Here is a 55,346-nt window from a genome sequence, read left to right as displayed (position 1 = left end):
ACGGGGCAGATCCGGCAGATCCGGCACTCGATAGCGGGCCTGGAAGGACTCAAGCCACTGCAAGGGATCATCCACCCGCAGGGACTCGGTGACCTCGCCGCCCTCTTCCACCCGAACCTCCTTGCCCTGCACCCGCACCACCTTGCGGGCCGGCAGACCGATGAAGGAATAACGCCCCCACTTCTCCCCCCCCTGCACCGATTCCAGCAAACAGGAATAGGGCTTGGCCGCCAGCTTCATGTAGACACTCAAGGGGGTGTCCAGGTCGGCCAGCACCTCCCGCACCAGCGGGATTCGGTTATAGCCCTGGGAAATCAGGTGGTCGAAGTGTTCAGGGGTCATCGGGGCTTCGTCATCAGGCGGTCCGGGCCATGAGGTCGGGCAGTTCGGTGAGGCTGTCGATCACCGCGTCGGGGCGCTGTTCGCGGATATCGCCGCCATGGTTGTAGCCATAGCTGACACAGACGATGGCGAAGCCGGCGGCACGGGCGGCGGTCACGTCGCTGCGTGAATCCCCCACCATCAGGGCATCCTCCGGGTCCAGGTCGAACTGCTCTGCGGCGAACAGCAGCGGGGCCGGGTCCGGCTTCTTCTGCGGCAGGGTGTCGCCGGCCACCACCACCTCGAAATAGCGGTCGATATCCATGGCCCGCAACAAGGGGGCCGTGAAGCGGGCGGGTTTGTTGGTGACGCAGCCGATGCGCACATCGTCCCGGGCCAGGGCCTCCAGGCCCTCCCGGACGCCGGGGTATAGGTGGCTGCGCTTGGCGTTGTTCTCCCGATAGATCTCGGTGAATGCCGCCAGGGCACGTTCATAAAGCGCCGGCTCCGGCTCGCCATCCAGGTTGTTGGTGAGCGCCCGCTTGACCAGGCGCTCGACGCCGTTGCCCACCCAGTTGCGCACCTTGGCCTCGCCGCGCACCGGCATATCCAGGCGCTCCATCATGCGATCCACGCTGAAGGCCAGATCAGGCACGCTATCCACCAAGGTGCCGTCCAGGTCGATGAGAATCATTTTGGGGGCTTGAAGGGTCATGGTCGCACTCAGGCCTTGGCCAGTTCCGCGCGCATCTTGTTGATGATGCTGTCGTAATGATGGGGGTCTTCGCTGCGGGCGGCGCCGAAGATGGCCGATCCTGCCACAAAGGTGTCGGCGCCGGCGGCCTTGATCTCGGCGATGTTGTCGGCCTTGACGCCGCCGTCGATCTCCAGGCGGATGTCCAGACCGGATTCGTCAATGCGGCGGCGGGCCTCACGCAGCTTGTCCAGGGTGGCGGGGATGAAGCTCTGCCCCCCGAAACCGGGGTTCACGGACATCAGCAGGATCATGTCCACCTTGTCCATCACGTAGTCCAGGTAGGACAGGGGTGTGGCGGGGTTGAACACCAGACCGGCCTTGCAGCCCTCGGAGCGGATCAACTGCAGGCTGCGATCGATGTGATCGGAGGCCTCCGGGTGGAAGGTGATGTAATCGGCACCCGCCTTGGCAAAGTCCGGGATGATGCGGTCCACCGGCTTCACCATCAAGTGCACGTCGATGGGGGCGGTGACCCCATGCTTGCGCAGGGCCTCGCAGACCAGCGGGCCGATGGTGAGGTTGGGGACATAGTGATTGTCCATCACATCGAAGTGGACGATGTCAGCGCCGGCAGCCAGCACGTTGGTCACTTCTTCGCCCAGACGGGCGAAGTCGGCGGACAGGATGGACGGTGCGATCAGATCGGCTTGTGCCATGGGTCTTGCCTCGTTATAGGTGATACCGGTCTCCGGTCAGGCGCGTCGCAGGGACGATGGTATCGTTCGTTATGTCGGTATGACTTCCTCGGTGGTTTGGGCAATGTACCTTATGGCGCCGGGAAAATTAACCCGGTCTTATACTCGGGACAGGCATGGTCTCGGCTCACTCGGGCTTGCGGGCCATGGCCACGGTGTATTCCCGGCCCTGCTTCACCTTGTCGTAGTTGCCGAAGACTTCCTTGAAGGCACGCTCAATGAAGCGGCGCAGGCCGGTAATGGTGACCACGTAGATGCGCCCCCCCGGATGCAGGTGCTCGAAGGCATCGTACAGGTAGAGGTAGAGCATCTCCTTGCCTACCTTGGCGGGGAGGTTGGAGGTCACCAGGTGAAAGCGGCGATCCCCCGCATGGGAAAAGCCGTTGCTGAGCACGGCCTCGGCATTGGTGATGCCGTTGAGGGTGGCATTGGTGCGGGTGTACTCCACGGCCACGAAGTCCTTGTCCACCAGCAGGGTCTGCCCCTTGGGGGCCAGGCGGGCCAGGGTGAGGCCGATGGGGCCATAACCACAGCCCAGATCAAAGCAGTCGTCGGTCTCCTGGACGTCCATGTGATCCAGCAGCAGGCGGGTGCCGGCGTCGATGCCGCGGGGGGAGAACAGGCCCCAGGTGGTGCGATACTGCAGGGTATGCCCGCGCAGGGTATCGGAGAAGGCGATGTCCCGGCGCAGGGACTGGATGTATTCAGCGCGTTCCAAGACCGGCTCCCGGGTATTTAATCGTCGGCCCGCACGGCCGGTAACGCGTCGAACAGACGCTCTGCATCAGCGATGGCCTGGTCCTGGCGGGTGTCCAGTACGCAGAAATGTCCCATCTTGCGGCCCGGGCGGGCCTCCTCCTTGCCGTAGAGGTGCAATTTGGCGCGAGGATGGGACAGCAGCATGCCCCAGTCGGGCTCCCCGTCGGTCCACAGATCACCCAGCAGGTTGACCATCACCACCGGTGAGAGCAGGTGGGTGTCGCCAAAGGGCAGACCGCAAAGCGCGCGGACCTGCTGCTCGAACTGGGAGGTGATGCACGCATCCAGGGTGAAGTGGCCACTGTTATGAGGGCGCGGCGCCACCTCGTTGACCAGCAACTGCCCCTCGGTGGTGATGAAGAATTCCACGGCCATCAGGCCCACGTAATCCAGGGCCACCGCCAGAGCGATGGCGGCGTCGCAGGCCTCGCGGACCGTGGCATCCGGCACCCGGGCAGGGACGATGCTCATGTGCAGGATGCCACCCCGATGGATGTTCTCGGCCACCGGATAACACAGGCACACCCCATCGCTTCCACGGCTGAGCACCACCGAAATCTCCACGGCCAGGTCCAGCTTGCGCTCCAGCACACAGGGCACACGCCCCAGGCGCTCAAAGGCCCGGCGGCAGGCCTCGGCGCTGTCCACGGAGATTTGCCCCTTGCCGTCATAGCCCAGGGCGGCACGCTTGAGAATGGCCGGGTCCCCCACCGACTGAAAGGCCGCTTCCACCTGATCTGCCGATGCCACCACCTCGAAGGGGGCGGTGTCCAGTCCGGCCCGGCGGATCATGTGCTTCTCCCGGGCCCGGTTCTGCGTATGCTCCAGGGCCGCCGCACCCGGGCGCACGGGAACCCTGTCAGCCAGGTGTCGCAGGGTATCGGCGGGGATGTTCTCGAACTCGGTGGTAATGGCGGCACAACGCTGTGCCAGTTGATCCAGGGCCCAGCCATCCCCGTAGGCGGCGTGGACATGGTCATCGGCCATACGGCCGGCAGGACTGCCTGAATCAGGGTCCAGCACCATCACCCGATAGCCCAGCGTGCGCGCGGCCACGGTGAACATGCGACCCAACTGGCCGCCGCCCAGCATCCCCAGGGTGTGACCGGGCAGGATCATGACGACGGCGGCAGTTGCATGGCCAGCACCGTGTCGCGCTGCTCAGCGCGGAAGCGGGCCAGTTGCTCGGCCAGCCCGGGGTGATCGCTCGCCAGCATGGAAACGGCAAACAACCCGGCGTTGGCGGCCCCCGCCTCGCCGATGGCGAAGGTGGCCACCGGGATGCCCTTGGGCATCTGTACGATGGAGAGCAGGGAATCCTCCCCCTTCAGGTAGCGGGAAGGCACCGGTACGCCCAGGACCGGCACCGTGGTCTTGGCCGCCAGCATGCCCGGCAGGTGGGCGGCACCGCCGGCACCGGCGATGATGCAGCGAAGGCCCCGCGCTGCAGCCTGTTCCGCATACTCGAACAGCAGATCCGGGGTGCGATGGGCGGAGACCACGCGGGCCTCGTGAGGCACGCCGAAGGCGTCCAGCTGATTGACGGCGTGTTGCATGACGGGCCAGTCGCTCTGGCTGCCCATCACCACGCCCACGATAGGGGATTGGTTTGGCATCGGCGAAGGGTAATGGAACCGGGTTGGAGTTGAAAGACAAAATTCCAAAGATACAAGATATTGGCGGGGGTAGCCATGCGGATGCCACCTGCGGGTGCATCCGCTGACGGCAGGTCGTACACTGCGGGCCTGATCCACTTTGCGCGAAACCTCCATGCCTGCCCTGTTTGAAAGCCAAGTGTCGTCCCTGCCCCTGATCCACAAGGGCAAGGTGCGTGACATCTACGCCGTGGACGACCATCACATGCTCATCGTCACCACCGACCGCCTGTCGGCCTTCGATGTGATCCTGCCCACGCCCATCCCGGACAAGGGCCGCGTGCTGACGCAGATCTCGGCGTTCTGGTTTGACCGCCTCTCCCATGTGGTACCCAACCAGTTGTGCGATCTCACCCTGGCGGATGTGATTCCCGATGCCACCGAGCGGGCGCCGCTGACAGGACGCAGCGTGGTGGTGAAACGCCTCAAGGCCCTGCCCGTGGAGGCGGTGGTGCGCGGCTATCTCATCGGCTCGGGCTGGAAGAGCTACCAGACCGACGGCACGGTGTGCGGCATCACCCTGCCCCCCGGCCTGAAAATGGCCGATCGGCTACCCGAGCCCCTCTACACCCCGTCCACCAAGGCGGAAGTGGGTGCCCACGACGAGAACGTGGACTACGCCCATACGGAACGCACCCTGGGCCCCGAGGTGGCTGCCCAGGTTCGGGACACGGCCCTGACCCTCTACAAGGAGGCTGCCGCTTATGCCCTGGAGCGCGGCATCATCATCGCCGACACCAAGTTCGAGTTCGGCCTGGACGAACAGGGCGTACTGCACCTGATCGACGAGGCCCTCACGCCCGACTCCTCGCGTTTCTGGCCGGCAGACACCTACGCGCCCGGCATGAGCCCGCCCTCCTTCGACAAGCAGTATCTGCGCGATTATCTGGAAACCCTGGACTGGGACAAGACTGACCCGGGCCCAGCGCTACCCGAGGAGGTGGTCTCTCAGGTGGCGGCCCGCTATCAGGAGGCCCTGGAACGGCTGACGGGGCAGACACTGGCGGACTGACGTCCAGACGTTGGGCTGGAAAGAACCAGGAGGCATTAACCCATGAGCACTCTCATGTCCGGCACAGGGCTTTTCATCACCGGCACCGATACCGGCGTGGGCAAGACGGTGGTGGGCTGCGCCATCCTGCGGGCCCTGAGGGCTCGTGGTGTGAACGTGATCCCCCGCAAGCCCGTGGAATCGGGCTGCCGGGAAGAAAAGGGGGGGATGTGGCCGGAAGATGGAGCGCGGCTCATGGAAGCCGCTGGAGGCGGCAGCCTGGAGCAGATCACACCCTGGCGCTTTGCCCATGCCCTGGCCCCGGACCGGGCCGCGCGCCTGGCACGCACCCGGATCATGCTGGATGCACTGGAATCCGCCTGCCAGCCCACGCCGGGGGAGGCGGGCTTCCGACTGGTGGAAGGGGCTGGCGGCTTCCTGTCACCTCTGGCGGAGGACGGTCTCAATGCCGACCTGGCCGTGCGCCTGGGCCTGCCAGTGCTGTTGGTGGCCCCCGACCGGTTGGGGGTGCTCAATCACATCCTGCTGACCGCCGAGGCCATCAAGCGCCGTCAGCTCCACCTGGCCGGAGTGGTGCTCAACGATTGTGCCGGACCGGGTCCGGAGGGGATGGACAACCGGCAGGATCTGGAGCGCAGGCTGCAGACACCTATCTGGTCGTTTGCGGCGGTGGAGGACGGGGAATTGCCGTCGGACCTGGATGGACTGGCAGACTGGGTGAGGGCAATCCTGTGAGGGTGGTGAGGCGCCCCCTCAATGCCGGGTGTTTCGCTCGCTGAACAGCATCTCCAAGCGCGCCCCCAGGGCGCGGTAGAGCTCCACCTGGGCCTGGGACTGCAGACACCGGGCGAAGGGAGGCACCCAACCCGAGAGGTGATGCCAGATCACCCGCCAGCCCGCCGGGGCGTTGGATAGATCCTGCTCCAGGTACCAGGCCGCGTAGATGAGCTCCATGGCCAGGGAATCGGGCTCGCGCCCCTGCAGGGAGATCCCTGCCTGACGATACAGACGCTCCAGATTCGCCCCTCCGCCCGCCAGAACCTGTGAACTCCAGGCCGACTCCCGGGCAGGGCAGTCATCTGTCACCAACAGGCGATCGTACTCCCGGCGCAAGGCCGGGAGCCCCAAATGACGAATCTCCATGACCGCGGGTGACAGCCAGGCCCACCCCCTGGCCATTTCCTCCAGCGCATCAACGGTCTCCTGGGTGGGCGGCGAGAGCAATCCACTCAGTATGCAGAGCTCGTCCACATCCAGTTCATCACCGGGCAAGTCGTTCACCATCAGTCGATTTCCATATGGCGGCCACTCGCGGCCGTCAGGCATCAATCAACCTGCGGAACCATGGGTCGGGAGAGGTAGCCTGCCCCCGCGCCCGATCCTGGCCGCAGGCCACGACTATGCGACCCAGGCCAGCGGGAGGAAAAACGAAACCGCTCCGGATGTTGAGCCGGGTCAAGAAAGACGCAGCGCACACGCGGGATGGGTGCAGACGAGATGACACGCAGCGGTGGGCACCGGGACCCTCACAGGCGCTGTCAGAGACGACGCCCGTGGCGAAAGCGCCCCGGGTTCACACCAGATCCCACACGCATGCGTGCACCAGGGAACCACCACGGCAAGGTTGCGATTCCAGGAGGGGGAGACAGACGTATCGGGGATCAGGAAGCTTTGGCGGCCTCAGCAGCCTCTTCCACAGCCTCCAGCATCTGCTCATCCATCTCGGGCAGTTCAGGTGCCTCTTCACCACTGGCCTTGACCTGCTCGATCAAGGATTCAGACACCTTGCGCAACTCGCGATACTGCTCGGCCAGTTTTGCACTGCTTTCCAGCACTGCCTGTAGCTGGGTGAGTTTTTCGTCGGCTTCCCGCTTGTCCTTGCGCAAAGTGCTCAGCTGAGCCTCTACCTGCTTGCGGGCGTCCGACTCTTCGTTCTTTTGCTTCTTGAGCTGCTTGAGCTTCTTGACCACGTTTTCGGGGGTATCGGCCAGCGACTTGTTGATCGCCTTGAGGGCCTTTTCCTTTTCCACCAGAGAGGCCTTGATGGCCTTCATTTCCTTGGTGTGGGCCACACGCTCGGCGGCCATGTCCTGCTCCCCGCTTTCCAGCTTGGCCTGGGCCTCGGCGCGGGCGGCTTCCGCCTGCTTCTGGGCCTTTTCACTGGCCTTCACCTTCTTCTCCATGGCGTCGATGGCTTCCTTGGCCTGCTCATTGGTCTGCTTGATCTTGCGGTCTGCTTCGTTACCCTTCTGGATGGCAACATCCAGGGCAACCTTGAGTTCGTCGGCACTGCAATCCGGGTCCAGACCCAGGGCGTCTGTTGCGCCCTTCATCAGTACTTGCTTGCTGACCGCAAGTTCCTTCCAGACTTTCAGCTGTATTTCTGCTTCTGCTTGGTTCACATATCACTCCTGCTAACGCATGTGCATGTCAATTGATGGGTGTCGCCATTCGTGGGCGCGCATTCTATCTCATCTGGAAAGCGAATGCTGCACCCGAAGTCAAGCATCGCGGGCCGCCCCTGGGCCGGCCCGCCGACTCCACCCATCGATCGTTCAGGCGGCCCGATAAACGCCGCGACGCGGTGAGTCCAGCTTGCCCTGGCGCTTCAGGTAGCCCAGCGTCTGGCTGATGTTCTTGACGTTCAGGCCGGCTTGTTCCGCCTGAGCACGAATCTCACCGATGGTCATCTCGCCTTGATTGGACACGATCTGGCACAGCACCTGACTGGGGCCGGCTTCGGAAGCGGCGCGACCAGCACCATTGCCACGACCGCTGACACGACCGCCCAGCTTTCTGATTTCCCGATCCAGCGCCGCCAGTTCCTTACGATGCTGCTTCACCAATTCACGGCGCTTCTCACGCAGGGCCTCACGCTCCTGACGACGGGCCTCTTCCTTCTCGGCAGCCTCTTGCTCTTCACGCTGGCGCGCCAGCGCAAAGAGTTCTTCAGACGACATCTCATGAGGGCTCTTCATCTGCTCGGTCATTCTTCTCTCCAGAATCTTATTGAATACATGTTCAACGCAAGCGCCCGGACCATCGGGCCCGGGCGCCTTTTTTCATCCTCGGTCGTCCATGCCTGGCGCCTTGATCACTCCAGACACGCTCCCGTGTGCCGGGCGGATTATGGCATAGAGTGAAAACACTTTCATATTTTTATCATTCCCGAATCACACGGATCTCAAGTTTTGAGAGTGCAACTTTCCAACATTGTTCAACGGCGTTTACACATGCATGCGCCGCTTGCTCTCCTGCCCGCATGCCCAGCACCATGGGCCACTGACCTCGCTGCTTGCGGATATGGACATACTGCCAAAGTGACACCCCAGGGATAGAAACGCCCACCCAGAATTGATGGTTGCTTGCTCAGGGAACGCCACATGACCGGGTTACGTATTGCACGAATATCAGCAAACGCTTATTTTGAGTGGTAGACACAAGAAACCAAGGAGGCATCCATGCCCCAGGATATTCAAACCGACGTCGCCATCATCGGCGCAGGCACCGCCGGCCTGTTCGCCATGAAACAGGTTCGCATGGCCGGCAAGTCGGTGACGATGATAGACCCGGGCCCACTGGGCACCACCTGCGCCCGGGTTGGCTGCATGCCCTCGAAGGTTGCGCTGCACGCCGCCCACCTATGGCACCAACGGCAGGAGATGGCGGAGTACGGCACCCAGGGCATCGAGCAACTCTCGCTGGACAGGGACAAGGCCTGGGCCCGGGTCAGCGCCATGCGCGACCGATTCGCCGGGAAAACAGAGGAGAACGCCCGCAAGGCCATGGGCGAAAACCTGCTGGAGGGACCGGCCCGCTTCGTGGAACCCACCGTGCTTGAAGTGGAACTCCCTGGCGGTGAGCGCCAGGTGGTGCGCGCCCAGGCCGTGGTCATTGCCAATGGCTCCCGCCCCGTAGTACCCGAGTGGCTCGAGCCCATGAGTGATCGGGTCGTGACCACCGACACCCTGTTCGATGTCAAACACATCCCCGACTCGGTGGGCGTGCTGGGCCTCGGCGCCATCGGCCTGGAGATGGGCCTTGCCCTGTCACGCCTCGGGGTGCGCGTCGTGGGTTCCGACATTGCCAGGCTGCCGGCAGGCATCAGCGACCCGGAACTGGGGCAGCGCGTGATCGAGCAATTCAGTGCGGAGTTTCCCCTGTGGTTGGGCGAGAGCGCCGAATTGAGCAAGGAGGAAGACGGGATCCTGATGAAGACATCCCAGGGGCAGGAAAAGGTGGACATGATCCTGGCATCCCTGGGTCGCCGCCCCAACACCGACACCCTCAACCTGGCTGAAGCGGGCTTCGAACTGGACGACAAGGGTCAACTGCGCTTCGATCCCGCCACTCAGCAGGTTCAGGATTTCCCCGTATTCGTGGCAGGCGACGTGAACGGCCACCGCCCCCTGCAACATGAAGCAGGGGACGAGGGCACCATCGCCGGCTTCAACGCAGCCCGGGGCATCACCCGTTTTCGCCGCCGGACACCACTGAGTATCGCCTTCACCCATCCGGACATCGCCGTGATCGGTGAGCGCCTGGAAGATATGGACCCCGACGAGATCGTGACGGGTTCAGCCGATGGCAGCGGCAATGGCCGCTCGGTCATCCTGGGCGCGCAGAGCAATCTGATTCATCTTCATGCCGACGCAAAAACCGGCCGCTTGCGAGGCGCGTCGCTGATGGCCACACACGGCGAACACCTGGCTCATTTACTGGCCTGGGCCATCCAGCGTGGAGAAACGGCACAGGACCTGCTGGCGATGCCTTTTTATCATCCCGTGGTGGAAGAAATACTCCCCGATGCACTGCAGGACATCGTCTCCAGGCTCCCGGAAACGCATGATCTGCCCAAAGGATTTCGCCGCGAGGAATAAACAGCATTTTCACTGAGTTGACGGGGTCTTTCGCGCCCGATGACCGTATTTTGATCGGGCAGGAAGACCCCAGGGTGTGATTTTTCCAGTGATTGCGCTATACTTTGCGGCTCTGTCTGAGGAGCGCTGCAACGGATCATCGAATCCGCCAGGCTCAGACACCTCCTAAAACGGCGCTCGCTGTACCCGCGAAAGTGGTCGGCGAGCTGAAAGTCTTGCTCCCGTCCGACCGCTTCGCACTCGCCCAAAGATTTAAGGAGTGTGTTCATGAACGCAGTCGTTGATAGCCAGAACCACGATTACGCCGTAGCCGATATCAACCAGGCCGATTTCGGCCGCAAGGAAATCGCCATCGCCGAGACCGAAATGCCCGGTCTGATGGCCACCCGTGAAGAATACGCCAAGGACCAGCCGCTGAAGGGCGCCCGCATCGCCGGCAGCCTGCACATGACCATTCAGACGGCCGTGCTGATCGAAACCCTGAAGGCCCTGGGCGCAGACGTGCGCTGGGCTTCCTGCAACATCTTCTCCACCCAGGACCACGCTGCTGCAGCCATCGCCGCCGGCGGCACCCCCGTGTTCGCCTACAAGGGCGAAACTCTGGAAGAGTACTGGGAGTACTGCCACAAGATCTTCGAATGGTCCGACGGCGGCACCCCCAACATGATCCTGGACGATGGCGGTGACGCCACCCTGCTGATCCACCTGGGCGCCCGCGCCGAGAAGGATCTGTCCCTGGTGGACAACCCCACCAATGATGAAGAGCGCGTGCTGTTCGCCCAGATCAAGGAACGCGTCAAGAGCCAGCCGGGCTGGTACTCCAAGGTCCTGAAGAACATCCAGGGCGTGACCGAAGAAACCACCACGGGCGTGCATCGCCTGTACCAGATGGCGAAGGAAGGCTCCCTGCCGTTCCCGGCCATCAACGTGAACGACTCGGTCACCAAGTCCAAGTTCGACAACCTGTATGGCTGCCGTGAGTCCACCGTGGACGCCATCAAGCGCGCCACCGACGTGATGATCGCTGGCAAGACCGCCGTGGTCTGCGGTTATGGTGACGTGGGCAAGGGCGCTGCCCAGTCCCTGCGTGCCCTGTCCGCTGAAGTGTGGATCACCGAAATCGACCCGATCTGCGCCCTGCAGGCCGCGATGGAAGGCTACCGCGTGGTCACCATGGACGAAGCCTGTGACAAGGCCGACATCTACGTGACCGCCACCGGCAACAAGGACGTGATCACCGCCGATCACATGTCCCGCATGAAGGACCAGGCCATCGTCTGCAACATCGGTCACTTTGACTCCGAGATCGACGTTGCCGGTCTGCGCAAGTACCAGTGGGAGAACATCAAGCCCCAGGTGGACCACATCATCTTCCCGAAGGGCAACCGCATCATCCTGCTGGCTGAAGGCCGCCTGGTGAACCTGGGTTGCGGCACGGGCCACCCGAGCTTCGTGATGTCCAACTCCTTCACCAACCAGACCCTGGCCCAGATCGAGCTGTGGGTGCATGGCGACAAGTACAAGAACGACGTCTACGTGCTGCCCAAGCACCTGGACGAGAAGGTGGCTTCCCTGCACCTGGGCAAGATCGGCGCCAAGCTGACCAAGCTGACGGAAGACCAGGCCCAGTACCTGGGTCTGCCGGTGGAAGGCCCGTACAAGCCGGAACACTACCGGTACTGATTGCGGCGCCGTGGGCTTGGGGCGCCTTCGTGCACCCCTGGCACGGCACGCGAGCCAGGCAGCGCCCCTCGGGCGCTGCCACTGGGTGGCCCCGGACTCCGGGGCCTTCCCGTGTCAGCGGCGTCCACAGCGTGCCCGCGCAGCCCTCCCCCGCCCTATTGAATTTCCTTCCCTTGATCGTATTCACCCGGCAAGACCGGCGTGCCCTGCCCTACCGTACCTACGCCATGGGTCTGCCAACGATCGAATGCCTTCCCGCACCACATGCGAGGACCTGACATGAAGACCCAGAAACAGCACGAACGCACGTTCAGTTTCGAGTTCTTCCCGCCCAAGAACGACGAGGGCGCGAAGAAACTCAAGGACACCTGGACCGAACTGGCCAAGCTGGAGCCCCGCTTCTTCTCCGTGACCTACGGCGCCGGCGGCTCCACCCAGGCCCGTACCCTGGAAACGGTACTGGACATCCACAAGAACTCCGGTGTGGATGCCGCACCTCACCTGTCCTGCATCGACTCCACCGCCGAACAGATGCGCGGCATCCTGCAGCTCTACAAGGACAATGGACTACGCCATATCGTGGCTCTGCGTGGCGACCTGCCCTCGGGCATGCGCGACCCGGGCGAGTTCCGCTACGCCAATGAGCTGGTGGAGTTCATTCGCAAGGAAACGGGTGATCACTTCACCCTGGAAGTGGCGGCCTACCCGGAGTTCCATCCCCAGGCCCCGAACGCCCTGAAGGACCTGCAGAACTTCAAGCGCAAGGTGGATGCCGGCGCGGACTCGGCCATTACCCAGTATTTCTACTCGGCGGAAGCCTATTTCCGTTTCGTGGAAGACTGCGAAAAGCTGGACATCAACATCCCCATCGTGCCGGGCATCATGCCCATCACCAATTACAAGCAGCTGGCCCGCTTCTCGGACGCCTGCGGCGCCGAGATCCCTCGCTGGATCCGCAAGCGCCTGGAAGCCTTTGGTGAGGATACGGCATCCATCAAGGCCTTCGGGGAAGAGGTGGTCACCGAGATGTGCGACCAGCTGCTCAAGGCCGGCGCACCGGGCCTGCACTTCTACACCATGAACCAGGCCGGCCCCATCAAGGCCATCTGGAAGAACCTGGGGCTGAAGCCCGAGCCTCGGTAAGATTCGGGGACCACACGGCCCTCACCCCAACCCCTCTCCCGCCAGCGGGAGAGGGGCTTTCAACACCCTCCAGGCTCAAAGTCACCCCCTCTCCAGGGGAGAATGGGTCCAGGGGAGAATGGGTCGAGAACGCCCTAAGCTGTTTGACTCCCTTCTCCCCCCCGAGGGGGGGAGAAGGGCCGGGGATGAGGGGAGCAGCGGGCACAGGGCCCTATGGCTTCAGCCCGCTGACCGTGCGGCGCGCTTGCGCTCATGCTCCAGCAGCAGCTTCTTGCGCAGGCGAATGGAAGTCGGGGTCACTTCCACCAGCTCGTCGTCCTCAATGAACTCCAGGGCCTGCTCCAGCGACAGGCGCAGGGGTGGGGTGAGGATGATGTTCTCGTCCGAGCCTGCGGCACGGATGTTGGTGAGCTGCTTGGCCTTGAGCGGGTTCACCACCAGGTCGTTGTCACGGCTGTGGATGCCGATGATCATGCCCTCGTACACCTCCTCGCCGGGGCCGATGAACATGCGACCGCGATCCTGCAGGTTGAACAGCGCAAAGCCCAGGGCCTTGCCGGCGCCGTTGGCGATCAGCACGCCATTGTTGCGGGGTGCCACCGCACCGGGGCGGAAGGGGCCGTAGCTGTCGAACACATGGTGCAGGATGCCGGTGCCGGAGGTGGCGGTGAGGAACTCCGTCTGAAAGCCGATCAGGCCCCGCGAGGGCACGCGATAATCCAGCCGCACCCGGCCCTTGCCGTCCGGGATCATGTCCAGCAGCTCGCCTCGGCGACTACCCAGCTTTTCCATGATGGCGCCCTGGTGCTGCTCTTCCACATCCACGGTAACCATCTCGTAGGGCTCTTCCTTCTCCCCGTCCTTCTCGCGCACGATGACCTCGGGGCGTGACACGCCCAGCTCATAGCCCTCGCGACGCATGTTCTCGATGAGGATGGACAGGTGCAGCTCGCCTCGCCCGGAGACTCGGAACTTGTCCGGGTCGTCCGTTTCTTCCACCCGCAGGGCCACATTGTGCTTCAGCTCCTCCTGCAGGCGGTCACGGATGTTGCGGGAGGTGACGTATTTGCCATCGCGGCCGGCAAACGGAGAGGTGTTCACCTGGAAGGTCATGTTCACCGTGGGCTCATCCACGATGAGCGCCTTGAGAGGCTCAATGGCGGCCGGGTCGCACAGGGTGTCGGAGATGTAGAGCTCGTCCATGCCGGTGAAGGAGATGATGTCACCGGCACTGGCCTCGGGCACTTCCACCCGCTCCAGCCCCTTGAAGCCCAGAATCTGCAGCACGCGGCCATTACGGACATTGCTTTCCCGGTCCATCACCTTCACCGGGGTGTTGGTCTTGATGCGGCCCCGCTTGATGCGGCCGATGCCGATCAGGCCTTGATAGGAGTTGTAGTCCAGGGAGGACACCTGCAGCTGGAAGGGGCCATCCGGGTCCACCGACGGCGGCGGCACCTTATCGACGATGGTCTGGAACAGCGGCGTCATGTCGCCTTCGGTCACATCATGCTCCAGGCCGGCAAAGCCCTTGAGGGCCGAGCAGTACACCACCGGGAAGTCCAGCTGCTCCTCGTCGGCGCCCAGGCGGTCGAACAGATCAAAGATCTGATCCACCACCCAATGGGGCCGGGCACCGGGGCGATCCACCTTGTTGATCACCACGATGGGCTTGAAGCCCATGGCGAAGGCCTTGGCGGTCACGAAACGGGTCTGGGGCATGGGGCCGTCCACCGCGTCCACCAGCAGCAGCACCGAGTCCACCATGGAAAGCACACGCTCCACCTCGCCACCGAAGTCGGCGTGGCCGGGGGTGTCCACCACATTGATACGGTAGCCTTCCCAGTCCAGGGCGGTGTTCTTGGCCAGGATGGTGATCCCACGCTCCTTTTCCAGGGCGTTGGAGTCCATCATGCGTTCCACCACCTGGGCGCGCGCATCGAGGGTACCCGACTGCTGCAGCAATTTGTCCACGAGGGTGGTCTTGCCGTGGTCCACGTGGGCGATGATGGCGATATTGCGAAGCTTGTCGGTCATGGGAAGTTCGGCCTTCCGGCGGGGCGGTCATTGCGGGGGTGGAGATTATACTCCCCATTGCCGGGCGGCGATATGCGCGTCATGGCATCGTGGAGATCGACATCCCCGCCGCCCCATCCAAACTGGAATGCGTTTACCCCTTGTACTAACATTGCGTCAATTGCACTAACGCACGGAGGTCAACCATGACCGCCTCTACCTCTTCAGCGACGCGTTCCGCCCGATTGGGATTGCGCGCCACGCCCGAGCAGGAAGCCGTACTGCGCCGCGCCGCCGACGTGGCGCACAAGTCGCTGACAGATTTCATCCTCGACAGCGCCTGTCAGGCCGCCGAGCAAACTCTGCTCGACCAACGCTTGTTCATGGTCTCGGGAAGCCAGTACCAGGCCCTGATGGATTTGCTGGAACAGCCCGAACAGGCGAACGAAGGACTGCACGACCTGTTCTCACGGAAAGCCCCTTGGGAGAAGGCGTGAGCTTGATCGGCCCAGAGCCGCTCGGGGCACACCACCGACTCGAAGGCTTCGATTGCGGCAAAACGACGCTCAATGACTGGCTGGTGCGCCATGCCCAACAGGCACAAGGCAGCGGCTTGGCCAAGACCTTCGTCGTCAGCGAAGACGACCACGTGGCTGGTTATTTCAGCCTGACCGTCGGCCAGATCGACACGCTCGATGCGCCGGAGCGCATTCGCAAGGGCATGGGACAGTATCCGATCCCCGTCGTGATCCTTGCCCGTCTGGCCGTCCGCCTGCAGGATCAGGGCCGAGGGATCGGCGTCGGACTGTTGCAGGATGCCATCCGCCGCACATTGCTGATTGCCGAGCAGGCCGGCATCCGCGCGATGCTGACCCACCCCATCGGCGAAGATGCGGCGCGGCTCTACACCCGCTTTGGTTTCATCGACTCACCGCTGCGTGAGCAGCAACTCTTGCTGCTGCTCAAGGACGCCCGCCAGTGGGTCGAGTGATCCGCACTGGGTCAAGCATCGAAGCCGTCGACCACCCGCCACAATTAAGACTCTTATAATCAACAGGTTACGCGCAGACAAATCAAAAGGCATTGTCAGGACAATGTCCGGACACCTACAATTGAGGTATCCAGGAGCAGTCCGGAGGGGCACCATGGGCACCCTGAATCTTTCCAAGACTGAACGCATTGACGTTCGTGCGAGCACGCCAGTCAAGCAACTACTGCAGGAAGCCGCACGCGCCTGCCACAAGAATGTCAGCGAGTTCCTGCTCGACGCGGGCGTGACGGCGGCTGCGCAGACACTGGCAGATCGTCGCCAGTTCATACTGGACGATGCGCAGTGGCAGGCGTTCCAGGAGGCGTTGGATCGTCCGGTGCAAAGCAAGCCACGCCTGAAGAAGTTGCTGCGTGAACCCGGGGTGCTCGGTTGAGCAATGGCTACGCCCCCGTTCGCAAGTTGGCCGCAACGGATCAGGTCGATGCCTTTGACTGCGGCCAGGCTGCGCTGAACCAGTTCCTTCAGCGCCACGCGCTCGTCAACCAGAAGGCGAACAGCGCGCAGACCTACGTCTGCTGCCAGGGTGACGTGGTGGTCGGCTTCTACAGCCTCGCCGTAGGCAGCGTCGATCCAGAAGCGGCACCATCAAGGGTGATGAAGGGGCTGGCACGTCACCCAGTGCCGGTCATGATCCTGGCCCGGCTAGCAGTGGACAAGGAGCATCAGCACAAGGGCCTGGGCCAAGCTTTGCTCAAGAATGCCCTGCTGCGCACGGCACAGGCCGCCGACATCGCCGGTATCCGTTGCCTGCTGGTACATACCAAGGATGATGCGGCGCGGTACTGGTACGAATCCTGGGAATTCGAGCCCAGCCCGACCGATCCGTATCACTTATTCCTGATGCTCAAGGATCTCAAGAGCTTGTTGAGCTGATGTGGTTCGGCAATGCATCGTCGAGGATGGCCGCCACAGCATTTCGTCCGGAGTCCTTGTACTCGAGATACCTCGGAAAACTCATTCGGCATTACCCTCCAGCTCATGCAGCGCGGCTCGGGTCAGGAAGGCCGAGCGGCTCTTGATGCCGTGTAGACTCACATATTGATCGATCTGCTTCACCACACGGCCAGGCAGGGTGACGTTGATCTTTTCCGTCTTGCCCAGATAGGGGGTGATATCGATCTCGACCAGCCCCCACCCCCAGCCGGCGAACTCGGGGTTCTGGCGGTGCTTGGTGATATTCCCGGGCATGGGAATCGCCTTCCCCGCCGTGGCGAGCTCCTCCAGCTGGATATGCGCGACCTCGACGGCCATCTCGTAGGCCTGTTCAACAGTATCGCCTGCGGTGATCGCACCGGGAATATCCGGGAACACGATGCCAGTGGCAGTGTGTTCGTCACCCCATTCAATGGCAATGGGATATTGCATTGCTCTCTCCTGCCGAGGTGAAGTCTGTGTGCAGGGCTACTTCAGCCCGGCTTGTTTCCTGATGCTGTTGACGGTGCCGATGGGGAGATCCTTCTTCGGGTGTGGCACAGGAATCGATCCAGACCTGGTTGGATGCTTGAAGATATGATGGCTCCCCTTTATGCGGTCGAGATACCAGCCGTCAGCTTCCAGTGCCTTGATCAGGTCTCTGCTCTGCACCACCTTGCTCCTGCCCCAACACTGCCGTAGAACATACCTCTGGGGTTATATTACGTCAACGAAATGTGAATGCCTGCCTCACTCAGACAACTTATCGATCATCCGCTTGACCCGATCGGTGCATGTCTTCAGATCCACAGCGCATGGATAGCTCAGTTACCAATGAAGGGGGCAAGTCATCCCCGCGCCTGCGGGGAACGGGCGCCCTGAGCGCGGCAATATCAGTATCTGCCCGGTTCATCCCCGCGCCTGCGGGGGACGGGCTCCAATCAATACGGCAGCACAATGCGCACACGGTTCATCCCCGCGCCTGCGGGGAACGGGAGATTCGGCGGCCTCTCGGTCTAGTTTTGTCCGGTTCATCCCCGCGCCTGCGGGAACGGTGCATGCGGGCGACGATGGGGACAGTATCGACCGGTTCATCCCCGCGCCTGCGGGGAACGGGGCTGGAGCCATTCCCGCAACCGTGTCCACCGCGGTTCATCCCCGCGCCTGCGGGGAACGGACCAGCAGAGCGGCGCCAGGGGGCTTGAGGATCGGTTCATCCCCGCGCCTGCGGGGAACGGGGGCTATACAAAAAGCTGTATTTACTGCCCAGCGGTTCATCCCCGCGCCTGCGGGGAACGGTTACCCAGGCGCACCAAGAAGTGCTGGAATGGCGGTTCATCCCCGCGCCTGCGGGGAACGGCCCCCCCCGACCCCTAAAAGCCCCTGACATGACGGTTCATCCCCGCGCCTGCGGGGAACGGGACAAACCGCCCCGCCCGTGCAGTCTGGCCCCCGGTTCATCCCCGCGCCTGCGGGGAACGGGTGCCGCGCTTGGCCCGTTTGTGGTTTGATGCCGGTTCATCCCCGCGCCTGCGGGGAACGGCCGTGATCCGGTTCGTCGGTGGCTCGATGCAGCGGTTCATCCCCGCGCCTGCGGGGAACGGGGTGAGGCACAGGCGGGCCTTTATGCGCTCGCCGGTTCATCCCCGCGCCTGCGGGGAACGGTGATGTGCATTGTCCCGCTTCTTGATTTGCAGCGGTTCATCCCCGCGCCTGCGGGGAACGGCCCCGCCCCCCAGCATTGGCGACGTGCTGGTTCGGTTCATCCCCGCGCCTGCGGGGAACGGCAGATCGGCAAGGTCAATGATGCCCTGGCCAACGGTTCATCCCCGCGCCTGCGGGGAACGGTCGGGGAGATGGACGGCGATCTGTCGTGTCAGCGGTTCATCCCCGCGCCTGCGGGGAACGGCCCGCCATGGCGCTCAAGGGTCATCCGGCAGACGGTTCATCCCCGCGCCTGCGGGGAACGGGATTCGTTCCTGCTGCGGCACGAGCTGCGGGACGGTTCATCCCCGCGCCTGCGGGGAACGGCGTACCGCGTGGGCCGCTATGACCGCCTGGAGCGGTTCATCCCCGCGCCTGCGGGGAACGGTTCCAGTTCACGCAGGAATCGTTCGGCCTGGTCGGTTCATCCCCGCGCCTGCGGGGAACGGACTCATCAAATGACGCCTACGTGGTTGAGGATCGGTTCATCCCCGCGCCTGCGGGGAACGGTGTGGCCACCCGGCATGCCGGCGCTGCCAGGACGGTTCATCCCCGCGCCTGCGGGGAACGGGCCTGGATACTGCGGTACAGCAGATTTACCGGCGGTTCATCCCCGCGCCTGCGGGGAACGGTGGCCAGATCCTGGCGCGCCCTCTCCTCCATCCGGTTCATCCCCGCGCCTGCGGGGAACGGGCCGGAAGTGTCGGCAAACCCACTTCGGGAGGCCGGTTCATCCCCGCGCCTGCGGGGAACGGGCCCAGCGGGTCGGCCACTACCATTGGCAACCCGGTTCATCCCCGCGCCTGCGGGGAACGGGCTGTTGAGGCTCTACCCGCGCATCACGCTGGCGGTTCATCCCCGCGCCTGCGGGGAACGGTGGCGTGAACTCCCTGGGGAGGACTTCAAGTGCGGTTCATCCCCGCGCCTGCGGGGAACGGCTCCAGTGTGGTTCAGTTCCAGGGGGCGCGTTCGGTTCATCCCCGCGCCTGCGGGGAACGGATCCAGTGTGGTTCAGTTCCAGGGGGCGCGTTCGGTTCATCCCCGCGCCTGCGGGGAACGGATCGGAAAATCGGCAGAGTCGGCATGGATTATCGGTTCATCCCCGCGCCTGCGGGGAACGGTGTTGCCCGGTTCGGTGATAACCAGTCGGTAGCGGTTCATCCCCGCGCCTGCGGGGAACGGTGGATCGACCTGATACCCGTTGAAAATTTCCGCGGTTCATCCCCGCGCCTGCGGGGAACGGATCTCCGGGCCCTCGCCGGACAGGGACAGGATCGGTTCATCCCCGCGCCTGCGGGGAACGGTGGTCATGTTTGCGCGTGACAAGTGACGCACCACGGTTCATCCCCGCGCCTGCGGGGAACGGGTCCTGATTGATGACCTACCGCAGAGCAGCACCGGTTCATCCCCGCGCCTGCGGGGAACGGACCTCGTTGAGAAACGCGGTATCGTCGGTCTGCGGTTCATCCCCGCGCCTGCGGGGAACGGGTCGGCCTGCCGATACGCCTCAGCGGCGACATCGGTTCATCCCCGCGCCTGCGGGGAACGGTGTTGACCCTGAACGTCAAGGGCGCGGGTCAACGGTTCATCCCCGCGCCTGCGGGGAACGGCCAATTGTAGCCACTTGTTTACAAAGAAGAAAATCGTTAGCGGGAATTCCACCAACGATTTTGCTTACTTTTCGAACAGACCGAATTGTTAAAGAGCTTGGAAAATCAATCAGTTGACGGAGGTGGCAGAAATTTCACCAACCTTAGCCCATCATGATCGATCGCCTCACGTCGGTTGGCGCCATAGGTCTGGAACTCGAAACCGGATTCATGGTTGCTGGCCCATGCCATGGCAACGTTGCCATCCTCGGCCAGGGCATCGACCTGCTCCCAGATCATCTCGCGTACGCGCTTGCTGACATCGCCAACATAGACGCCAGCGCGAATCTCCAGCAACCACACTGCCAGCCGGCCGCGCAGGCGCGGCGGCACCGCCTCGGTTACCACCACCAGCATCGCCATATCATTTGCTCCGGTGTCCCTGGTCGCCGATGGATTCCGGCTCGGGAATCGCCGGTGGCATGGCCTCGGGTGCCGGAGGCGGCGGATCTATCTCGCCGGCCGCCAGCACCTCCTCGATCATCGGAATCAGGCGCTGCAGCAGTTTTGTCTGCTTGAAGGCATCACGGCAGGCAATGCGCACCTCGCGTTCAGGGGCCACCGGATTCATTTTCGCAACCCGAAAGGCCGCCGGAACCACTGTCTCGAATTTCACGATATCCGCGATATCGTAGACGAAGCTCTGGGGCTTTCCGGTATGCAGGAAACCGATCGCCGGCGCATACCCCGCTGCAAGGATCGCCGCCTCGGTGATGCCATACAGGCAAGCCGTTGCAGAAGACAGGCACTGATTGGCCACGTCCGAGGTATCCCACTGATTCGGGTCGTAGTGCCTTCCATGCCATTTGACGCCATACTGCTTGGCCAGCAGTTGATAGGTCTTGCGGACCCGGGCGCCCTCCATGCCCCGGAGTTGATCCACGCTACGCCGCGAGGGCGGAGGCTCACCAAAACGCAGCTCGAACATCTTGCGCACTACCTTCAAGCGCAGCTGCTCATCCAGCGCCAACTGCGCCTGATAGAGCAGCCTGTCAGAGCGTGCCCCACCAGGCTGACCGGCGCTGTAGAGGCGAACCCCTGCATCGCCGACCCAGATCAGCAGGGTCCCGACGACCGATGCCAGTTTGACGGCAGCATGGGAGATTCGCGTGCCGGGCTCCAGCAACAGGCAGGCCACCGAACCTACCGGAATATGCATGCGCTCGCCGTTCACCTCATCGATGACGACAAAGGCTCCGTCACGCACATCGATCTGCCCCTTGCGAATGAAGATCATCGACATGCGGTCTTTCTCGGGGATGGGTTTGAGCGGAATGTATCCCATCTCGGCCTCCTTACCGGGTGACAATCAGGGACGGCGCAATAGCAGCAACCCGCAGCCGAAGGCCTTGGCTCGCCCGATGCCCTGGGTCAGCGTTTCGATCAATCGACCCGGGTCAGAGACCTCCAGCAGGCCTTCATAGTCGACGCTGGAAAAGCGGATGGATCGACCTTTTTCCTTGGGCAAGGCATGCTGGCGATAGGCGCCCACTTCAGGTTCCGCCGGCAACCGAAATCCCCAGGATTCGGCGCGCTCTGCCAGCCACCCACGCGCGGCATGATCCATCGCCTCAGTGCAGGCCTGGCTGGTCCGAGCCTTGCCAGCCTCAAAGGGGTACTTGGCCGCCATCAAGACATCGGCACGCCGCCCCCGCTCACCTGCCGCCGACTTAGCCACGGTAGGGTTGGCCCGCAGGCGAAAAGCGAGTTGATCACCAACTTCCAGTGCCGGCGAAAACCGCTTGCACTGCGCCTGGAGCAAGCCAGAAACCGGCACCGGCTCGCGATCGGACAGCACATAAAACAACGGCAAACCTCGCGGTGCTCCACCGCCCTCGGGCTCTTCCATTTCCTGGCGGAACAGGAACGGCCGTGGGCCTTGGTGATCCGGGAATAACCGCCAGAGCAGTTGATGGGCGCCATAGGCCCCGCCCCCCATGATTTCGAACAAGGTCCCCCGAGAGAGGCCGTTGAGATCGACAACTACACGAGAAAGGTACATCAGCGCTCCTCCCTTGCCCGCACCACACGGCGGTATTCCACCCGCGGCCCGAACTGCCAACGGCGGCGATTCAATGGCATATCCCAGACCTCGCTGGACTCCACGCCCTGGCCATTGGCGTCCAGGGCATCGGCGGCGCCTTCCCAGGCATAGAGCGCGCTTTCCGGCAATCTCAGGGCCCTGCTCTCGTCACCCTCACTCTTTCCGCATAGCGGAGGAAAGCCTGCATCCAGAACATCTTGCAGCAGGGCGGATACTTCCCGACGTGGTGCCAGTGGAGCCGCCGCTGGGCACGACTTGCGCCCCAGGTAGAGCGGGAAATGCGGTGCCTTGAGTGCCTGCTCCAGTTGTTCGAGCGTCAGCTCTGCCTGCGGTGTCAACCAGACGGCAACCGTCCAGAGCCCGTCGCAGCGGTAATCACGGCTGGAGAGGATGGTATTGATGACCCTGCGGGGTGCGCTCAATTCGTCCCGCCGGGTGCGGTAGGTCACCTTGGCTTGCGACGCCGGCACCTGCACGGTGTGGTAATCGCGCATCAAGCTGCCGGGCGAGCGCTGCTTGATGGCGATAGCGACACTGTCGCGCAGTTGGCGTTGACCCTCATCATCATCCCGACGCACCCCCAACGCTGCGCCGAGTAGCCCGATGATGGCGCTTCGCCCCGGATAAGTGGCTGTAGGGCGTGACTCGCCCACCGCCGCCTCGCCCCAGCTTGCGAGCGGCGCATAGAGCCGAAAGACCAGATACTCCGTCATGACGGCTCCTTACTGCTCGATGGAGAGAAAATCGATCAGTTCAGGGAGGTTCCCCATGGCCACTTTTCCAGACAGGCATGGCTCCCGGTAGTCGGGGTCGGCGGCCACGACGAAGCGTTGCTCCGCACCTGGCCCATAGGCATCGTCGAAGGCCTGCGCCTGGCGCTCCAGACGTGTAATGGCATCCCGCGCCTGGTCCTGTCCCGAGATAGGGCGAAGAAAGGCGGCCGAGAGCGAACGCGGCTGCTGGTCGCCCTTCTCGGCCAGCACATAGCTGGCGTGAGCGCGGGAGCCAAAGCTGTTCTGCTTGCCCTTCGGCGAGGTCTTCACGGCAGCTTCCACGAGGGCCGCAATGGCACGATCCGACAGGGCATCATCCCCCTTGAGATTCTCTATCAGCTGCCGCCGATCGATACACACATAGCTGTAAAACAGGCCCGCACCAAAACCCGCCTCTCCCACGTGAGCTGCACCTCGATGGTCGTCACCGGCATTCAGATCGTCCACGGCCGTGAAGTAGTCGTCCTCCACCTCGGCGGCATGCACGGTGATCGCGTGGGCGACCTGGCAGGCTGCATCGACGTTGAAGGCCGGGGATGCCGCCAGCATGCGGCCAAACAGTGCAATATCCACGGCGGACGGCTTATGGCGGAGCAGGTCGAGATCCTCCTGCTCCGGCGCGCGATTCTCATCGGCCAGCTTTTCGACCAGGGCATCGACGGCGGCCTGTTCCTCGGGGCCAACGTGGACCAGCTGGCTGGTTTCCAGTTCGCCCTTGGCCACATCGCCGAAGACCTTGGCGATGTCCGTTGCCCAGGCGCGGGCGTCTTTCTCCTTAACGCCCTTTTCCTGCAGGCGCTTTTCCGCCTCGATACCCACGCGCTTGGTGCGCATGCCACGATGCTGCCCTACCGCCTCCTCGAATACTGCCGAGGTGCGCCAGGTGCGCTTCAGGCTCTGAGATGACACTCGCAGTCGCTTGGCACCGCCCATGATGGCGGTCTTGGGTCGCCCCAGGTCGTCACGGTTGAGGTTCGCCGGCGGATAGGCGGTCAACAGATGCAGTTGGATGAAGTGGCTCATTACTTGGCTCCCTGTGTGGTGAACGGATCACTCGTTGTCTTGTCGATAGCCGGCCGTGGCGCCGAAATAGTCATTGGCCCACACAAACCCCAGACGCCGGGTAGGTTGGGGCGATGCTCCGCCCTGATATTCACGCCACCAGAGCGCGATGTTGTCGGCGAGATGCACAATGCTGACACCACGCTTGTCGATCAGCGCCAGGGCACGGCGCAGGCGTTGCACCAGTTCCTCCGGCGTGCCCGCGGTCATCAGCTGCTGGAAGCGCAGCTCGCTCATGTAGGGCTTACCGGTTTCACGTTTCTGCCGACCGAGACCGGCGCCAAGCGGCATCCTGGGCTGTTCCTCGCGAAGCTCAGCCACGACCAGGGCGATACAGGTCCAGACCTGCAAGCGCTGATCACGCTGGTGTTCGGGCTGTTCGTCCTGTGCCGGCAACCAGCGCCACAGGTGGCGGAAAGCCTCTGTGAGCATGGCCGCCTCAATGGTGTCGCAACGTCGCAATGCCGCCCGCATCCCTTTGGGCCAGGGAGGGGCGTCGGTATGGGCCTTCAACGCCTCGGCGGAAAGCGTCAAGCGCTGCCACCAGCGCCGCAAGGCATCGGCTTCTCGACGTTCGATGGCATACAGCCGCTCGGGCACGCGCGGCGGCGCCTCTGCTGCGGGTGCGAGTTCCGTTTCACTCATGACACGCTCTCTTCGGTAGTTGCCGGTTTGGCGCTCAATACGAAGCCACCGGTCTCGGCAAATTGACGAATGACCTTGCTGCCCTTGCTGCGCCCGGCCAGAAAACTCAGCAGCTGACGCCTTGCCGCCGTCGCCCGCTGCAGGTCGACGGCCTCCAGCGCACCACTCAGCGCTTGCTCCTCGAATAGGGCCAAGGCTTCATGTTTCAGCGTGAGGTACCACGCCTCACCCACCCGGGAAGGCAGGCGTGGGGTGTCATCGACGTCCGTTAGCGCCTGCTGGAAAGCGTGCAATGCATGAAAGAAGGCACCCTGGGTGGCGTCATAGAACTGCAGGTCGATATGGCTCATATCGCCCTTGGCATCGGAAGGGCGGGCGAACCAGGCATTCTTGACCTGGGTGCGCACCATCCAGGCCACCTGGCGGGCCAATTCAGTGTACTGTTGCACCCAGGTACGCAGTCTTTCCTGCTGGGCAGGGGGCACGGCCACCAGCGGCATCTCGACGCTGTACCAGCCGCGCGGCTTCATGTTGTCCATGTCGTGGCCGAACGCCCACAAGCGGGCATGCTTGAGCAGGGCGACGATCTCTTCGCCGAAGCGGCGCTCTTCGTCGACGACCGGCACCTTGCCGGCGATGTAATCCTGCACCACCAGAGCCGGTAGCGCGCCGCTGGTATCGGCATCGTGCAATACCAGGTTCGACCAGTGCTGATAACCCAAGCCGCCCGGCTGCCCCTTGGTGGACAGAGGAGGCTCTGAAGGTTTCCTGGGATCACGGCGGTAAGGGGTCAGCGGGTGCAGCCAGGGCCCGTCGTAGTTGGTGCCTTGCTTCTTGGCGCGGATCTGACGTACGGCGCGTGTGGTTTCTCGTCCGCAGATGTCGCAGCGACACGACTCATCCTCGAAAAGCAACCGGAAGCGACGGGGCATCGACCAGTAGGGATGCAGCGGATGCATGCCATCGGGCAACACTTCCGTGCCTTTCTTGTCGCTGACCCGGGTCGGTGCCATCCACAGGAACAAGGTGTCGTCATCGGCGCGCGGCGCCTTCCATGTCTGCCCGGATCGCGTCAGCGCCTTGGGCGTCAGCACGTTCAACCACAGGCGAGACCACAGGCTGGCATCGGGCAATTCGGGCAGCACCAGCGTCGTCAGCGGCCCGCCTCCCCTCAGGCCGACGCGAATGCCTGCCCCACCGGCCGGTGCATTGATTTGCATGGTGAACAACGCCAACGCCGAGCAGTCTTCGCACATCGCATCGACACGCCCGCGCTTCACGAAGAAGTCGGTATTGTTCTTGACGCCGTTCGCCCCGGGGGAGTCGATCAACAGGCCGCTGACTGTGGTTTCCTTGACGTCCTTGAGTGGATCGAGGTCCTGCATGAACCGCGCTCTCTCGCCATCCAGCTCGAAGGCTGTGTTGAAAGGCGCAAAGACCCTTTCCAATTCAGCGATACTCGGCGGCTCGATAAAACGATCCAGCCACTCGCCGTGATCCTGCGGTGGCAGCGCGGTCTGCAAGAGGCCAATCAGGAACTGATGGGCGGCCCCCTGGAAATCGGCCCGGTGCAAAGCGAGGTCAATCACCTCCGGGTCGGCCACCGCGCTGGGCGCACGGTAGGTGGTGGTTCCATCCCGAGTACGAAAAGGCAGCCAACATGCCGTTAATAGATTCATCGCCGCTCCTTGCATCTCGAAAACTCAGAAGGTTGAAAGCAAATCTTTGGCTCGTTCCCCGCGTCAGCGGGGATTCCCGTCCTTTGAAAACACCACGCCCCATCCACCGTCATAAGTGCAAGCAGTATCGGCTTCCACCAGCCACGGCTGGGTAAAGCACAGCGCCTTGGATTGCTCTTGAAGGGCCTCCCACTGGGGCTGGCAGTCGCAGGACAAGCCCGCCAGTTTTTCAGCCTGGCTCTGGCGCAGCTTGACCTGGCTGAGCATGTCGGCGTGACGCTGCCCCTCTGCCCAGAGCGTCAGCTCGCCATCTTCACGATGCTTGAGCAAAACAACGTTGACCGTCGGCTCATCGACCAGGCGCGTCCCGATCTCCTGCTCCTCCTGCCATTGATCAAATTCCGGATGACGAAGGTAGCCCTGCTCCAGCGCCAGGGCGTTAAAACCCGCCATGGAGACCGCATGGCGCCTCATGCCATGCTGCTCGAAACGCGCATCCAGCAGACCATCCGGCACCAGGTCCGCAACCGACCCGTAGACGCTCTCGATCAGGGTCCGCGCCTCATCGGGCATACGGATTGCCCCGAGCTCGCGCAACACGCGCTGCGTCAGCCACAATAGAGAGGTATCGCGATAGACCGCCTGAGTGCCCGGCAAGGTACGCTTCAGCCACTGGGCATCCGGCGTGTCGCTCCATTCCGGTGCAAGAATGGCGAGCAAGGGTTGACGACGCGGGCCACGTGTATGGCGCTGAAGACGCCCGGCCCGCTGAATCAGCAGGTCGATCGGTGCGAGATCACTGACCATGTAGTCAACATCACAATCCAGTGATTCCTGGAAGACCTGCGTACTGATCAGCACCTGGCCGCGTCGCTGATCAGGGTTGGATGCCTTGCCCAGCCGCCCGATCACATCCGACTCAATTCGCTGACGGTCTGTCATCGCGAAACGGCTGTGGAAGAGCAAGCAGCGCTCTGGGTCAGGATGGCTCGCGCGCAGTTGCTCGAAGGCCCGAATGGCGTCATCCACGGTGTTGCGTACCCAGGCAACGCACTCCCCTGCCTCCACCGCCGCCATCACCGTCTCGAACGCCTGCTCCTCGGTTGTCAGCCAATGGACACCCACCTCGCGCGCCACCTCGGGACGCGTGGACAGCGGGACTTCCCGCACCGAGTCATGATCGATCCGGGTCAACAGCGGGAACGCCTGTTCCCGCATCGAGGCCGGGGGCTGCCCCAACCCATGGCGCCACGCCACAGCCAGCTCCTCGCGCATGCCGTGCGGCAGGGTGGCCGTAAGCAGGATGGCACTCCCGCCCTGACGGGCGTGATGGGTCAGCAACTGCTGCAAAAGGGTCTGCATGTAATGGTCATAGGCATGCACCTCATCAACAATCAGCACCTTGCGCGCCAGGCCATAGAGGCGGAGCGACTGATGCCGAAACGGCAACAGCCCCATCAGTGCCTGATCGATGGTGCCGACCCCCACATCGGCCAACAGAGACTTCTTGCGCGAATCGGCCAACCAGCGATTGCAATATGTCGTCGCCGTGATGTCATCGGCGGCGTAATCCTGGTCTTCAGGCTGCTCGGAAGCCACGGAATTCACGAAGGTATCGTTCAGATCGCGGGCGCCATGAGCCAGCACGAAGGAAGGGCGAGACTTCGCGGCATAGAAACGTTGATGCAGGTTCCCCAGTCGCTGGTACATGGCATTGGAGGTCGCCATGGTCGGCAGGGCGAAGTACAACCCCTCGCCATGTCCCGCCGCGAGAAGACGCTGGGCAAGAATGCAGGCCGCCTCTGTCTTGCCGGAACCAGTCACATCCTCAAGGATGAAGAGCTGGGGACCGTCCCCGATAGTCAGGGTTTCTGCTTTGCGCTGCAGTGGGGTTGGCGTCACCGACTCGCCGCCGAACCAATGGGACAGGCCGGTATAGGCCACCGGCTTGGGAGGATCGGCAAAGCCGGACTGTTGGAGCGATAGCTGAGCGCGTTTGAGGGCCAGTGGCCAGTAATCATCCAGTGGCATCTCATCCTGGCGATACTCGAAATGATCTCGATTCGAGCCCAGCCAGTCGCTTAACGTGGCCCAACCAGCGATGGTCCAACTCAGTGCGAGAAAGGCTTCCCGCCATTCCGGTGAGACAAGGTGCTGAACCGGCCAGTCGGGATCGAGCAGTGTGGCCCAGTCCGCGACAAACTGTCGCGCAGCCTCACAATCTGATGCACTGTAGTCATCACCGAAGAAGTCTGCCAGCTCAAGCCGACCCGCCCCGACGGGCTGGCCGTGATGTCCGAACATCGGTGCCAGCACGGCGCGAAGGGTCTCGCTGAGTTGCTGGCGTGTCTTGCGGTGGAGGTCGCAGTCCGGCCAACGCAGCGTGCCGTCCCGCAGCCACTCGATCCAGGACGCCTGCCACAGCAATGCGCCCAGACGATCGTGTCGTTCGGTATAGGCCAGTCGCTCTATCGGAGGCACCAGTTCGCCGCCTTGCGGCCGCGCCACACCCTGAAAGGCTCGCGCAAACTTACCTAGATCATGCAGCCCCAAGAGAAATACCAGGAATCGACGCAGACCTTCAGACGGCAAATCGAGCCGCGCCGCCAGCAACCGGGTCAGTGGTCGCTCGGGAGCCAACAAAAGCCAGCCCACGGCTGCCACATCCAGACTGTGATAGGGCAGAAGATGGCAGCTATCGCCGCCGTCCGCCGGTTGTGCCTTTCCCCAGTAGAGGTAATACGACATTCCTGTCTCTCCGAATGGCAGTCACGCCCTTCAATCCAAAGCCCAACTTGCAATGCAAGTGTCGGCATCAGGCATCATACTGACTAAAATAAGGCTTTGCTCAGGAATCAGGCAATGGCCGCTCTTGAATGGGAAGCAGCTGAGAGGATTCGACAGATGAAAACCCGATATGAGGACATCGCCGCCTACGACACCAAGGATGGTTCGGAGATCCGTGAACTCATGCATCCCCGGCTGCACGGTGACGGGGCACAGAGCCTGGCGGAGGCGTTGGTGCACGTAGGTGCTTGCACCACCCTGCATCGCCACCCGATCACGGAGGAGATCTATCACTTCACTCAGGGCGAGGGGATGATGCAGATGGGGCAGGAGGAATTTCCAGTGACTACCGGTGACACCGTGCGTATCGAGCCGGGCACCGCCCACCGGGTGCGCAACACCGGCAACATTCCCATGCGCATCCTCTGCGCCTGTACGCCGGCCTATAGCCATGAAGACACGGAACTGCTGGAGTAAAACGGCTACGCCGGCCGATCGTTCTCCGGCGGCATCTGCAGATGAAAGCCCTGGTTTTTCAGATTGGCGAGCACCTGCGAGGGATCTTCCCGAGCCAGTCGGCGATCAGGACTGAGAACGAACTCCAGTGCGAACTCCGGCGTGCCAAAAACATTCAGCAAGGCTTGAGGGATGTTGGAGAAATCGTCCTTGGCGGGCAGATAGACGTAGGTGTCCTGCCGCCGCGAGCTGCGATAAACGTAGCACTGCATCATCATTCCTCAGTGGTTTGCAGTTCTTCAAAGATCACTTCGGGTTCCGGCAACTCTTCCACGGGATCGGGACGGGGCTGTACCCGCGGCGAAGCACCCTCCACATCCCAGACTTCCATGCGCCGTACATCGTCGCGACGATATTCAAAGGCCACATGACCGCCCTGCACCACCTGCTGGACAAATAGCGAGCGGCCGGTCACGGCAATGAGATTGCCCTCGCGCACCGCGCCTCCAGCCAGGGTGAGGCGCACACGCTCACCCTCCAGTTCACCCCATTCGGCAGCGATGGCCTCCCGGTAGGCACGCTGCACACGCTGGCCATCCGGAGCCAGCCGAAAACTCTCCGCTGGTGGCAGTGGTCTGGCCGTGGAGGGACCAAAGGGGTCGAACTCAATGATCTCCAGGGGCTCGCCGGTCTCTTCCTCGATCTGTCGCACCAGGGCCTGGTTGGGCAATTCCTCATCCCAGGGGCGGGTCACCGGCATCTGAATATCCAGGCCGATGTCATGCTGGGCCAGTTTTTCCTCAACGGTGCGGTCTGCACCGCCATACAGGGCGGCAGCCACCACCACCAGGCCCATCAAGCTGACGATGAAGCCCAGCCGGGCCCGCCGCAAGTGCAACAGCACGAAGGCCAGCGAGACGCCGGGCACCAGGTTGATCACCCCCCAGAGGAATTCCCGGCGAAACCCGGCCACCACCACGAGGGCGTAGCCCAGAAGCGTGAGCGCTGCGCCTAACAGCAGGGCACCATCCTCCACTGTCATGTACCTACCCTCATGATGGCCGGGGAATTGACAAGGCCCAGAGTATAGCGCGACTGCGTTGCAGTCCGCTCACGCCGGGGTTAGCCTCTCAAACTCAAGAAAACAGTCATTGCAACCTCAAGGAGAGAGGCCCATGCCCAGGGAACATGGCATCACACTCGTGGAACTGCTGGTCACACTCGCGGTGGCCGTCATACTCGCCACCATCGCGCTGCCCGGCTTTGCCGGCCTGCTGCAGGAGCAGCGGCTGATCACCGCCACCAACGATTTCATGGCAAGCCTGCGCCTGGCCCGGTCCGAAGCCGTGCAACGGGGCGAAGGTGTGCTGATCTGCCCCTCGGCGGATGGCAGCCACTGCCAGGAAGATGGTTATACGGTGGGCTGGATCGTGCGTGTGGCGCCTGAGTATCCGGCAGACATTTCCGAACCTGGCGAGGTATTACGGGTGTACGGTGGTCCACCGGCTGCCGTGAGCATCGAGGCGAACGGCACCATGAGCCGGTACATAGCCTATCGGCCGGACGGGCAAACCCGGCAGATCAACGGTGGCTTGCAGATGGGCACGGTGTCCTTGTGTCACGGCGACAAGGGGCGGCGGATCATCATCAGTCGCACCGGCCGGGCTCGGGTTGAAGGTGTGGAATGCTGAGAGGGGCCATGCCCGCCGCCACTCGCGGCCGGGGGCCGCTCCCACGGGAGTTATCCTGAGGCCAGGAGTCTGGAGCCATGGCCCGCCCGCCCTGTGGGAGCGGGCCTGCCCGCGAATGGGATTGGCGGCGAGGTTGGGTGCTGTACCCGCCGCCATTCTCGGCCGGGGGCCGCTCCCACCCGCGGGGCTTTGTTGGCTGTGAATCAGCCCACCCAGGCGCTGCACCAGCCGCCGGCGGCCACCAGCTTGCCAGGGAAGACGGCGCAGGGACCCCAGTCCTCGGCGGTGGGGTCGGTCCAAAGATCACAGTTATCACAGACCTGACCCTCCTCATAGGAGGGGTGGTCGGCATTGGCGGCATCGTGGACATAGTCCAGGGCCTGCGCCTCGGCGGAGTCCTCATCCAGACGCTCCATGGCCTTGGCTTGGGTGCTCCAGCCCAGGCCGGCCACAGGCACGGCCAGCAGGCCATAGGCGCCAAACTTCAGGAAACCACGGCGGCTCACGGTGTGGTCACGATCTTTCATGTCTCTCCTCCTGCACAATGCTTGAGTTGATGAACCTGAAAATCGATGCCCGCCCGGGCGCGTGGCCTGTGAGTCCTCGGTCATCCTGTGTCGCATCTCCCTGCGCGACCACGGTGTGTCGCTGGACGTGACAATCGAAGTCACCCTATCGAATCGGGTATTTCGCTGCAACTCGCGCACGATGGGGATATCCCTCCCCTCACCTGCGTTATCATGGCCCCCGCATAAAGACCTGAAGAATTCCCCATGACAGACTGGACCACGGAATCCGCCCGCCAGACCTACAATATCGATCACTGGAATGGCGGCTATTTCCATATCAATGACCAGGGGCGGGTAGTCGTCAGGCCGCCGGCCCATGCCGGACACCCCGGCGTGGACCTGTACGACCTGGTGGCCCGGGTGAAGCCCATGAACATCGACGTGCCGGTGCTGGTGCGTTTCCCCGACATCCTCACCGACCGGGTGGAACGTCTCACCCAGGCCTTCCGGCAGGCCTTCGAGGAGAGCGAGTATCCCGGGCGCTACACCGCCGTCTATCCCATCAAGGTGAACCAGCAGCGCAGCGTGGTGGAACGCATCCTCACCTATGGTGTGGACAAGGTGGGCCTGGAGGCGGGCAGCAAGCCGGAACTGATGGCGGTGCTGGCCCTGTCGCGCCCGGGCGGCGTGATCGTGTGCAATGGCTACAAGGACCGGGAATACCTGCGCCTGGCCATGATCGGCCAGATGCTGGGGCATCGGGTGTACATCGTCATCGAAAAGCCCTCGGAACTGAAGGGCGTGATCGCCGCCGCCCGGGATCTGGGCGTGAAGCCCTGCCTGGGCATGCGCGTGCGCCTGGCCTCGGTGGGCAAGGGCAAGTGGCAGAACACCGGGGGCGAGAAGGCCAAGTTCGGTCTCTCCTCGGCCCAGGCCCTGCACCTGCTGGAGCAACTGCGGGCCCACGACATGCTGGACTGCATGCAGCTGCTGCATTTCCACATGGGCTCGCAGATCGCCAACATCCGCGACATCCAGGCGGGCATGTTCGAGGCCTCGCGCTTCTTCGCCGAGCTGCACCGACTGGGAGCCCCTATCCAGGTGGTGGACGTGGGCGGGGGCCTGGGCGTGGACTACGAGGGCACCCGATCGCGCAACCTGTGCTCCATCAACTACAGCCTGCAGGATTACGCCAGCAGCGTGGTGCGCATCCTGGCCAACACCTGCCGGGAGTACGACCTGCCCCATCCGGAGATCTTCACCGAGTCCGGCCGGGCCACCACGGCGCACCATGCGGTGCTCATCACCGATGTGATCGACACTGAGCGCCCCCCGGTGGCCGCCGACATCCAGCCCCCGGACGAGGATGCCCCGGCGGTGCTGCTGGACATGTGGCGCCTGTTCGAGCAGGCCGACGACAATGCCCCCACCGAGGTCTTCCACAACATGCTGGACTGGCTGGGGGAGGTGCGCTCCATGTTCACCCACGGCCTGCTGGATCTGGAGCACCGGGCCCTGGCCGAGCAGATCTACTTCGCCACCTGCCGGCGCCTGCTGGCGACCAGAGCGGACCGCCTGCCCCGGGACATCGGCGATGAACTCAATGAGAAGCTGTCGGACAAGTATTTCTGCAACTTCTCCGTGTTCCAGTCCATCCCTGATGCCTGGGCCATCGACCAGATCTTCCCCATCATGCCCCTGCACCGGCTGGACGAACGGCCCACCCGGCGGGCCGTACTGCAGGACCTGACCTGCGATTCCGACGGGCATGTGGATCGCTACGTGGACGGCGAGACCACGGCACCCAGCCTGCCTCTGCATGAACTGCGCGAGCATGAGCATTATCTGCTGGGCATCTTCATGGTGGGGGCCTACCAGGAGATCCTGGGGGATCTGCACAACCTGTTCGGCGACACCGACGCCATCAACGTGGTGCTCAAGGACGACGGGGGCTACGAGGTGGTGGAGCCGGAACAGGGGGACACGGTGGCCGAGCTGCTGCGCTACGTGCACTACGACACGGAACTGCTGGCGGGGGCCTACCGGCAGAAGGTGGTGGATTCCGGCCTGGATCGTGCCCGCCAGGAGCAGATCCTGGGCGAGCTGGATCATGGCCTGTCGGGCTATACCTACCTGGAGGAATGAGGTGCCGCAAACAGATGCGGGCCGTCGAGTGACGGCCCGCATGGGGGGTACGCTCACAGCGCGAGGATCAGATCACTCCGGATCCGCGGGCGGCATTTGCAGGCCACCCTCCCCGTCATCATCGGGGGGTGTGCCCATGCCACCGCCCGAGGGTGCGGGGGGTTCACCCATGCCCCCACCGGGCTGACCACCCGGCGCCGGCGGCGGTGCGCCCGCGCCACCACCAGCCGGCGGCTCGGGCGGTTGCCCCATGCCTCCGCCGGGCTGCCCGCCCGGGGGTGGTGCGGCACCACCCTGAGGTGCCCCGGCACCGTCACCCGGCGGCGGGGGCTCGGCACCCCCTGGAGGCGGAGCGGCGCCGCCGCCGGGGGGCGGGGCAGGCTGTGTGCCCCCGGGTGGGGGAGCGGCCTCACCACCCGGGGGAGGCACTGGTTGCCCGCCACCGGGCGGAGGGGCCGCCCCACCGGGGGGCTCCATGCCACCCCCTGGGGGCGGGCTGTCCGCACCCGGGGTGCCAAAGCCACCACCCGGCGGCTGCCGTTCCATCGCGTCACGATCCGAGGGTTCGAAACCCTGTCCGGCCATCACTGCCAACGGCACCACCGCCAGCAGGGCCAGACCTTTCGCTGAATGTTTCATGGCTGACCTCCCAACGTCGCGGTGATTACTGGCGTTCCTCGGCCATCTGGACCACCTGGTCCAGCAATTCCGGGTCGTTCTGTAGCGCCATGGCCACTTCGTTGTATTCCTCCACGTTCATGCCGGTGGCCTCAACGGCCTCCACCATCTCCTGCTGAGCTTCCTGATGCAGGGCCTGGGCCTGCTCGGCGTCCGCAGCATTTTCCAGGCGCTGGGCGAACTCATCGTTCACCTTCTGCACCTCCACGAAGGCATCCACGAACTCATCGATGGTGTCATCGGACAGATCCACATCTGCCCCGGGCATGGCACCCTGGTGCTCCGGCGGAGGGGCATCCTGGGCGCCCCCACCCTGCTGGCCACCCCAGTCCTGGGCTGCAGCAGTGCCGCCGAGGGCAAACAGGGTGGCGAGGGCGCAGGTCAGTGCTGTCTTGCGAAATTCCATAGGGTCCTCCAGAGGAACATGATCAGAATGTGGAGGAGCTATAGCACGGGCCATGCCAATGGCCCGAAAAAGACAGGAAAAGCCAGTCAGAACAGAACATTAAGAAAGCATCATGGCTCGACGGGCTGCCTCACCCCCGGGGTGAATCTGTATCAAAAAAACACATGGGCCAGAACGTCGGTATCACATTGGCATGAGAGGCCAGAGCCGCGGCCTGGGCAGGCCCTCCCGGTTCCCTTTGCAGGGGGCGGCGGTTAATCCCCTTGCGGGATATCCGGCGCCCGGCGTCGGAGCCTGTCGGCCCCCGCCTCATCCCCGCGCGCTTCCAGCACATCAGCCATCAGCAAGAGGGCCTGCCCCTGGGCACGAGTGGCACGAAAATGCTCGTTCACATATTCCGCCCTGGCCATGGCCTGCTGGTGGTCCCCCTGCTCAAAACGGGCGCGGGCAATCCGTAACTCCGCCTGGGCCAGCCCCTCCCGCAACTCCATCAGATGCGGTGCCACTTCATCACGATAGCCGGACTCCGGAAACTGCCGCACCAGATCACGGAACAACGCAAAGGCCTCCCGAGCGGCGGCCGAATCCTGGTCCGGGTCCGGCACCTGTCCCCCCTCATGCAGGGCCTGCCAGGCAGCAAACCGGGAAAGACCCGCCAGATAGTAGCCATAGTCGGCATGAGGATGATCCCCAAACGCCCTCAGGAAAGCCATGCTCTGCTCCCAGGCGGCATCGAAGGCGCCGTCCGACAGGCACAGATACGCCACCTCGAGCCGGGCATCGGCCATCACCGCCGCCCGGGCTGCCTGGTGATCCGCAAGACCCTCCAGTGCCTGGGTCGCGGCCTCACAGTCCTGCTCGTTCAGGGCACGCTCCAGAGGCGAGTAATCCACCTCGCCGGGCTCGCCCCGGGGCACGCTGGCGCAACCGGTCAGCACCAGGCTCATCACAAGCAGGGCGACAAAGGGAAGGAAGAGATTCGGGAGTGATGATTTCATGGGATCAGGGGAGCATCAGCCAGGCCGGCGACACCTTAGCATGCCATGGCGACAGGAACAGTACTGATTGGGCATAGGCTGGCACTGGAACTCTGTGCCCTTGCCTGGCTGACAACACTGCGGTATTCCACAGTAGTGATCACATGACTCGAGAGGTGGCAGATTTCTCGCGCGCGGCATCCATCTCGGATGACGTGCGTACCGCACCTACGCGTCAACTGTTTGCCTGGGAATGCATTCGACTTTCGGGCTCTTCCGGCAAGCCTTGAGGGAGATCACGGGTCCAGTCCCTTGTGGGCTCCGATGCCTCCGCCGTCAACCACGCGTCGGTCGTCACCACCCAAAACACGTCAACCGTTCCACGGCGTGAGCAACCCCACCACGGCCCCGGTCATCAGCGTGGCCAGCGTCCCGGCCACCAGGGCGCGCATCCCCAGTGCCACCACCTCGTCGCGGCGCTCGGGCGCCATCGCCCCCAGACCACCGATGAGAATCCCCAGGCTGCCCAGGTTGGCAAATCCGCTCAGCGCGTAGATCAGGATGAGTTCGGAACGCGGGGAAAGCACGTGGGAATCCAGCTGCGCCAGCTGCAGGAACGCCAGCATCTCGTTCAGGATGGTCTTGATGCCAAGCAGTGAGCCAGCCACCTGAGCCTCGGGCCAGGGAATGCCCATGAGCCATGCCAACGGCGCCATGACCCAGCCCAGCAGACGCTCCAGACTCAGGTCGGCGCCTCCCATTGCGGGCAGCAGACCCAGCAGGCCGTTGGCCAGGGCCACCAGAGCGATCAGCACCACCAGCAGGGCCACGATCTGCAGCAAAAGCTCCAGGCCCCGCAGGGTCCCGCGGGTGATGGCATCCATGGCCCCGGCGGCCCGGTCCAGCCCCTCGTCCAACGCCCCCTGAGTGGCCGGGCCGGTGGGTGGCACCATCACCGTCGCGATCAGCAGCGCGGCGGGCAGGCTGATGACCGAGGCGATGATCAGGTGTCCCAGTGCATCGTCCAGCACATGACCGATGAAGGTGGCGTAGAGAACCAGCATGGTGCCCGCCAGGGTGGCCATGCCCACAGTCATCAGGGCAAACAGCTCACTGCGGGTCATGCGCGCCAGATAGGGGCGCACCAGGAGCGGGGATTCCACCATGCCCAGAAAGACATTGGCCGCCGTCCCCACCCCCAGGGCGCCGCCGATGCCAAAGCTGCGCTCCAGCACCCGTGAGGCACCGCGAATGATCAGCGGCAGCACGCGCCAGTGGAACAGCAGGGCCGACAGGGCGCTCATGACCAGGATCAGCGGCAAGGCCTGGAAGGCGAAGACGAAGGCCTGCCCTGCCCCTTCGGCCTCAAAGGGCAGCTCGGCGCCGCCCAGGTAGCCAAAGACAAAGGCCGTTCCCGCCTCCGTGGCCTCGCTCAGGGCGATGACCAGTTCGTTGGCCCAGAGGAACAGGTGACGACCACCCGGCACCCACAACAGCAGCGCCGCCAGACCGAACTGCAGCCCAAGACCCGCCACCACTGCCCGCCATGGCATGCGCCTTCGATCTTCGCTGAGTAACCAGGCGATACCGATGAACACCGCCAGCCCCACGACTCCCTGCAGCATTAGCACGAGCGCGCTCCCCCCAGGTTCAAATGCAGGGAGGATAACGCGCGTACGGAAGACCTGGGTATCCGGCAGCGGTCAACCACTGGCCTCAAAGCCCGCTTGCCCTGTATCTTGTGGGACTTTCCCGAGCCCACGAGATGCCTAGCCTCAGATGACCCAGACCACCGCATCCGAACCCCCGCACAGTGCCCACCGGATCGGGCCCATCTACCTGGCGCCCGGGGTCATGCCGTTTCATGGCTGGACCTTCTTCTACGCGGGGTTCGTGTCCATCGGCCTGATCGTGTTCATCACCATCGGGCAGACCTACATCCTCAACGAACACCTGAACATCCCCATCGAGGAGCAGGGGACCCTCAGCGGCGATCTGGTGTTCTGGACCGAGGTGGTGGCGCTGCTGCTGTTCATACCGGCGGGCATCCTCATCGACAAGATCGGGCGAAGGCCCGTCTACATCGCCGGCTTCATGCTGATTGCCGCCTGCTACGTGCTGTATCCCATGGCGGGCTCGGCGGATGACCTGTTCATCTATCGCATCTTCTACGCCATGGGCATCGTGGCCATCGCCGGGGCGCTGTCCACCGTGCTGGCCGACTACCCGGCGGAACGGTCGCGGGGCAAGCTGGTGGCCATCATCGGCATGCTCAACGGGCTGGGGATCGTCATCATCGGGCAGATGTTCGGGGCCTTCCCCGACATTTTCACCAGCCGCGGCGTGAGCGGCACCGATGCCGGTCTTTATACCTTCCTGATGGTAGCGGCTCTGGCGGCGATCTCTGCCGTCATCATCGGCTTCGGACTCAAGCCCGGCGTGCCACCCACCCGGGAGCCCCAGCCTCCCGTGCGGGAACTGCTGGTCACCGGCTTTGCACAGGCGCGCAATCCCCGCATCCTGCTCTCCTACGGGGCCGCGTTCATCGCCCGGGGGGATCAGTCCATCAACGCCACCTTCGTGGTGCTATGGGGCACCACAGTGGGTATCGGCATGGGGATGAGCTCGGGCGAGGCGGTGATGCAGGGGACCATCATCTTCATCGTCACCCAGGTGGCGGCCCTGGTGTCGGCGCCTTTCCTGGGGCCCATCATCGACCGTCTCAACCGGGTGACGGCCCTGGGCGTGTGCATGGCCATCGCCGCGGCGGGGAATCTGGCCATGATCTTCCTGGCCAATCCCCTGGCCACCCATGCCTACGCCTTCTTCATCCTGATGGGCATTGGCCAAATGGCCGTGTTCCTGGGGGCCCAGTCACTGATCGGTCAGGAGGCCCCCAAGCCCAAACGGGGTTCGGTGCTGGCGGCTTTCAATATCAGTGGCGCCCTGGGCATCCTGCTGATCGTGCTCATCGGCGGCCGGTTGTTCGACCAGATCGACCCGCGGGCGCCGTTCATCCTGGTGGGCCTGATCAACTTCCTGCTGATCTTTGCCAGCCTGTGGGTGCGCATCAAGGCGCCCGGCAGGACCATCAGCCAGGTGGAGCTGGACCGGGATACGGGCCTGGGCCCGGAGGACGACCCCTGGATTGATCCCACGCATCGGCCGGGTGGCGGCAAATAGGATCGACCGCGGGAGTGATGGGGTGGTCCGTGACATCACCGATGCATCGGGCGACCCCGAGTGGGTCACCGGCATCGGTCATCCCTCATAGCCGCCCGCTCAAGTTGAGCGGGATCCGCCCTTCGCTGTCCTCCCGCCCCATGAAACTCAGGGCCTGACCCAGCCCGGGTTCGGCCTGTTCCCGTGCACCCAGCCGGCCCTGGATCTGCCAGGGGCCCACCGGGCTCAGGCGAGCGGTGGCCTCCAGGAACAGCGGGCCTCCATGGTCACGGGCCACGGCCCGTAGCCAGCCATCATCATCGGTGCTCAGCTCGGCGCGCAGGTCACCCAGGGGGATGGCCTGGGGCAGCCCCGAGGCGGCCCCCAGCCAGCCCAGGGTGCCTTCGGCACAGGTGAAGCCTGCCTCGTGATGGATGTGCACCACTGGCACGTCGGCCATGATGCGCCCCTCGACGATCACCGGAAAATCCAGAAAGGCATCGGCCAGGTAGGCCGCCGGCAGGTCTGCCCGCAGATTTTCCAGACGAATCCCGTTTGGCCGAAGGCCCAATTGCGCGCTGCCCCCACTGCCGGGCCGGGCGAACTGGATGTGAGTGCGCAACTCGCCCCGCAGCAGTGGCCAGGGAGACACCTGCCACGCCAGCCCCTGAAACGCCAGCGCATCCCAGCGCAGTTGCTGGGCCTCACCGGACCACACAGAACCGGATAGCCCCTCCACGGCAAGATCCGGTGGCAACCAGCCACGGTCACGGGCGACATCGTGGGCCAGGGTGGCGGGCAATGTGGCCAGGAGAAAGACGATGTAGGCGATCAGGCCCACCAGGACATAATGCCAGGGTTTGAGGGAGGGGCTTTTGAGGGGCACTTTTCCGAGAGACTCTGTTGTGATGAATGGATGGGAGGATCCGGCTCACCCGGGGACCGGAGCTATCAGCTTTCCAGCACCAGGCGCACGTTCACCCGCCCACCGGCCGACTGTCGATCCACCACCAGGCTGCTCACCTGGATGCCGTACTGGCGACGCAGCTCGTCCAGCCACAGGAGCATGTCGTCGAAGGGTGTATTCTCCATCCACACACGCACCGTGTTTCCACCCTCCGGCTGCACCCGCCGCAGGGTGCCCGCCAGGGGGCCGGACTGGGCGGTGGCGTCGATGATGCCCAGCAAGGATTGTCCGCCCATGTCGGCAGGGGCCGCCTGGGTCTGGCCGCGGGCGCTGCGGATCTGACCGGCAGCCTGTTCCATCCAGGCCAGATCGGCCTGCAGACGGGCCACGTCCTGCTCCATGGAGTTCACCCGATCACTCAGCGGCAGCCAGACCAGCCAGTAGGGCAAGGCCACACAGAGGAAGAGACCACCCACAACAAGCATGCGCCGATCACGCACCGACTGTTCACGCCACCATGCCTTGATCATGATCCCGAACTCCTGATCAGGATGCGGCTCTCCACCCGGTCATCCCGGGCGCTGGCCGACTGGATATCCACGGACCAGCCCGCTTCCTGCTCCAGTTGCTGCTTGAGACGGTCCAGGCCCTGAAGGTCAGCCAGGTGCAGGTCCAGATCCAGCCGGCCCGCCTGGTAACGCAGGCCCTGGATGCTCAGGCCTTCCTCATTGGCCAGCGCCGGGGCGGCCCGCGTGAGCAGGGCCTGCAGGTCCGAGCCTGATCCGTCGGGCCCCGATGACAGGCCCCTGAGGGCCGTTTCCATCTGGCGCCTGGGATCGACAATACGCCCGCCCGGGAAGGTTTGCTGATACACCTCCACCATGCGTTCTTCCAGGGCCGCCTGTTCGGCCCGCAGGGTCTGAAGGTTCCAGCCCAGGCCAACGAACTGGATCACCACCCAGGCCAGCAGCACGCCGGCAGCGATCCGCCAGGGCCGCCACAGATGATCCAGGGAGTCCCTGGGGCTGTAAGGTCCACAGAGCAGGTTGAGCGGAGGGCGGGAGGGCCAGCGTGAGGCCAGGTGTTCCATCAGCGTCGAAGGTGCCTCGAGGAATGTGATCTCCATGTCATCGGGGTTGCCCAGGGCCCGCAGGTCATCATCCTCGGCCCGGACGGGGCCATGGCGCAGTACCATCAACCGCCTCGGGCGCTCTTCCTCCAAGGCCTCCTGCAGACGCCGACGCAGGAGGAAGGCGGCGTTGTCCCGCTCCATGGTCGCCCCCATGCCCTCCCCCGTGGACAGCCAGGCCCCGTCACCTTCCAGCCACAGTATCCAGGCATCCTCCTCGACGGGCAGCAGGGCGGTCTCCGGGACCACCTGGCCCGGCTGGATGCCAGCTTCGCCCAAGGCATCCATCCAGGCCGTCATGTCGGCGTGGGCGACCACCGCCACCGTCAGGCTGCCATCGTCATGCCGGGCACCGGGAACGAAATGCAGGGTCTCCACGTCATCGGCCAGCTGATCTTCCAGGGCATAGGGCAGTGCGCGGCGCAGCGCCCGGGCATTGCGGGTGGGGATCAGGACACGGGTGATCAGGATCCGCGCCCCGGGGGCGAGTATCCGGCACTCGGCATCCGGCGCCTTGGCCCGCAGCGCGTCGGGCGTGTCGGGAGGCAGGAGCGTGAGGCTGCCATCAGCCGCCTGGATCAGGCCCCGCCAGGTGCCGGCTTCCGGGTCGGGTTTGAGGATCAGGTGACGCTGGGTCAAGGGGTCGGGCTCCTGGGGAATGTCCTATGGTCATTCAGGTGGGCGGGGTGTGGCAAGGGCTTGAACAGCTCATGGGCCACAGGGGATCTGTTCGCGCAGGATCACGCGCTGATCGGCGATGTCCAGCAGACTGCACAGAACGAATCGGCGGCCCAGCAGTTCGGTGCGAACCGCCAGGCGATAGTATCGGGAGGTGAATTCAGCATCTTCATCCTCCTGCCCCGCCTCGAAGGCCTCCAGCAGGATCTCGGGGGCCTCGACGGGATGGATCCGGGTACCCGATTCCGGCAGGGCGGTCACATAGGGCGCCACCTCCCGCCAGACCTCGTCGGTCACATCCAGCACCAGCCGCAGCTCCGTGGGACTGAGCATGGGCTGATTGCCACTCAGGTAAGGGGGATCCAGGGCCGGATAACCCGGATCGTCGGTCTCCGGGTCCAGCCAGTCCCGGATGCGACGGGTGAGCCCATCACTGTCCAGGGTGACACCGGTGGCCTCCATGGAAATGGCATCCAGCAGCTGCACGAAACCCTGGTGAACCGCTTCATCCTCGGTGGCCAGGTTGTTCAGGTTGAAGCGGCAGTGCATGTCCTCGAGCCACACGGTGAGATCGGCATCTTCCAGAACCACCGGTATGGGGGGCGAGAGACAGCCCTCCCAGGGGAGATCGACGTCATTGTCCCGATGCACCTCGCCCAGCAGGGCCAGGGCGTAGGCCTCGGCGCCCAGGGAGAGCTGGTAGGCCTGGTCGTGGGTGAACACATTGGTGGTGCGGCGGATATCCATATGCTGTCGGGTGGCCATGGACACCGCGGCGATGGTGGCCAGCGCCACCACCAGCAGGGCCGTGAGCAGTGCCACGCCCCGCTGTCTGGCCGCTGATGGACGCGTTCCCCTCATCAACGCACCGCAAACAGCCGGGAGACCCGGCCCATGCCGTCCAGATCCAGGATCACTTCCACTGCCAAGGGCAGAGAGGCGTGCCCCCCGTCCAGGCCGGCGGGGGGCCAATAGTCCAGGGCCGCGGTGCCGGCACCATCCCGGTAATGAAACCGCACTTCCCAGTCGCGCAGGGCGGCCGCACCTTCCCGGCTCAGCAGGGGCATGCGCCCGGTGGGCTCCTCGTGGCCACCATCCAGGGCCGACCAGTAAAGGCGGTAGAGGGTGCCCTGCTCCATCTCCCAGGCCACCCGCTGCAGGCTGCTGCGTCCCGCGCCACTGCGGGCGCCCGCGCGGATCAGCTCCAGACGGGGGGGCTCGCGCAACCCCGAGAAACGCAAGGGCGGCCGAAAATCCCCATAGCCGTCCCGGGCGGGCCTTTGGGCAATCTGTTCCAGATCACCCCCCATGAGTGTGAAGGCCAGCTGCACCTGACCCAGGCGCTCGGCGGAGGCCGCCGTCATGGCCTGGGCGTCCAGCACGGTACGCAGGCCGCCATAGGCCATCACCGACACCAGGGCAAAGATGCCCAGGGTGACCACCAGCTCCATCAAGGTGAAGCCCCGTTGAGCGTCCCCTGATCCGCAGGATATAGGCCTCATGGATTCAGGAACCCCGCAAGCCGGGCCAGGTAGGGGGCGTCCGGATCATCCTGGTCGCGTACGGTCACCTGGATGCGCGGCACGGCCCCGAGGCTGTAGCCCGCCACGTCCAGATCCCGGGGCTGGATCTCCACCTCCCAGTACCATTCCCGCTCGGCCATGATCATCGCCCCGCGTCGGGTGCCCCGGGCGGGTTCCTCCATGCCGGCACGGTAGCGGGCCATCACGTTGCTGGCCACCCAGTGGGCGTGGGTGCGGTCACGCAGATAGGCGGCATTGCGGGCGTTTTCGCTGGCCACCTTGATGACCGCGCCCATGGCCACGGCCAGGATGGTCACCGCCACCAGCACCTCCAGGAGGGTGAAGCCCGATTGCCGGCGATAACCGGGCATCATCGCCGGTCCTCCGGGCGTCTCATCTGGATGCGGCCATTGGGCTGGCCCTCGATGATGAAATAGGGGCGACGGGATCGGTCGGCATGCAGATGCAGTTCAAAGGGGGTGATCTCTCCGGTGATGCCCAGGTAGACATGGGGCGCCGGATTGTCCAGGGTGCGATCCAGGCTCACGGCGATGCCCTCCAGACGCAGTTCCAGTTCCAGACCCAGGTCTTCCAGGTTGCGCTCGCGCAGTTGGCGGTCGCCCTCCAGGGGCAACCATTCGTAGGTGCGCTCCCCCACCTCAAACTCCCGCAGAAAGGTGTAGCCGTGGCGGGAGAAGCCCGCCGCCGTCTCCTCGGCGGTGAGGATCCCCTCATCCCGGGCCAGCTCCATCAAGGCCACGATGCGACGTGCCTCCTGCTCGATCATGCGATCACGCCCCCCATCACCCACGGCGATGACGGCAAAGGTGAACATGATGCCGATGATGAACAGCACCACCACCAGTTCCAGCAGGGTGAAGCCCCTGCTGTGCCGGGTGTCAGTCACCCCAGTTGCCGATCTCGGCGTTCATGCCTTCGCCACCTGGACGCCCGTCGGCGCCGAAGCTGTAGAGATCGAAATCCCCCCGGGAGCCGGGATGCAGGTACTGGTACTCGTTGCCCCACGGATCCCGGGGCAGACGGTCGATATAGCCGCCCTGGCGCCAGTTTCGGGCCTCGGGCTGACCCGAGGGACGCTGCACCAGCGCCTGCAGCCCCTGATCCGTGCTGGGGTAGGTGAAGTTGTCCAGCCGGTACAGGTTCAGGGCGCTTTCCAGGGCGCGGATATCATTCTGGGCCTTGGTGATGCGGGCATCGTCCGGGCGGTCCATGACGCGGGGAACCACGATGGCGGCCAGGATGCCCAGGATGACCACCACCACCATGACCTCGATGAGGGTGAAGCCTTGTTGGGGGTGTCTGCGAAATCTCATGGATGCAACTCTCCGTGCTTGATGAGGAATGAGGGCCGGTCCATCAGGTGACCAGCTGATTGAGTTCGAAGATGGGCAGCAGGATGGCCAGGACGATGATGAGTACCACCACGGCCATCACCAGGATCAGCAAAGGCTCCAGCACCCCCATGATCACGGCGATGCGGGTCTCCAGTTCCCGCTCCTGGTTGGCGGCCGCCCGGTCCAGCATGTCGTCCAGGGCGCCGCTGGCCTCACCGCTGCGGATGAGGTGGACGGTCATGGGAGGGAAGTAGCCGGTGCGCTCCAGGGCCACACCGATGCCCGAACCCTCGCGCACCCGCTGGGCCACGGTTTCCACCGCCGCACGCATGGGGCGATTGGCCATCACCTGGGCGGCGATGCGCAGGGCCTCCAGCACGGTCACGCCGCTGGAGGACAAAATGGCCAGGGTGCGGGCAAAGCGCGCGGTGTTGATGCCCCGGGTGAGCCGGCCCACCAGCGGCAGGCGCAACAGCAGGGCATGCCAGGCATGCAGGGGGCGGGGACGCCGCAGGAGGCGCTCCACCAGCAGGGCCCCGAGGGCCAGTCCGCCCAGCAGATACAGCCCATAGTCCCTCAGGCCATCGCTGACGGCAATCAGCGTGCGGGTGAGCCAGGGCAGTTCCTGGCCGATGCCCACGAACACCTGTACCACCTCGGGCACCACGTAGGTGAGCAGGGCCACGGTCACCAGCAGGGCCATGGTGGTGAGGATGGCCGGATAGAACAGGGCCAGCTGGATCTTCTGGCGCATCTGCTGGCGGTTTTCGGTGTAGTCGGCCAGGCGGTCCAGGACCACGTCCAGGTGACCGGACTGCTCGCCAGCGGAGACGGTGGTGCGGTAGATGTCCGGAAACACATGGGGAAAATCCCCGAGCCCCCGCGCCAGAGTGTGACCCTCCATCACGCGTGTGCGCACCGCCATGAGCATGCTGCGGATGCGCGCCTTCTCGCTCTGACGCGCCACGGTGCCCAGGGCCTCTTCCAGAGGCAGGCCGGAGCGCACCAGGGTGGCCAGTTGTCGGGTGACCAGGGACAGATCCATGGCGCTGATGCCACGAGCCATCCCCGGCAGCTGCAGGCGCCGCTTCTCGCGCTGCTGCACCGCCTCCACGGACAGGGGCGTGAACCCCTTTTCCCGCAGTTGCTGCCGAACCTGGCGGGGGGTGTCCCCCTCCAGCACGCCCCGTGCCTGGCGGCCCGTGGGTTTGAGGGCGGTGTATTCGAAGGCGGGCATGGGATTCAGTCTTCCTTGGTGACGCGCAGCACTTCTTCCACGGTGGTGTCCCCGGCCAGGATGCGCCGCACCCCATCCTGGCGGATGCTGGGCCCATGCTGGCGGGCGTGGCGCTCCATGGCCTGCTCCCCGGCCCCGTCATGAACCAGGGTGCGCAGGGCATCGTCCACCTCCACCAGCTCATAGATCCCGGTACGCCCGCGGTAGCCCAGTTGATTGCACTCGGGGCAGCCGGTGGCACGGTACAGGGTAGGCCGCTCCCCTTGGGTCAGCCCCAGTAGGCGGCAGTCGGTCTCGCTGGCTTGATAGGGCTGGCGGCAATGGGGGCAGAGCAGCCGCACCAGGCGCTGGGCCAGCAAGCCCACCAGGGTGGAGGACAGCAGGAAGGGTTCCACCCCCATGTCCCGCAGGCGCGTGATGGCCCCTACGGCGGTGTTGGTGTGCAGGGTGGAAAACACCAGGTGACCGGTGAGACTGGCCTGCACGGCGATGTGCACCGTATCCACATCACGGATCTCTCCCACCATGACCACATCCGGATCCTGGCGCAGGATGGCCCTGAGGCCGCGCGCAAAGGTCATATCCACTTTGCTGTTGATCTGCGTCTGACCCACACCGTCCAGGTAATACTCGATGGGGTCCTCCACGGTGAGGATATTGCGCTTGCGGTCGTTGAGCTGGGTGAGCGCCGCGTACAGCGTGGTGGTCTTGCCCGAGCCGGTGGGCCCGGTCACCAGGATGATCCCATGGGGGCGAGCGATCACCCGCTGCATGGCCTCCAGGGAGTGCGGCTCCATGCCCAGATGGGTGAGGTTCAGGCGCCCGGCCTGCTTGTCCAGGAGGCGCAGCACCACCCGCTCCCCATGGCCACACGGCAGGGTGGACACACGCACGTCCACGGCCCGGCCCGCCACCTTGAGAGAGATGCGGCCATCCTGTGGCAGCCGCTTCTCGGCGATGTCCAGGCGGGCCATGACCTTGATGCGGGAGATGATCAGCGGCGCCAGCATGCGGGGTGGCTCCAGGACCTCACGCAACACCCCATCCACCCGGAAGCGCACCGTCAGGCGGGCCTCGAAGGGTTCGATGTGGATATCCGAGGCATTCTCCTTGATGGCCTCGGTGAGCAGGGCATTGATCAGGCGGATGATGGGGGCGTCATCTTCCGTTTCCAGCAGATCCTCGGGCTCGGCCAGGCTCTGGGCCACGCTGTCCAGGTCGTCTTCCTCGCCCATGCCCTCCATCAGCTGCATGGCATCGTTGGCACTGCTCTCGTAGCGTGCCCGCAGGATGGCCTCGAAACGGTCGGCGGGGGCCGGCTCCAGCTTCAGGGGCCGACCCAGGTGGCGGCGCAGTTCAGCCAGGCTCTGACTGCTCACATCCTCGCGGCAGACCACCCGCACCGCGGCCCCTTCCTCGTCCATGACCACCACCCCGTGGCGACGGGCAAAACCGAAGCTGACGCCCCGAATCTCCGGAGCCGACTCCGTTTCCGGCGGGGCGTCCGGCATAAGTTCGCCGGGGATCTCCAGTTCGTGACGGGCGTTCATCGGCGTGAAGGCGGTGGCTGGATCGACAGGCCCGCGGCCCGGGCCTGGCTGCTGGCCTCGAAAGGGGGTGGCAGGTGCAGGAGTTCATCCCATTCAGGCAGAACGGGCACGGCATCATCGCCCATCATCAACACCCCCAACTCCCGTGAGTAGAGCTGCTCGGCGCGCATGTGATTGTATTTGCTGGCGGTCAGCCCCGCCTGGGTGGCCCGGTCACGGACGATCACGGGGCGCAGGAAGACCATGAGGTTACGCTTTTCCTTGCGTGAGGACTCGTAGCGGAACAGCCGCCCCAGCCCCGGGATGCTGCCCAGCCCCGGCACCCTGCTCTCGCTCTGCACCAGCACGTCGTCGATGAGGCCGCCCAGCACCACCATGTCGCCATCGTCCACCATGACACTGGTGCGCAGGCTGCGGGTATTGGTGATGAGATCAGCGGCGTCCAGACTGGCAACCGTGGGCGCCACCTGGGAGACCTCCTGCTCGATCTGCAGCTTGACGGCATTGCCCTCGTTGATCTGCGGCTTCACCATGAGCTTCACACCCACGTCCTGGCGCTGAATGGTATCGAAGGCCTGCCCGGACTGCTCGATGGCACGCCCTGAACGGAAGGGCACATTCTGACCGACGATGATCTCCGCCTCTTCGTTATCCATGGTGAGCAGGCTGGGGGTGGAGAGGATGTTGCTGGCCGAATCACTGGCCAGGGCGTTGATCAGGGCCGCAATGGTGGTACGGCCCGAGTAGCCAATGCCCCCCAGCGCAAGCCCGCTGCCAAAATTCACATTGGAAAGATCGCCTGATTGCAGCCCGCCGGCCAGACCGATCAGGCTGGGACTGGCCCCCTGAAAGTTCAGGATGCCGATGCCATCCCGCTCGGAGCCCACGGCCCATTGCACACCCAGCTCCCGCGCCCGCTCCGTGGACACCTCGGCAATGACGGCCTCCACCAGGACCTGGGCACGGCGCACATCCAGTTGCCGGATGACGGCACGCATGTCGCGGATGATATCCGGCGGGGCGTTGATCACCACGGCATTAGTGCTTTCATGGGAATGGACGTGAATGCTGGGGGCCTGATCTGCGGCACCGCCGGAGAGGAAGGAACCGGCCAGGCCGGAGAGGACATCGGCCACATCCGCGGCATTGGCATAGCGCAGGTACACCACCTGGGTGTTGCCCCCTTCCACGGGGATATCCAGATGGGAGATCACCGCGCGGATGGCCACCCGACGCTTGGGCTCGCCGCCCAGCAGGATGCTGTTGGTGCGCTCATCGGCGATCACCCGCACCTGGGCCGAGGAACGCTGACGACCCTCGGCCGACTCCATGGTGGTGACGATGCGCGCCACCTCGGTGGCCGAGGCGTGCTCCAGGGGGATCACCTCCATGTCCTCGCGGCTTTCCTGGTCGATGCGGCCAATGATCTCCACCAGGCGGTTGACGTTGCTGGCGGTATCGGAGACCACCAGTGTATTGGATTCCGGCGACGCCGCCAGATGGCCGCTTTGCGGGACCAGGGGGCGCAGGATGGGGACCAGTTGCGCAGCATCCACGTGGTTGACCGTGATCACGCGGGTCACGTAGTCACCTCCACGGGCCTCCCTCGGGCCGGAGATGGTCGGAACCTCACCTTGCTTGGCGATGGCGTCGGGTACCAGGCGGACCACGCCGTCGGACTCAATGGCGGCAAACCCATGCACCCGCAACACCGAGAGAAAGATGTCGTACAACTCCGAGCGATCCACCGGACGACCCGACACCAGGGTGACACGTCCACGCACCCGGGGATCGACGATGAAGTTGGTACCGGTCTCTTCGGAGACGTAATCGATCACCGCGTTGATGTCCACGTCGCGGAAGTTGAGGGTGGCCTCCGAATTGTCACCGGCCAGTGCCAGCAGGGGCGCCACGCCCAGGCAGAGCAGCAAAAGACCCATCAGGGAGAGGCGGGCGCGGCGTATTGTCGTCGCAGGCCATGGCCGAAAATCAATTAGCACGTTGCGTCCTCTTGTCCGATGTCGGGATGGCGTGGGCATGGGTCCGGGTCGGTTGTCTCACGGGCGACCTTCATGAACCCAGGGGCAGTGTCACCGTCATCACCCGCCCCTGCCGTTCCACTTCCAGGGTGACCTCACGTGCCTCGGACAGTTGCCCGGCCAGGGCCTGTGGATCATCGATACTCCCCACGGCCACGCCATTGATGGCGGTGACCACGTCCCCCGGCCTCAACCCGGCCTGACGGAACAGGGCCGCATCGCGCCGGGGAGCGATGGAAAAGCCCTTGATGCTGCCCTGCTCCATTACCGGGCGGATGCGTACCGCCTCCATGAAGCGGTTGGGATTCTCCAGCCAGTTGTCACGGCGTGCGGCAAGATCCGCCGCCAGCCCCGCGTCCACGGGCGCCCTGCCATCGGATGATTCGATCTGTGAGACCGTGGGCCTTGAGGCGCCTCGCTGCACCGCAGCCTCCCCCATCTGCTCCCGGGGCAGTCGCAGCATCTCGAAACGGCCTTGGCGGGAGAGGATCACCCGGTCCGCAAAGACCTGTTCCAGGGTGGCATTGCCAGGCAGGGAGGCACCCACCAGATAATGTCTTTCATCCGTGCCCTCTCCGGAAATAAGGGCCACACCCAGGCCGGGATCAGCAAAGGCGATCACACCCTTGAGGCTCAAGCGCAGGCGGGTTTCCGGGGCTTCGGTGGGAACAGGCGGCGACTCCACGGTGCGCTCGGCCTCACCAAACAGACTCAGCCGGGCCACACGCTCCAGACCATCATCCCGGCGCTCCTGAGTGATGATCGGAGGCGACTCCGGGCGGGCAGACGCAGCAGCCGACATGGGTGCCGATGAGGGGGCCACCATGTCCCAGGTCACGCGAGCCAGGGACCAGGCCAACAGGATCACCAGTGCCAGCGTCACCCAGGGCGCAAGGCGGGTCAGATCATTCGGCTTGGGCCTGAAGCGCCCCGGGCCAGCAAGGCTGGACACACTGAACATGGAGAGTGACCGTGTGAAAGAGAGGGTCTTGAGGTCCCGATGCTATCACGCGCTTACGCATTGGCAATACGCATCGAGGTCCGTCACAACGTGGAACTTGAGCTTTGGTTTATACTCTGCCAACGGTCAAAGTCTGATGACATCAGAAGGCAGGCACATGGACATCAGGAGGAAGGGAGAACGGCGGCGCTATGACTCACGCCCCTCCTACCCGTTCAGGGACAGCCAGGGGGTGTGGGTCACCCGCAACCGGCGTCGCCAGCTGGATCGGCGCGCCAGCAACGGCAACGGCCCACTGGCAGAGGCCGAGGCGGTTACATCCAGGCCGCCAAGGCAAACCGGCTCCGTGCTGGACACGGCACAACGCTCATCCCCGGCACTGCGTAATCTAAAGGGGCGAAGCCTGCTCCTACATTACCAGGACGTGGTGGTCAATCTCTACGAGGGCAAGGATGACTTCCTGTTGGGCCGGCGCAACACCTGCGACCTGGTGGTTCCGCAGGATCACGTCTCCAGGGAGCATGCCCGCATTGTCCATCGCGACGGACGCTTCATGCTCATCGAGCAAAGCCTCAACGGCACTTATCTGCAGCAACCCTCGGGCGAGGAGCGACTGATTCATCAGGAGACCATTCCGCTCAAGGGCTCGGGCTACCTGAGCCTGGGTCGCCCGCTCACGGATAACCCCGACAATCTGGTGTATTTCTATTGCCGTGAGGCGAGCAAACCCGACGCAGGCTGAGCATCAGTCAGGCAGCGATTCCAGCAGCAGGGATCGCCCCGTCATCTGCTCCGGCTGCTCCAGCCCCATCAGTTGCAGCACCGTGGGGGCAATGGCGCTCAACCCGGCGCCGGTCATCAGGCGCCAGCGCTCCTGGTCGATGATCATGCAGGGCACGGGATACATGCTGTGCTGGGTGTGGGGCTCACCGGTCACCGGGTCGATCAGTTCCTCGCAGTTACCATGGTCAGCGGTCACGATGGCTGAGTAGCCCTGTTCAATGGCCGCATCCAGCACCCGGCCCACTTGTGTATCCACGGCCTCAACGGCGGCCACCACCGCCTCGTACACCGCCGTGTGGCCCACCATGTCGCCATTGGCGAAGTTCACCAACACAAAGTCGTACTGACCGCTCTCCAGCGCCTTGATGGTGGCGTCGGCCACTTCCGGCGCACTCATCTCCGGTTTCAGGTCGTAGGTGGCCACCTGAGGCGACGGGATCATGACGTGGTCCTCACCCTCGGCCGGTTCCTCCACACCCCCATTGAAGAAGAAGGTGACGTGAGCGTATTTCTCGGTCTCGGCGCAGTGGAACTGCTTGAGACCCTGACGGCTGATGATCTGGGCCAGGGTGAGCTCCGGGCGCTCAGGGGGGAAGGCCACGGGCAGATCGAACTGGGCGTCGTACAGGGTGAGACAGGTCACCGTGACGGGCTGGAAGCTTCCCCGCTCGAAGTGCTCGAATCCGGCCTGGCTCAGGGCCGCCGTGAGCTGACGCGGCCGGTCGTTGCGGAAGTTGAAGAACACCACCGAATCACCCTCCTTGATGGTGCCCTGCTTCTGGATCACCCGCGGCTTGATGAATTCGTCGGTCTCGCCGGCCTCGTGGGCACCGTTCAGGGCGGCGCGGGCATTGGATGCCTTCACGCCCTTGCCATGCACCATGGCATCGAAAGCCAGCTGCACGCGATCCCAGCGCTTGTCACGATCCATGGCGTAATAGCGACCGCTGACCGTGGCGATGCTACCACCCACCTCCTTGAGCACGGCTTCCAGTTCCGGCAGGTAGTTGGGGGAGGCCTTGGGAGCGGTGTCACGGCCATCGGTGATCATGTGCACCATGGGCTTGACGCCGTGCTGGCCGCACAGCCGGATCAGCGCATGCAGATGCCGGGTATGACTGTGCACGCCACCATCGGACACCAGGCCCACCAGATGCAGGGGTCGACCAGCGGATTTGGCGGCCTTGGCTGCCGCCACCAGGGCGTCGTTCTCCGCGAAGCTGCCATCGTCGATGGCATCATCAATTCGCACCAGATCCTGACGGATCACGCTGCCGCAACCCAGTGTCAGGTGCCCTACCTCGGAGTTGCCCATCTGTCCATCCGGCAGCCCCACTGCACGACCTGCCGTCTCGATCACCGTATGGGCATTCCGGGCGAGGAAGCCGTCCAGGCGCGGGGTGTTGGCATCATGGAAGGCGTTGTTGAGTTTACCGGGATTGACCCCGACGCCGTCCATGATGATCAACAGAGTGGGACGACGGGGGGTGTTCGGGGATGACTGCGACATTCAGGTGTCCTGTCGTTGACGATTGCGACGTTCCTCGGCCTCGGCACGGTCGAGTTCTTCATCCATATCGGACTCGGACAGGGGACCATCGGTTGCATCGCCGGGATCCCTGTCCTCGGCCTCGGCCTTCTTCTTGATCATGATGCGGGAGAGGATGATACCGATCTCGAACAGCACCCACATGGGCAGCGCCAGCAGGGTCTGGGAGATGATGTCCGGCGGTGTGAGCACCATGCCGACAATGAAAACGCCCACGATCACATAGGGGCGCTTGGCCGCCAATTGCTGGGGTGTGGTCAACCCCATGGCCACCAGCAGGATGGTGGCGATGGGCACCTCGAAGGCGATGCCAAAGGCCAGGAACAGCAGGATGATGAAATCCAGATAACGGGAGATGTCCGTCATCACCGCCACGCCTTCCGGGGCGGATGCGGTGAAGAAGGCAAAGATCAGCGGGAAGACCACGAAGTAAGCGAAGGCCATCCCCAGGTAGAACAGCAGGGTGCTGGACACCAGCAGCGGCACCGCCAGGCGCTTTTCGTGCTTGTACAGGCCCGGCGCGATGAAGGCCCAGGCCTGGTAGAGCAGAAAGGGCACCGAGATGACGATGGCCAGCATCAGCACCAGCTTGAAGGGGATCAGGAAGGGCGCGGCCACCTCGATGGCGATCATGCTGGCGCCTTCCGGCAGGTGGGCCATCAGCGGCCCGGCCAGATAGGTGTAGATGGTGTTGGCGAACGGGAACAGGGCCAGGAACACCACCAGGATGCACAGCACGCTGCGCAGCAGTCGCGTGCGCAGTTCAAACAGGTGCGAAAGGAGGGTGCCCTCCCCCTCCTCGCCGGGTTGGGCGGATTCAGACTTTTGATTCATCTTGGGACTTCGCCGGCTTGTCTGGATCGTTTCCGTTGCGGGATGCGTTACCCTCTTCCCTGGCCTTGATCTGGTCGGCGGGCTTGGGGAAGTCTCCGCTGCCGTCTTCCTTGATCTCTTCCTCCATGGACTTGACCTTGTGCTGGGTCTTGTCCACTTCGCGGCGCAGGTCCTGCTCGGTATCTTCCATCATGGTCTTGAGGCGATTGATTTCCTTTTCCTGGTCCTGAAGCATCGCCTTGAGCTCGTCGGTGCGCAGTTCCTGCTCGATATCCGAGCGCACGCTGCTGACGAAGCGTTTGATCTTGCCCACCCAGCGCCCGATCTCGCGGGCCAGCTTGGGCAGGCGCTCCGGACCCACGACCAGGAGCGCCACCAGGGCGATGATGATCAGTTCCCAGAATCCGAAATCGAACATGCGCGCGCGTCAACCGACGTTTGAGGGTGGCCGTGGGGCGCCCCGTGGGGCGGCCCAGGAGCTGTTTCAGGACTGGCGTTCGCCTTCCTTGGGCTTTTCTTCGGTCGCCTGGGAGTCGAATACGCGACCGCCCTGGTCTTCCAGGGGCTTGCCTTCTTCGGGCTCGCCCGGTTTGCCGGCGGTGGTGTCGCCCTCGGTTTCACCGTCCTTGACGGACTGCCGGAAGTTCTTGATGGCGCTGCCCAGATCGCCGCCCATGTTGCGCAACTTCTTGGTGCCGAACAGCAGGACCACGATGACCAGAATGATGAGCAATTGCCAGATGCTGATGCCGCCAAAACCCATGTGTTGCCTCCTGATGACTTTGAGGATGCCTGAATGCAGGCGCCGATATGCCGGTTATACCAGAAACCACCCCTTCAGGTCGCCCATCCTATGGGCTTAGCCCTGGCGGCTGGCCTTTTCCTCAAGGCCCGAGAGGCCGAAGCGGCGTTCCAGTTCGGCCAGCACCTGTTGCGGGCCGAGGCCCTGGTGGGCCAGCAGGACCAGGCTGTGGAACCACAGGTCGGCCATCTCGTGGACCAGTTGATCCGGCTCGCCATTCTTGGCGGCCACCACGGTCTCCGTGGCCTCCTCGCCCACCTTCTTGAGGATGCTGTCCAGCCCCTTGGCATACAGGCTGGCCACGTAGGAGCTGGAGGCGTCGGCGCCCTTGCGCGACTCCAGCACCTGGGCCAGTTGCTCCAGCACGCGATCATCACTCATGGGACTTGCCTCCCCCGTAGATGGCGTCGGGGTCCTTGAGCACCGGGTCCACGTCCACCCAGTGGCCGTCCCGGTATTGGTTGAAGAAGCAGTGATGCCGGCCGGTGTGGCAGGCGATGCCACCCTTTTGTTCCACGGTGAGCAGCAGGGCGTCGTAATCGCAGTCCAGGCGGATGTCATGCACCACCTGCACATGCCCGGAGCTCTCGCCCTTGTGCCACAGTCGGCCCCGGGAGCGGGACCAATAAACGGCCTCGCGCTTTTCCAGGGTCTGCGCCAGGGCCTCGCGATTCATCCAGGCCATCATGAGGATCTGGCCGGTGCCCTTCTCCTGGGCGATGACCGGGATCAGGCCCTGGTCGTTCCA

58 protein-coding genes, 1 pseudogene, 1 CRISPR repeat array and 1 riboswitch (2 of these 61 running past the window's edge) are annotated in these 55,346 nt (G+C 64.1%); of the genes and pseudogenes, 14 read left to right on the top strand and 45 right to left on the bottom strand.

Going from position 1 to position 55,346, the window contains the following annotated elements; all coding sequences use genetic code 11:
- The 6 genes from trpE to purE form a co-directional block, all read right to left on the bottom strand.
- Positions 1-342: the start of an anthranilate synthase component I gene (gene trpE / locus LPW30_RS02340; protein WP_239679970.1), read on the bottom strand. 1,137 nt of this gene lie to the left of the window's left edge; 342 of the gene's 1,479 nt are visible here — the first part of the coding sequence; the start codon lies at positions 340-342; its stop codon lies off the left edge, out of view.
- Between the two features lie 13 nt (positions 343-355).
- Entirely contained in the window at positions 356-1,036 is a 681-nt protein-coding gene (locus LPW30_RS02335) for a phosphoglycolate phosphatase (RefSeq protein WP_238625489.1), read from the bottom strand.
- Between the two features lie 8 nt (positions 1,037-1,044).
- Complete coding sequence (gene rpe / locus LPW30_RS02330; protein WP_238625490.1) at positions 1,045-1,734, bottom strand: ribulose-phosphate 3-epimerase; 690 nt, start codon at positions 1,732-1,734, stop codon at positions 1,045-1,047.
- 166 nt (positions 1,735-1,900) lie between these two features.
- Entirely contained in the window at positions 1,901-2,491 is a 591-nt protein-coding gene (locus tag LPW30_RS02325; RefSeq protein WP_239679969.1) for a class I SAM-dependent methyltransferase, read from the bottom strand.
- Positions 2,492-2,508: 17 nt separating this feature from the next.
- On the bottom strand, positions 2,509-3,651 hold the full coding sequence (locus LPW30_RS02320; RefSeq protein WP_239679968.1) for a 5-(carboxyamino)imidazole ribonucleotide synthase: 1,143 nt from the start codon (positions 3,649-3,651) through the stop codon (positions 2,509-2,511).
- Entirely contained in the window at positions 3,648-4,148 is a 501-nt protein-coding gene (gene purE / locus LPW30_RS02315; RefSeq protein ID WP_029762660.1) for a 5-(carboxyamino)imidazole ribonucleotide mutase, read from the bottom strand. The genes LPW30_RS02320 and purE overlap by 4 nt, the downstream gene beginning before the upstream one ends.
- Positions 4,149-4,302: 154 nt before the next feature.
- Between purE and LPW30_RS02310 the strand changes: the two genes are divergently transcribed.
- Together LPW30_RS02310 and bioD are read left to right on the top strand one after the other, a co-directional pair.
- The gene (locus LPW30_RS02310) at positions 4,303-5,199 is read left to right on the top strand and encodes a phosphoribosylaminoimidazolesuccinocarboxamide synthase (RefSeq protein WP_239679967.1); all 897 of its coding nucleotides are present in this window, start codon (positions 4,303-4,305) and stop codon (positions 5,197-5,199) included.
- A gap of 42 nt (positions 5,200-5,241) precedes the next feature.
- Entirely contained in the window at positions 5,242-5,934 is a 693-nt protein-coding gene (bioD, locus tag LPW30_RS02305; RefSeq protein WP_420797706.1) for a dethiobiotin synthase, read from the top strand.
- A gap of 18 nt (positions 5,935-5,952) precedes the next feature.
- Here bioD and LPW30_RS02300 read toward each other — a convergent pair whose 3' ends face one another.
- From LPW30_RS02300 to LPW30_RS02290, 3 genes are all read right to left on the bottom strand, one after another.
- A complete protein-coding gene (locus LPW30_RS02300; protein WP_239679966.1) occupies positions 5,953-6,483 on the bottom strand; it encodes a TorD/DmsD family molecular chaperone in 531 nt (176 codons plus the stop codon).
- A gap of 377 nt (positions 6,484-6,860) precedes the next feature.
- Complete coding sequence (locus LPW30_RS02295) at positions 6,861-7,601, bottom strand: hypothetical protein (protein WP_025282733.1); 741 nt, start codon at positions 7,599-7,601, stop codon at positions 6,861-6,863.
- A 153-nt stretch (positions 7,602-7,754) separates the two neighbouring features.
- Positions 7,755-8,189, bottom strand: a complete 435-nt coding sequence (locus LPW30_RS02290; RefSeq protein WP_025282734.1) for a hypothetical protein — start codon at positions 8,187-8,189, stop codon at positions 7,755-7,757.
- A 471-nt stretch (positions 8,190-8,660) separates the two neighbouring features.
- On the opposite strand from LPW30_RS02290, the gene LPW30_RS02285 reads away from it, so the two are divergent.
- The 3 genes from LPW30_RS02285 to metF all read left to right on the top strand — a co-directional run bounded on the left by LPW30_RS02285 (position 8,661) and on the right by metF (position 12,905).
- A complete protein-coding gene (locus LPW30_RS02285) occupies positions 8,661-10,079 on the top strand; it encodes a dihydrolipoyl dehydrogenase (RefSeq protein WP_025282735.1) in 1,419 nt (472 codons plus the stop codon).
- A 112-nt stretch (positions 10,080-10,191) separates the two neighbouring features.
- A riboswitch (S-adenosyl-L-homocysteine riboswitch) is annotated at positions 10,192-10,265 on the top strand.
- 81 nt (positions 10,266-10,346) lie between these two features.
- A complete protein-coding gene (gene ahcY, locus LPW30_RS02280; RefSeq protein WP_025282736.1) occupies positions 10,347-11,762 on the top strand; it encodes an adenosylhomocysteinase in 1,416 nt (471 codons plus the stop codon).
- Between the two features lie 279 nt (positions 11,763-12,041).
- Positions 12,042-12,905: a methylenetetrahydrofolate reductase [NAD(P)H] gene (gene metF / locus LPW30_RS02275; RefSeq protein WP_025282737.1), complete on the top strand. Its 864-nt coding sequence runs from the start codon at positions 12,042-12,044 to the stop codon at positions 12,903-12,905.
- Positions 12,906-13,124: 219 nt separating this feature from the next.
- Here metF and typA read toward each other — a convergent pair whose 3' ends face one another.
- On the bottom strand, positions 13,125-14,942 hold the full coding sequence (gene typA, locus LPW30_RS02270; protein ID WP_239679965.1) for a translational GTPase TypA: 1,818 nt from the start codon (positions 14,940-14,942) through the stop codon (positions 13,125-13,127).
- Between the two features lie 185 nt (positions 14,943-15,127).
- Here typA and LPW30_RS02265 point away from each other — a divergent pair, with 185 nt between their 5' ends.
- From LPW30_RS02265 to LPW30_RS02250, 4 genes are all read left to right on the top strand, one after another.
- Positions 15,128-15,418: a type II toxin-antitoxin system TacA family antitoxin gene (locus LPW30_RS02265; RefSeq protein ID WP_025282739.1), complete on the top strand. Its 291-nt coding sequence runs from the start codon at positions 15,128-15,130 to the stop codon at positions 15,416-15,418.
- A complete protein-coding gene (locus tag LPW30_RS02260; RefSeq protein WP_239679964.1) occupies positions 15,415-15,912 on the top strand; it encodes a GNAT family N-acetyltransferase in 498 nt (165 codons plus the stop codon). The genes LPW30_RS02265 and LPW30_RS02260 overlap by 4 nt, the downstream gene beginning before the upstream one ends.
- 154 nt (positions 15,913-16,066) lie before the next feature.
- Positions 16,067-16,345 (top strand): type II toxin-antitoxin system TacA family antitoxin, encoded by a 279-nt coding sequence (locus tag LPW30_RS02255; protein WP_238625497.1) that lies wholly within the window; start codon positions 16,067-16,069, stop codon positions 16,343-16,345.
- Positions 16,342-16,845 carry a GNAT family N-acetyltransferase gene (locus LPW30_RS02250; RefSeq protein ID WP_025282742.1) on the top strand — a complete coding sequence of 168 codons (504 nt, stop codon included), beginning with the start codon at positions 16,342-16,344 and terminating at the stop codon, positions 16,843-16,845. Before LPW30_RS02255 ends, LPW30_RS02250 begins: the two co-directional genes overlap by 4 nt.
- A gap of 81 nt (positions 16,846-16,926) precedes the next feature.
- Here the strand turns inward: LPW30_RS02250 and LPW30_RS02245 are convergent, their stop codons facing one another.
- From LPW30_RS02245 to cas3, 10 genes are all read right to left on the bottom strand, one after another.
- Entirely contained in the window at positions 16,927-17,337 is a 411-nt protein-coding gene (locus LPW30_RS02245) for a type II toxin-antitoxin system HicB family antitoxin (protein WP_025282743.1), read from the bottom strand.
- A 36-nt stretch (positions 17,338-17,373) separates the two neighbouring features.
- Positions 17,374-17,556 carry a type II toxin-antitoxin system HicA family toxin gene (locus LPW30_RS02240; protein ID WP_025282744.1) on the bottom strand — a complete coding sequence of 61 codons (183 nt, stop codon included), beginning with the start codon at positions 17,554-17,556 and terminating at the stop codon, positions 17,374-17,376.
- A 172-nt stretch (positions 17,557-17,728) separates the two neighbouring features.
- Positions 17,729-20,198: a CRISPR direct-repeat array (repeat unit 29 nt; unit sequence CGGTTCATCCCCGCGCCTGCGGGGAACGG).
- Positions 20,199-20,303: 105 nt separating this feature from the next.
- Complete coding sequence (gene cas2e / locus LPW30_RS02235; protein WP_420796574.1) at positions 20,304-20,594, bottom strand: type I-E CRISPR-associated endoribonuclease Cas2e; 291 nt, start codon at positions 20,592-20,594, stop codon at positions 20,304-20,306.
- A 7-nt stretch (positions 20,595-20,601) separates the two neighbouring features.
- On the bottom strand, positions 20,602-21,522 hold the full coding sequence (cas1e, locus tag LPW30_RS02230) for a type I-E CRISPR-associated endonuclease Cas1e (RefSeq protein WP_025280398.1): 921 nt from the start codon (positions 21,520-21,522) through the stop codon (positions 20,602-20,604).
- A gap of 24 nt (positions 21,523-21,546) precedes the next feature.
- Positions 21,547-22,239, bottom strand: coding sequence for a type I-E CRISPR-associated protein Cas6/Cse3/CasE (cas6e, locus tag LPW30_RS02225; protein WP_239679963.1), 693 nt, complete (start codon positions 22,237-22,239; stop codon positions 21,547-21,549).
- Entirely contained in the window at positions 22,239-22,994 is a 756-nt protein-coding gene (gene cas5e, locus LPW30_RS02220) for a type I-E CRISPR-associated protein Cas5/CasD (RefSeq protein ID WP_239679962.1), read from the bottom strand. The genes cas6e and cas5e overlap by 1 nt, the downstream gene beginning before the upstream one ends.
- Positions 22,995-23,003: 9 nt before the next feature.
- Entirely contained in the window at positions 23,004-24,077 is a 1,074-nt protein-coding gene (gene cas7e, locus LPW30_RS02215; RefSeq protein WP_239679961.1) for a type I-E CRISPR-associated protein Cas7/Cse4/CasC, read from the bottom strand.
- Positions 24,078-24,104: 27 nt separating this feature from the next.
- Positions 24,105-24,761, bottom strand: a complete 657-nt coding sequence (gene casB, locus LPW30_RS02210) for a type I-E CRISPR-associated protein Cse2/CasB (protein WP_239679960.1) — start codon at positions 24,759-24,761, stop codon at positions 24,105-24,107.
- Positions 24,758-26,440 carry a type I-E CRISPR-associated protein Cse1/CasA gene (gene casA / locus LPW30_RS02205; protein WP_239679959.1) on the bottom strand — a complete coding sequence of 561 codons (1,683 nt, stop codon included), beginning with the start codon at positions 26,438-26,440 and terminating at the stop codon, positions 24,758-24,760. The genes casB and casA overlap by 4 nt, the downstream gene beginning before the upstream one ends.
- 63 nt (positions 26,441-26,503) lie before the next feature.
- The gene (cas3, locus tag LPW30_RS02200; RefSeq protein ID WP_239679958.1) at positions 26,504-29,188 is read right to left on the bottom strand and encodes a CRISPR-associated helicase Cas3'; all 2,685 of its coding nucleotides are present in this window, start codon (positions 29,186-29,188) and stop codon (positions 26,504-26,506) included.
- 156 nt (positions 29,189-29,344) lie between these two features.
- Between cas3 and LPW30_RS02195 the strand changes: the two genes are divergently transcribed.
- Complete coding sequence (locus LPW30_RS02195; RefSeq protein ID WP_025280391.1) at positions 29,345-29,704, top strand: cupin domain-containing protein; 360 nt, start codon at positions 29,345-29,347, stop codon at positions 29,702-29,704.
- A gap of 5 nt (positions 29,705-29,709) precedes the next feature.
- Here LPW30_RS02195 and LPW30_RS02190 read toward each other — a convergent pair whose 3' ends face one another.
- Positions 29,710-29,955, bottom strand: coding sequence for a YcgL domain-containing protein (locus LPW30_RS02190; protein ID WP_025280390.1), 246 nt, complete (start codon positions 29,953-29,955; stop codon positions 29,710-29,712).
- 2 nt (positions 29,956-29,957) lie between these two features.
- The gene (locus tag LPW30_RS02185) at positions 29,958-30,725 is read right to left on the bottom strand and encodes a hypothetical protein (protein ID WP_239679957.1); all 768 of its coding nucleotides are present in this window, start codon (positions 30,723-30,725) and stop codon (positions 29,958-29,960) included.
- 133 nt (positions 30,726-30,858) lie between these two features.
- On the opposite strand from LPW30_RS02185, the gene LPW30_RS02180 reads away from it, so the two are divergent.
- On the top strand, positions 30,859-31,374 hold the full coding sequence (locus tag LPW30_RS02180) for a GspH/FimT family pseudopilin (protein ID WP_025280388.1): 516 nt from the start codon (positions 30,859-30,861) through the stop codon (positions 31,372-31,374).
- 203 nt (positions 31,375-31,577) lie between these two features.
- Here the strand turns inward: LPW30_RS02180 and LPW30_RS02175 are convergent, their stop codons facing one another.
- A complete protein-coding gene (locus tag LPW30_RS02175; RefSeq protein ID WP_025280387.1) occupies positions 31,578-31,901 on the bottom strand; it encodes a high-potential iron-sulfur protein in 324 nt (107 codons plus the stop codon).
- Between the two features lie 246 nt (positions 31,902-32,147).
- On the opposite strand from LPW30_RS02175, the gene speA reads away from it, so the two are divergent.
- Complete coding sequence (gene speA, locus LPW30_RS02170) at positions 32,148-34,028, top strand: biosynthetic arginine decarboxylase (RefSeq protein ID WP_025280386.1); 1,881 nt, start codon at positions 32,148-32,150, stop codon at positions 34,026-34,028.
- Between the two features lie 72 nt (positions 34,029-34,100).
- On the opposite strand, the gene LPW30_RS02165 is transcribed toward speA, so the two are convergent.
- From LPW30_RS02165 to LPW30_RS02150, 4 genes are all read right to left on the bottom strand, one after another.
- Positions 34,101-34,667, bottom strand: a complete 567-nt coding sequence (locus tag LPW30_RS02165; protein ID WP_239679956.1) for a hypothetical protein — start codon at positions 34,665-34,667, stop codon at positions 34,101-34,103.
- Positions 34,668-34,692: 25 nt separating this feature from the next.
- Positions 34,693-35,112 carry a DUF4168 domain-containing protein gene (locus LPW30_RS02160; protein ID WP_239679955.1) on the bottom strand — a complete coding sequence of 140 codons (420 nt, stop codon included), beginning with the start codon at positions 35,110-35,112 and terminating at the stop codon, positions 34,693-34,695.
- A gap of 254 nt (positions 35,113-35,366) precedes the next feature.
- Positions 35,367-36,110, bottom strand: a complete 744-nt coding sequence (locus LPW30_RS02155; protein ID WP_025280384.1) for an outer membrane protein assembly factor BamD — start codon at positions 36,108-36,110, stop codon at positions 35,367-35,369.
- Between the two features lie 350 nt (positions 36,111-36,460).
- Complete coding sequence (locus tag LPW30_RS02150) at positions 36,461-37,720, bottom strand: NupC/NupG family nucleoside CNT transporter (RefSeq protein ID WP_239679954.1); 1,260 nt, start codon at positions 37,718-37,720, stop codon at positions 36,461-36,463.
- Between the two features lie 148 nt (positions 37,721-37,868).
- On the opposite strand from LPW30_RS02150, the gene LPW30_RS02145 reads away from it, so the two are divergent.
- Positions 37,869-39,272: an MFS transporter gene (locus tag LPW30_RS02145; protein ID WP_239679953.1), complete on the top strand. Its 1,404-nt coding sequence runs from the start codon at positions 37,869-37,871 to the stop codon at positions 39,270-39,272.
- Between the two features lie 85 nt (positions 39,273-39,357).
- Here LPW30_RS02145 and LPW30_RS02140 read toward each other — a convergent pair whose 3' ends face one another.
- From LPW30_RS02140 to gspC, 12 genes are all read right to left on the bottom strand, one after another.
- Positions 39,358-40,137 carry a type II secretion system protein N gene (locus LPW30_RS02140; RefSeq protein WP_239679952.1) on the bottom strand — a complete coding sequence of 260 codons (780 nt, stop codon included), beginning with the start codon at positions 40,135-40,137 and terminating at the stop codon, positions 39,358-39,360.
- Between the two features lie 65 nt (positions 40,138-40,202).
- A complete protein-coding gene (gene gspM / locus LPW30_RS02135; protein ID WP_239679951.1) occupies positions 40,203-40,688 on the bottom strand; it encodes a type II secretion system protein GspM in 486 nt (161 codons plus the stop codon).
- A complete protein-coding gene (gene gspL, locus LPW30_RS02130; RefSeq protein ID WP_239679950.1) occupies positions 40,685-41,926 on the bottom strand; it encodes a type II secretion system protein GspL in 1,242 nt (413 codons plus the stop codon). The genes gspM and gspL overlap by 4 nt, the downstream gene beginning before the upstream one ends.
- A 69-nt stretch (positions 41,927-41,995) precedes the next feature.
- Positions 41,996-42,787: a type II secretion system minor pseudopilin GspK gene (gspK, locus tag LPW30_RS02125; RefSeq protein ID WP_239679949.1), complete on the bottom strand. Its 792-nt coding sequence runs from the start codon at positions 42,785-42,787 to the stop codon at positions 41,996-41,998.
- Positions 42,788-42,825: 38 nt separating this feature from the next.
- On the bottom strand, positions 42,826-43,467 hold the full coding sequence (gene gspJ / locus LPW30_RS02120; RefSeq protein WP_274521599.1) for a type II secretion system minor pseudopilin GspJ: 642 nt from the start codon (positions 43,465-43,467) through the stop codon (positions 42,826-42,828).
- Positions 43,464-43,862: a type II secretion system minor pseudopilin GspI gene (gene gspI / locus LPW30_RS02115; protein WP_239679947.1), complete on the bottom strand. Its 399-nt coding sequence runs from the start codon at positions 43,860-43,862 to the stop codon at positions 43,464-43,466. The genes gspJ and gspI overlap by 4 nt, the downstream gene beginning before the upstream one ends.
- Positions 43,859-44,395: a type II secretion system minor pseudopilin GspH gene (gspH, locus tag LPW30_RS02110; protein ID WP_239679946.1), complete on the bottom strand. Its 537-nt coding sequence runs from the start codon at positions 44,393-44,395 to the stop codon at positions 43,859-43,861. The genes gspI and gspH overlap by 4 nt, the downstream gene beginning before the upstream one ends.
- Positions 44,388-44,822 (bottom strand): type II secretion system major pseudopilin GspG, encoded by a 435-nt coding sequence (gene gspG, locus LPW30_RS02105; protein ID WP_025280373.1) that lies wholly within the window; start codon positions 44,820-44,822, stop codon positions 44,388-44,390. The genes gspH and gspG overlap by 8 nt, the downstream gene beginning before the upstream one ends.
- Positions 44,823-44,865: 43 nt before the next feature.
- Positions 44,866-46,080, bottom strand: a complete 1,215-nt coding sequence (gene gspF / locus LPW30_RS02100) for a type II secretion system inner membrane protein GspF (protein WP_239679945.1) — start codon at positions 46,078-46,080, stop codon at positions 44,866-44,868.
- Between the two features lie 5 nt (positions 46,081-46,085).
- The gene (gene gspE / locus LPW30_RS02095) at positions 46,086-47,591 is read right to left on the bottom strand and encodes a type II secretion system ATPase GspE (protein WP_239680009.1); all 1,506 of its coding nucleotides are present in this window, start codon (positions 47,589-47,591) and stop codon (positions 46,086-46,088) included.
- A 35-nt stretch (positions 47,592-47,626) separates the two neighbouring features.
- Positions 47,627-49,570 carry a type II secretion system secretin GspD gene (gspD, locus tag LPW30_RS02090; RefSeq protein ID WP_051582657.1) on the bottom strand — a complete coding sequence of 648 codons (1,944 nt, stop codon included), beginning with the start codon at positions 49,568-49,570 and terminating at the stop codon, positions 47,627-47,629.
- A 130-nt stretch (positions 49,571-49,700) separates the two neighbouring features.
- A complete protein-coding gene (gene gspC / locus LPW30_RS02085; RefSeq protein WP_239679943.1) occupies positions 49,701-50,630 on the bottom strand; it encodes a type II secretion system protein GspC in 930 nt (309 codons plus the stop codon).
- A 157-nt stretch (positions 50,631-50,787) separates the two neighbouring features.
- On the opposite strand from gspC, the gene LPW30_RS02080 reads away from it, so the two are divergent.
- A complete protein-coding gene (locus tag LPW30_RS02080) occupies positions 50,788-51,372 on the top strand; it encodes an FHA domain-containing protein (protein WP_239679942.1) in 585 nt (194 codons plus the stop codon).
- A gap of 3 nt (positions 51,373-51,375) precedes the next feature.
- Here the strand turns inward: LPW30_RS02080 and gpmI are convergent, their stop codons facing one another.
- The 6 genes and pseudogenes from gpmI to hisI form a co-directional block, all read right to left on the bottom strand.
- On the bottom strand, positions 51,376-52,923 hold the full coding sequence (gpmI, locus tag LPW30_RS02075; RefSeq protein WP_239679941.1) for a 2,3-bisphosphoglycerate-independent phosphoglycerate mutase: 1,548 nt from the start codon (positions 52,921-52,923) through the stop codon (positions 51,376-51,378).
- Positions 52,924-53,004: 81 nt separating this feature from the next.
- Positions 53,005-53,796: pseudogene (gene tatC / locus LPW30_RS02070) on the bottom strand (twin-arginine translocase subunit TatC); the annotation flags it as partial.
- Positions 53,780-54,214 (bottom strand): Sec-independent protein translocase protein TatB, encoded by a 435-nt coding sequence (gene tatB, locus LPW30_RS02065; protein ID WP_238624748.1) that lies wholly within the window; start codon positions 54,212-54,214, stop codon positions 53,780-53,782. The gene tatB and the pseudogene tatC, both read right to left, overlap by 17 nt.
- Positions 54,215-54,280: 66 nt before the next feature.
- On the bottom strand, positions 54,281-54,559 hold the full coding sequence (tatA, locus tag LPW30_RS02060; protein WP_025280365.1) for a twin-arginine translocase TatA/TatE family subunit: 279 nt from the start codon (positions 54,557-54,559) through the stop codon (positions 54,281-54,283).
- 96 nt (positions 54,560-54,655) lie between these two features.
- A complete protein-coding gene (locus tag LPW30_RS02055; RefSeq protein WP_025280364.1) occupies positions 54,656-54,979 on the bottom strand; it encodes a phosphoribosyl-ATP diphosphatase in 324 nt (107 codons plus the stop codon).
- Positions 54,972-55,346, bottom strand: the 3' portion of a protein-coding gene (hisI, locus tag LPW30_RS02050; RefSeq protein ID WP_239679940.1) for a phosphoribosyl-AMP cyclohydrolase. It continues 30 nt past the right edge of the window; the window shows 375 of its 405 coding nt (coding positions 31-405); its start codon lies off the right edge, out of view; its stop codon occupies positions 54,972-54,974. The genes LPW30_RS02055 and hisI overlap by 8 nt, the downstream gene beginning before the upstream one ends.

This window comes from Ectothiorhodospira variabilis, assembly GCF_022227625.1.
GTDB classification, from domain to species: Bacteria; Pseudomonadota; Gammaproteobacteria; order Ectothiorhodospirales; family Ectothiorhodospiraceae; genus Ectothiorhodospira; species Ectothiorhodospira haloalkaliphila.
The sequence above is the reverse complement of the archived record's forward strand: the minus strand, read 5'-3'. Positions and strand labels throughout refer to the sequence as shown.

Coding starts and splice junctions, on each gene's coding strand:
- LPW30_RS02265 (WP_025282739.1), top strand. CDS start 15,128: ATGACCGCCTCTACCTCTTCAGCGACGCGTTCCGCCCGATTGGGATTG.
- LPW30_RS02175 (WP_025280387.1), bottom strand. CDS start 31,901: ATGAAAGATCGTGACCACACCGTGAGCCGCCGTGGTTTCCTGAAGTTT.
- gspJ (WP_274521599.1), bottom strand. CDS start 43,467: ATGAGGCCTATATCCTGCGGATCAGGGGACGCTCAACGGGGCTTCACC.
- cas5e (WP_239679962.1), bottom strand. CDS start 22,994: ATGACGGAGTATCTGGTCTTTCGGCTCTATGCGCCGCTCGCAAGCTGG.
- casA (WP_239679959.1), bottom strand. CDS start 26,440: ATGAATCTATTAACGGCATGTTGGCTGCCTTTTCGTACTCGGGATGGA.
- LPW30_RS02185 (WP_239679957.1), bottom strand. CDS start 30,725: ATGACAGTGGAGGATGGTGCCCTGCTGTTAGGCGCAGCGCTCACGCTT.
- LPW30_RS02145 (WP_239679953.1), top strand. CDS start 37,869: ATGACCCAGACCACCGCATCCGAACCCCCGCACAGTGCCCACCGGATC.
- gspD (WP_051582657.1), bottom strand. CDS start 49,570: ATGGGTCTTTTGCTGCTCTGCCTGGGCGTGGCGCCCCTGCTGGCACTG.
- cas7e (WP_239679961.1), bottom strand. CDS start 24,077: ATGAGCCACTTCATCCAACTGCATCTGTTGACCGCCTATCCGCCGGCG.
- LPW30_RS02285 (WP_025282735.1), top strand. CDS start 8,661: ATGCCCCAGGATATTCAAACCGACGTCGCCATCATCGGCGCAGGCACC.
- LPW30_RS02180 (WP_025280388.1), top strand. CDS start 30,859: ATGCCCAGGGAACATGGCATCACACTCGTGGAACTGCTGGTCACACTC.
- LPW30_RS02290 (WP_025282734.1), bottom strand. CDS start 8,189: ATGACCGAGCAGATGAAGAGCCCTCATGAGATGTCGTCTGAAGAACTC.
- LPW30_RS02055 (WP_025280364.1), bottom strand. CDS start 54,979: ATGAGTGATGATCGCGTGCTGGAGCAACTGGCCCAGGTGCTGGAGTCG.
- cas3 (WP_239679958.1), bottom strand. CDS start 29,188: ATGTCGTATTACCTCTACTGGGGAAAGGCACAACCGGCGGACGGCGGC.
- gpmI (WP_239679941.1), bottom strand. CDS start 52,923: ATGTCGCAGTCATCCCCGAACACCCCCCGTCGTCCCACTCTGTTGATC.
- tatA (WP_025280365.1), bottom strand. CDS start 54,559: ATGGGTTTTGGCGGCATCAGCATCTGGCAATTGCTCATCATTCTGGTC.
- LPW30_RS02255 (WP_238625497.1), top strand. CDS start 16,067: ATGGGCACCCTGAATCTTTCCAAGACTGAACGCATTGACGTTCGTGCG.
- LPW30_RS02190 (WP_025280390.1), bottom strand. CDS start 29,955: ATGCAGTGCTACGTTTATCGCAGCTCGCGGCGGCAGGACACCTACGTC.
- LPW30_RS02155 (WP_025280384.1), bottom strand. CDS start 36,110: ATGAAATCATCACTCCCGAATCTCTTCCTTCCCTTTGTCGCCCTGCTT.
- LPW30_RS02245 (WP_025282743.1), bottom strand. CDS start 17,337: ATGCAATATCCCATTGCCATTGAATGGGGTGACGAACACACTGCCACT.
- gspM (WP_239679951.1), bottom strand. CDS start 40,688: ATGATCAAGGCATGGTGGCGTGAACAGTCGGTGCGTGATCGGCGCATG.
- speA (WP_025280386.1), top strand. CDS start 32,148: ATGACAGACTGGACCACGGAATCCGCCCGCCAGACCTACAATATCGAT.
- LPW30_RS02195 (WP_025280391.1), top strand. CDS start 29,345: ATGAAAACCCGATATGAGGACATCGCCGCCTACGACACCAAGGATGGT.
- typA (WP_239679965.1), bottom strand. CDS start 14,942: ATGACCGACAAGCTTCGCAATATCGCCATCATCGCCCACGTGGACCAC.
- purE (WP_029762660.1), bottom strand. CDS start 4,148: ATGCCAAACCAATCCCCTATCGTGGGCGTGGTGATGGGCAGCCAGAGC.
- cas2e (WP_420796574.1), bottom strand. CDS start 20,594: ATGCTGGTGGTGGTAACCGAGGCGGTGCCGCCGCGCCTGCGCGGCCGG.
- gspG (WP_025280373.1), bottom strand. CDS start 44,822: ATGAGATTTCGCAGACACCCCCAACAAGGCTTCACCCTCATCGAGGTC.
- ahcY (WP_025282736.1), top strand. CDS start 10,347: ATGAACGCAGTCGTTGATAGCCAGAACCACGATTACGCCGTAGCCGAT.
- LPW30_RS02165 (WP_239679956.1), bottom strand. CDS start 34,667: ATGAAACATTCAGCGAAAGGTCTGGCCCTGCTGGCGGTGGTGCCGTTG.
- rpe (WP_238625490.1), bottom strand. CDS start 1,734: ATGGCACAAGCCGATCTGATCGCACCGTCCATCCTGTCCGCCGACTTC.
- LPW30_RS02160 (WP_239679955.1), bottom strand. CDS start 35,112: ATGGAATTTCGCAAGACAGCACTGACCTGCGCCCTCGCCACCCTGTTT.
- LPW30_RS02080 (WP_239679942.1), top strand. CDS start 50,788: ATGGACATCAGGAGGAAGGGAGAACGGCGGCGCTATGACTCACGCCCC.
- tatB (WP_238624748.1), bottom strand. CDS start 54,214: ATGTTCGATTTCGGATTCTGGGAACTGATCATCATCGCCCTGGTGGCG.
- LPW30_RS02335 (WP_238625489.1), bottom strand. CDS start 1,036: ATGACCCTTCAAGCCCCCAAAATGATTCTCATCGACCTGGACGGCACC.
- gspC (WP_239679943.1), bottom strand. CDS start 50,630: ATGTTCAGTGTGTCCAGCCTTGCTGGCCCGGGGCGCTTCAGGCCCAAG.
- gspF (WP_239679945.1), bottom strand. CDS start 46,080: ATGCCCGCCTTCGAATACACCGCCCTCAAACCCACGGGCCGCCAGGCA.
- LPW30_RS02300 (WP_239679966.1), bottom strand. CDS start 6,483: ATGGTGAACGACTTGCCCGGTGATGAACTGGATGTGGACGAGCTCTGC.
- casB (WP_239679960.1), bottom strand. CDS start 24,761: ATGAGTGAAACGGAACTCGCACCCGCAGCAGAGGCGCCGCCGCGCGTG.
- metF (WP_025282737.1), top strand. CDS start 12,042: ATGAAGACCCAGAAACAGCACGAACGCACGTTCAGTTTCGAGTTCTTC.
- gspI (WP_239679947.1), bottom strand. CDS start 43,862: ATGATGCCCGGTTATCGCCGGCAATCGGGCTTCACCCTCCTGGAGGTG.
- LPW30_RS02310 (WP_239679967.1), top strand. CDS start 4,303: ATGCCTGCCCTGTTTGAAAGCCAAGTGTCGTCCCTGCCCCTGATCCAC.
- cas6e (WP_239679963.1), bottom strand. CDS start 22,239: ATGTACCTTTCTCGTGTAGTTGTCGATCTCAACGGCCTCTCTCGGGGG.
- cas1e (WP_025280398.1), bottom strand. CDS start 21,522: ATGGGATACATTCCGCTCAAACCCATCCCCGAGAAAGACCGCATGTCG.
- LPW30_RS02320 (WP_239679968.1), bottom strand. CDS start 3,651: ATGATCCTGCCCGGTCACACCCTGGGGATGCTGGGCGGCGGCCAGTTG.
- bioD (WP_420797706.1), top strand. CDS start 5,242: ATGAGCACTCTCATGTCCGGCACAGGGCTTTTCATCACCGGCACCGAT.
- gspE (WP_239680009.1), bottom strand. CDS start 47,591: ATGCCGGACGCCCCGCCGGAAACGGAGTCGGCTCCGGAGATTCGGGGC.